The organism is Bacillus salacetis, assembly GCF_049177075.1.
Lineage (GTDB): Bacteria > Bacillota > Bacilli > Bacillales > Bacillaceae_B > Rossellomorea > Rossellomorea salacetis_A.
Genome location: NZ_CP185377.1, coordinates 3,643,080 through 3,698,810, shown reverse-complemented (window position 1 = coordinate 3,698,810; position 55,731 = coordinate 3,643,080). Strand labels below are relative to the sequence as shown.

Below are 55,731 nucleotides of genomic sequence, written 5' to 3'. Positions count from 1 at the left end.
CATGGTCAGTGTTATCATATCTTTTTTGTCTGTCACGGTTGATGCGGTGAACGTCATCCTCGTTCATTTCATCCATTTCGTCATACATTTCGCCATTGGCATTTTCTCCTGCATCAATCTCGCGGCCTTGCGGGGAGTCCTGAAGCATCAGGTTGATCGTATCGTCAATGGCTGTATTGACATTAGCCATATCTGAATCCATGGCAGCGAGGTTTTCGACGTTTTGCATTAAATTGGGATCATCTGTTACATACACATGGTACCAGCGAGGTACGACCGATAGGGCCGATTTTTTCACCTGGTCAGCCACTTCAAAGCGAAGGTCTTTATCTTTTGCGTCTGTTTTGTAAGCGATCAGTACTTCTTCATCCGTTACAAGAGTGGATGCATCCTGTACTCGTGGAAGTGTGACGCTCATTCTGCTGATGGAATCGGCCACTTTCTCACGGTCAATCGTGTACATATCATCAGTAGAGATGGTTCTTCCTGCAATCGGGCTCTTTTGATGCCTTACATATCCAAATTGCTCACCGCGGGCATGTTCAGTGTTCTCAACTTCTTGATAGATATCTTCCTCTTCATTGACATTGATTGTGTTGCCATTGTCATGAAAGATTTCATCACCATCTGAGGCAAGGTCATCTGCACAACCGGCTCCTAAAAGCGAAAAGGAGATGACACCTGCTGCAAGTATTTTTTTCTTCAATTTAAACACCTCCTCATTTGTTAGAATGACCAGGAGGAATGTATTTTTCTCTTAGTAATTAATGGACAATCAGTTATAATTTAAGTAAGAGGTTTTGAAATCCGGACAAGGGTTCAATATAGAAAGTAGGTGAAGTAAAGATGGTTTGCATCAATAACGTGTGCTATGAACTGATTGAGGAATTCCGCGATGGATTCAACGAGGAAGCTTTTAAGACACGGTACAGTGATATTCTGAACAAATATGATTACATTCTTGGTGACTGGGGTTATGGTCAGCTTCGCCTGAAAGGATTCTTTGATGATCAGAATCAGAAAGCGACATTTGATACCAAAATCACGACAATCAAAGATTATTTATATGAGTACTGTAATTTCGGATGTCCTTACTTCGTGGTAAAGAAAACAAAGCAGTAGCATTTTAAAGCGCTAAGAGGGACTGTCCCTTTCAGCGCTTTAAAGGGATAAAGCCGGCATATCCTGTAAAGGGCTGCCGGCTTTTTGCATTATTTATTCTCTGAATACGGTGGTTCTTCGTTACGCTCGTGATCGGCATGGACCGGGTGGGAACCGGGATCCTGCCTCGGGATATCCTGGTGAAGTGATTTAAACTCATAGTTAAATGCGCTGTAGTAGCGCTGTCCTTCCTCCCATGGAGTGGACTTATTTTCAACTGGAGTATATTTTCCCCTAGGAGCACCATATGGGCCTTCAGGGGTCTGCTCGGGCACAAGGAAATTTCTCATGGTTTCAACATTGGAAAAATCCGTGTACACTTCTTCCTCTTTATCAAGGGTGCGTTTTTCTTTATTATTGAAAAAAAACATATAGCCACCTCCGATATTTTTTAGTATATGGAGGAGGAGGAATCTCATGCTGGTAGTATTATGGAGATGAATTTTGAAGGAATATGTTACACTATTAGTTGAAAACTAATACAGGCTGCTTTCCCGAAAGTGAACGAAGGCTGAAGGACAAAGAGCCTGGACAAAAGGCGAGGTGCTGGTAATGTATTTTGTTGACCGTGAAAAAATTGAAGAAATTTTAGTATATATGGAAAAACAACTGGACTTATTCCATTCTCAGTCAAGTTGGGGTTCGCCCGTTGAACAACTCGCATTAGAAAGAATCACACACACAATTATTGAATCCATACTTGATACTGGCAATGCAATGATTGATGGTTTTATTATGAGAGATCCCGGCAGTTATGAGGATATAATCGATATTCTTTTGGATGAAAAAGTAATCACAAAAGAAATGGAACTCAGCTTGAAGAATGTCATTGGATTCCGAAAAATGGTCGTTCAGGAATATACACAAATTAACCATGAAGAAGCAGCGAAAAGCCTGCAAGAAAACATGGAATCACTTCGCTCATTCCCTGCGCATGTAAGGGACTATCTGACAAATGAGCTTGGGCCGGTTTCCGCTTTTAGAAACTAGGCTGCTTTGAGCTCCAGGGCACGACAAACTAACATAACAAGACATAATACGGAATGCTCAATACTTGATTGGGCAGCTGGAGGTTACTATGAAAGACTATCAAGGATACTTAATCGATCTCGATGGAACGATGTACAGAGGTACAGAGAAAATCGAAGAAGCGGGGGACTTTGTGAACCGCTTGATACAAAAAGGGCTGCCATACCTTTTTGTAACCAATAATTCATCAGCGACACCTGAGAAGGTGGCAGCAAAACTAAGGGACTTTGATATCCCGGCTCAACCTCATCAGGTTTTCACCACATCGATGGCAACAGCCAACTTCATTGCAGAGAAAAAACAAGATGCCACGGCATATGTCATTGGAGAAGAAGGCATCCGTTCAGCATTGGAGGAGAAAGGCCTTTCAATTGTTGATGAAAAACCGGATTTTGTCGTGGTCGGAATCGATCGTACCATCAATTATGAAAAACTTGCATTGGCATGTCTTGGTGTCAGAAACGGCGCTACATTCATTTCAACCAATGGAGATATCGCAATCCCGACAGAACGCGGATTGCTGCCTGGGAACGGATCACTGACATCTGTCATTACAGTATCCACGCAGACACAGCCAATCTTCATCGGCAAGCCTGAATCCATCATTATGGAACAAGCCCAGGAAGTGCTTGGAGTGCCGAAAGAGAAAACACTGATGGTCGGCGACAATTATGACACAGACATTCTGGCGGGTATCAATGCAGGGCTCGACACTCTGCTGGTCCATACAGGTGTCACAACGAAAGAAATCCTCGGTGAGAAAGAAGTTCAGCCGACTTATACTGTCAATTCCCTTGATGAGTGGGAAGTTTAATCTAATGGATTCAAACGAAAAGGAAGGCTCTCGCAGCCTTCCTTTTTTCAGTCTTATTCTTCCTCGTCATAACGGTGGGCAAGCCTTGATGAGGCAGCTGCCGCTATTGCTCCGACAATGTCATCCAGGAAAGTATGGCATTTTCCAGAAGACTTGTCATTTAATTTTTCAAGGATTCCCGGCTTTTGCTTATCGATATATCCGTAATTCGTAAAGCCGATCGATCCATACACATTTACAATGGAGAAGGCAAGAATTTCATCCACGCCATACAGGCCTTCATCCACTTCGATAATGGATTGCAAAGGTTCCTCCAGTAATCCTTTTTCAGCCAGCCTGTCTAGTTGGATACCGGTAAGAATCGCGTTTTGGACTTCCCTCTTGGATAGAACCCTCTCAATATTATTGCGGCATTCTTCGATGTCCAGATTTGGGTGATACTTCTTCTGCAGGAACAGGACGAGTTCGGCGATATCATCTATTTCCACGCCGCGCTCATGCAGCCATCTGCGTGCTGTTTCTTCTGATAATTTTTTTGATTCTTTATCCTTCATCTCCGTCACCTTTTCCTGTTTTTTTTCGGTAAGCCTTAAATTAATTACCATCCCGTTCTGCCAGGCAGTTCTTCTCATTTATCTATTATTGCCCCCAGCAGGTAAGTATACTAATGATCGGTAAAAAAATAGTGTGTACTTATATTCATATGAAACAAGCCCGCTTTTTAGAAGCATATTCCGCTAAATAATCCCAACCAATTTTCCATCATGAAAAATCCTTTTTCTTTCATATACATAAGGTAAAAGGGTATTTGGGGGAGAATCTGATGGAGGATATTTTATCAAAGCATTATGGACTGCAGCCGGAACGATCTTTCAAGGATGGAAGGGCGCAGAGATACATGGCGGATGGGTCAATATATACTATTGTTAATGTGACCAATATGGAACAGGAAAACCTTGTCGAGCTTTATAAAATTACAGAACATATGAAAAAGTATGGAGACCGGTATGTGTCCTCGTTTGTACCGACTTCGGAGGGCCGGTTTCTCGTGACGGAAAAAGAACAGGATTATACTGTATTGAAGAATGATTACTACAGCAGGGGCGCAGATGCGAAACTGGGGAGGAAGCTCGCAAAATTCCATCAGCGCGGACGCGCAATCGAAGAGAAAATCACTCACATCAGCCGCATAGGGCAGTGGAAATCCTTATGGGAAAAGAGAATTGAACAAATGGAGAAAGCCTTCCAGTTAGTCATCGAGAACCATCCGGCTGATGAGTTTGAACGAATGTTTATTGACAGCTGTCCCTATTATTTGGGAATGGCGGAAAATGCCGTCCAATATCTGGTGGATACAGAAATGGATGATAATCCGGTTTACACAGACTCAGGGACGGTATGCCATGAGCGGTTTTTAGAAGGAGTATGGGGAAGGGAAGTCACTATCCGCAATCCATTTGACTGGGTCTTTGATCATGGAGGCAGAGATATCGCTGAAAATACCCGTGAAAGTTATTTTAAAAGGCAGAATACGTACCAGCCTGATATTCACCAATTTTTCCGGGATTATCAGTCAGTCTCACCGCTGTCTTCCTTCTCCTGGAGGCTTGTATATGCCAGGCTGCTGTTTCCTCTTCATTATTTTGAAACGGTTGAGAACTACTATCTCTCAGAATCCGAAGGTCAGCATTTTCAATTGGCAGAAAGAATGCAGGGTTACCTGAATACCACCCGCCATTATGAACGGTTCCTTGGCAGTTTTTATCAAGTCGCCGAAGTACCGGTGAAGTCATACGGCATCCCGGGAGTAGCCTGGCTGGGCTGATTCGAGTTGCTTTCCATCAACCCCTGATATTGCTAAAATATAGGAAAACAGCATGAAAGCAGGGGTTGTAGAAATGAAGCCATTTGTATATGTTACACGCAAGCTGCCTGAAGAAGTTTTGTCTTCTTTGCAGGAGAGGTATGAAGTGGAGATGTGGGAAGATGAAAATATCTCTGTTCCTCGTGATATCTTATTGGATAAAGCGAAGAAAGCAGCAGGAATTCTGTCTATGCTTTCAGATCCTATAGACAGGGAGCTTTTTGAACAGTCACCTAACCTTAAAGTAGTCGCTAACCTGGCAGTCGGGTTTGACAATATTGATTTGGAAGCAGCCAATGAAAAAGGTGCAGCTGTATGCAATACACCTGATGTCCTGACAGATACAACGGCTGATCTTACGTTCGGTCTTATGATGGCAGCAGCCCGCCGCCTGATCGAGGCAGACAAGTATGTCAGGGAAGGAAAGTGGAAAAGCTGGTCACCGCTCCTGATGGCTGGGACTGACATCCATCATAAAACAGTCGGAATCATCGGCATGGGAAGCATTGGTGAGGCGTTTGCAAGAAGAGCGAAAGGCTTTGACATGGACATTTTGTATCATAACCGTTCCAGAAAGCCTGAAGCCGAGGAAGCGTTGGGGGCAAAGTATGCAACTTTAGAGGAACTGCTGACCCAATCCGATTATGTAGTTTGTCTCGCTCCGTTAACACCGGAAACCAAGGGACTCCTCCAGAAGGAACAATTTGAAATGATGAAATCATCTGCGATTTTCATTAATGCTGCCAGAGGCCCGATCGTCAATGAAGAGGATTTATATGGGGCTCTAGTGAATGGGGAAATTGCTGGAGCTGGTCTCGATGTATTTGAAAAAGAACCAATTGATGAATCTCATCCATTGCTAACATTAGACAATGTTGTGGCCCTTCCGCATATCGGAAGTTCCTCGGTTGAAACAAGAATGGAAATGATGGAGCTTTGCGCCAGCAATATTAAAGCTGTGCTTGAAGGAGATACGCCTAAAACATTAGTGAACAAAGAATGGCAAAAATAAAAAGGATGACCTGCTGCGGCGGGTCATCCTTTAAGTTTGCTGTAAAAGCAAAAGGAAGGCCTGGTTTGCAGGCCTTCCTTTATTAAATTAAAATACTTGTTCTACTTCAACGATCCCTGGAACCTCTTCCAATAGTGCGCGCTCAATACCAGCTTTTAGTGTAATAGTTGAGCTCGGGCAGCTACCGCAAGCACCAAGAAGACGAAGTTTTACAATGCCATCCTCGACATCGACCAATTCACAATCCCCGCCATCGCGAAGCAAAAACGGACGTAATTTATCTAACACCTCTTGTACTTGAGGTACTAATTCTTGTTGTGTCATGTACAATCGACTCCTTTCCTTACTTTCTATTATAATAATATATGCGGAAAAAATCTATCCGTTAGACCGATTTCGTGTGTTAAATTTTCCCTTGTTGTTTTAAATATGAAAGTGTACTGCTTGGTAAACTTTTTAGTTACGATAATCCAGGAAGTTTTGTAAAATAAGAGATAAGATGATAAAGGGGTGGAATGATGGAGAGAAAAGAAGTGGAAATCATCGTATATGGAGCGGAGAAAGTATGCGCAAGCTGTGTCAATCTGCCGACCTCCAAGGAAACCTATGAGTGGCTGGATGCCGCTATAGCGAGAAAGTATCCTGAACAGCCATTTACAATCAGGTACGTCGATATATTCAATCCGCCGGACGAAGAGGAGCTGCAGGAATTCGCAGCCCGTGTCATTGAAGAGGACATGTTCTACCCTGTCGTTTCCATTTACGGAAAAGTGGTGGGGGAAGGAAACCCGAAATTAAAGACCGTTTATTCTGAACTTGAAAAATACGGCTATCAGGCTGGATGATTCTGGACCCGTGCACCTTTGGTGTGCGGGTTTTGTTTTTATACTATAACTCTAGATTAGATTGGTGGGATTAAGGGCTTTATGAAGACGTTAAAGGAATTTAGATTTGGAAAGATGAAATTAAAGTCCTTTAAGAAGATGTTAAAGGACTATAGATTTCAAGCTGCAAAAATAAAGTCCTTTAAAGAGGTGTTAAAGGACTTTAGATTTGAAAACGCAAAACTAACATCCTTTAAGACGGCTTTAAAAGACTATAAATTACAGAATAAGAAATTAAAGTCCTATAGAAAGGTTTTATAGGACTTTAGATTTCAAGCGGCAAAAATAAAGTCCTTTAAAAAGGTGTTAAAGGACTATAGATTTGAAAAGGTAAATATAAAGTCTTATAAAAAGTCTTTAAAGGACTATAGAATCGAAATTACAAAATTAGAGTCCTTTAAAAACGCTATTGAGGTCCAACACGTTTGACCTGCCCCCAAAACAACAAAAAACCCAACGGCCTCGAGCCGTTGGGTTTTCTTCTTCTATTAAAATCAACCATTATGATACTTATACATCCATAGTACGCCGGATTTCAATAGTCTAGCGACACGCCCAGTGATGGAACGTTCGTTGACCAGTCCGAAACCGTGTTTTTTGCCAAGGGATCCAAGGATTCCTTTCAGCTTGATGCGCGGAAGTTCTTCAGGGAGTTCTTCGCCTTTCCAGCGCTTTAGGAGGATGGTAACGATTTGTTCAGCTTGTCCTTCTGCAAGCTGCGCGCTTGGTGCCTGAGGAAGGCTTGCGCAGTCTCCGACAACGTAAACATGTTCATCTTCAGGAATGTTATGATACTTTGTCAGCACGACCCGGCCCTGTTTATCTTTTTCCACTTCCATCTCACGGACAACTTTGGTTGGCTGGATGCCGGCTGTCCACACTATCGCATCACAGTGGATGCTTTCTTCATGATTGTGAAGGGTATTCGGTTCAACTTTCGTGATATTGGAGTTATTGACGATGTCGACATTATTTTCCTCGAACCACTTATGAACGTACGAGCTAAGTCTTTCAGGGAATGTGCCGAGAATCCTTGAACCGCGGTCAAAAAGCTTGATGTTTAAATCAGAGCGGCTTTCACGAAGCTCACTGGCAAGCTCGATTCCGCTTAACCCGGCACCCACAATACCGACTACCGAACCGGCAGGGAGATTGGAAAGGGATTCATACGTTTTCCGGGACTTTTCGATGGACTGGATGCTGTAAGTGAATTCATCGGCACCCGGTACACCGTGATACTTATCTTCGCAGCCAAGCCCGATGACTAGATCGTCATAGCTGACCGTTTCCTCGCCGTTTAAATAAACAAGTTTACTAGCTGTATCGATTTTGGTGACATCTCCGTATTTCACTGTAAGTCTTGAATGTTCTGGAAAATCGACGCGTACATGCTGATCGGAAATGGTCCCGGCCGCAAGTGCGTAGTATTCAGTTTTTAAACAATGATAAGGCACCCGGTCTATCAGGGTAATCGAAACATCTTCGGGAAGCTGGTTAGGCAGCAGGCGAAGAAGCACCCGCATATTTCCATACCCGCCACCGAGCAGGACTAAATTTTTCATAACTAATTTCCCCTTTTGCACTTGAATGATGAACTCATTTCTGTTTCACTATGCGGAAAAGCCCGGCTGATTAAGATGCGGGGAGATGCAAAGCTGGCGAAATGAGGAACAGGTTTAAGTAAGCACTTTCAATAATAGACATTTATTGTTCTATTTTCTGTATAAAATAAAACGTAATCACTAAAAAGTATATCGAAATAATAGATTTTTCACAACAGAATTATGACAAATACTTCACATATTAAGTCTTATTAGAAAAGACTCACCTTGCTGGCTTTTCACTTTCTTTGTTATTTATTTTTTCTGCCAGAAATGTACATTTTATTGACGTTGTCCGGGAAAAAAGGTAGCATAATCTTGTAGCAATAGCGAGGTGAAGAAAGTGAAACCTATTATTGAGTTTTGCATTAGCAATCTTGCAAGCGGAGCACAAAAAGCGCTTGAAGCTCTCGAAAGGGACCCGAACCTCGATGTGGTCGAATATGGCTGTTTGGGTTACTGCGGAAAGTGCGCTTCATCATTCTTTGCTCTTGTGAACGGTGATGTCGTCCAGGGAGACAGTCCCGGCGAGCTTGTGGAAAATATATATCAATTTCTTGAAGAAAACCCGATGTTCTAACTCATAAATTCAACTAACCAGAACAGGCAGAAGAAGGAAACTCTTTTTGCCTGTTTTTTTTATATCTATAAACAAAGGAGAAGAAACCATGACTTATTTTAGCGGGCTTTTACAAACCAACTTATATGTGAGTGATATCAACCAGGCGGCCAAGTGGTACCAGGATACACTGGGACTTGCGATTGCTGCTGATTATGGCACAACTGTTGTGCTGGCTTTCGGGGATTCACCCTCTTATGACGAAGGAAAAAGCGGGAATCCTGTTTTGTGCTTGATTGAAAAGAAAGAGCTGGGAGAGAGGCAGAATACAACTCATCCGGTCCTGGGCATTTCACAAGAACACTGCGAGGATCTTTATGAAGAGTTGAAGGGAAACGATGTAGTGGTGGAAGAGAAACCTTCGCACAGAGGTCATTTCAAGTTTTACGATCCGGATGGGAATATGCTGGAGGCTTTTTGTCCGGGTATATATGATTGATGATCAGAGCTGGGATTTCCCAGCTCCTTTCATTTTAGGTAGCTTTTTTATAATCATCTCTCATTTCATGCCATCGCTCACGGGCCAATTCAATGATCCTTGGTTCCACTGAGTTCTTTTGTGAAGCAAGAACCTTGGAGAAGTAGGAGGCAGCTTCACGAAAATGCCGGAGCCTTAATTGCAATTCAGCTATAAGATACAGGATTTTGGTTTCCGACATTCCTGTGCCGGTAAAATCATCTTTCATATAAGTGTTGATATATTCCTTCAGAGCAAGTGTAGTGAAACGGTTTTCCTGTTCTTCATTCTCAATGGAACGGTAAAGCCAGGCTGTTCTGAGGTACAGGCCAGCAAGCGTGATACTCTTTTCTTTTTTCAGAGTGCCTGTAAGGATGGGCAGCTTGTATGTGTTGATTGCTTCTTCGAATGACCGCTCTCGGCCGAAGTCCTGTTTTGACCACTGGCTTGCCAGTTTTTCCTGTATTTGCAGCTTTTGTGCAGGCACTATATATTTTGTGAAATCATCTGTGAATGAAAAGCCGCACTCGGGACAGACATTCACGTTATATAAAAGAGGATTGATCTGCTCCTCTTTGTATACGGGCCGGAAATCAGTCTCATGGTGGCTGAATTTAATAAACCTGGAGCGTATTTTTGTGCTATGGAAAGGGCTTTTACAATAGAGGCATTCAATTTTCTTTTGATAAAATGGTGTTATTTCCGTCATTTTTCAACCTCCACCCGAATAGGTCTTTATGCTTATATTATACCGCGGAAAACATGATAAAAGAACTAAAAGGTATCGAACAGCCCAATTTGCAGATTGGTTGAGGATATAGGCAAAAAAGTATATACTGTACACTAAACAGTCATAAACTATTGTGAGAAGATAGATGCTTTTATGGAAAAAATGGAGGTGAATCACAACATGTCAGATGTTGTAGTAATTACAGAAGCAGCAGCATTGCAAATCAAGGATATGATGAAGCAGAATGAGGAAGAAGGAGCATTCATTCGTGTATCCATCAAAGGCGGAGGCTGCAGCGGTCTTTCTTATGGAATGGGATTTGAACATAAACCCGGCGAAGATGATGTTCAGCTTGAACAGCATGGCATCAATGTAGTAGTGAACAAGCAGGATGCCCCGATTCTTAATGGCACGAAGATTGATTATAAGCAATCAATGATGGGCGGAGGTTTCACAATCGATAACCCAAACGCCATCGCCAACTGCGGGTGCGGGTCTTCCTTCAGGACAGCGAAGAATGCTGGTACTCCTGAGAACTGCTGATCATTTTAAATGAAAGCCCCTTCCGAATGTAAGTTCGGAAGGGGCTTCTTTTATAGATTCTTTAAAGCTTCATCAATAGGAGTATCGCCGTTTAGGATTTCAAATGTTTTATGATAGGTCTCCGATACAGTTAGACAAGCTGTCAATACTTCGGCTACATCTTCACGGGTGATGCTACCGCTTTTATCCTCGATGGAAGGTGATGCGATAATGCTGCCGGTCTTTTCTCCATCTACAAGGGCACCCGGACGGACGATGGTGTAGTTAAGGCCGCTTTCAACAAGATGCTGGTCAGCCTTACCTTTTGCCTCCAGGTAGTGCTGCATTCCTTCAGGTCCGATTGCAGGGGTATCCGCTCCCATGGAACTCAGCATGATGAAACGGTCAAGGCCTTTCTCTTTTGCATAGTCGATGGCTTTGATGGCCCCCTGTTCATCAACGGCAGTGGTTTTGTCAGGGCCGGTCGAACTGCCTGAGCCTGCGGCGAATATTACGGCATTCACTTCATCAAAAAGGTAAGAAAAGTCCTCTTCCAAGTCCCCGACGAGCGGTTTGGCCCCGAGCTTTTCCATCGCGTCAATTTGCTCAGCCTTGCGAATCATTGCCTTTGGGATATGCTGACTGCTATTGACGAGTGAGGAAATAACATGCTTTCCTGTTTTTCCGTTTGCTCCGATAACGAGTACATTCATGACAATCATCCTCTTTATATAAAGATTTCTTACTAAATGCTCTACCCGTATAAGCCCTGGTTAAACGCTGTGGATTGCACTCTACATAGAATGGCACCATGCGGGGCTTTTAATTCTCAAAGCAGGATTAAAAAAAGCTGATACCGTCAGACCAAGCAGTCTTAGGGTATCAGCCTTTCTAAAAATCAGCTGAACAAGGATGTACTGTGCAGAGGCTGTACTCTTGCTTTTGGATCCATGTATGCTTTTGCGTTATTGACGGCAGTTGGCGCTTCACCGAAACCGCTGGCAATCAGCTTCACTTTTCCTTCATATGTGGATACATCTCCTGCTGCGTAAATACCAGGGATATTCGTTTCCATTTTTGAATTCACGACAATGGAGTTCTTTTGGATTTCCAAGCCCCAGTCTTTAATCGGGCCGAGGGAAGAAACGAAACCGAAGTTAACGATCAGTTCATCAAGATCGAGTGCTTCTTTGGCATCTCCACGTACTTCTTCCAATACTAACTGACTTACTTTTTCTTCGTCCCCGATTACTTCGGTTGGGACAAAAGGTGTCTTGATTTCAACAGAAGATTTGTGCAGTTCATCAACGCTGTGTTCATGTGCGCGGAACTTGTCACGGCGGTGAACAAGGGTTACTTTTTCTGCAATCGGCTCAAGCATCAATGCCCAATCGACAGCGGAATCGCCGCCGCCGCAGATGACCACTTTTTTACCGGCAAAATATTGCATATCATCTATGAAATAGTGAAGATTTTTCCCTTCATATGTAGCAGCGCCTTCGAGTTCCAGTCTTCTTGGCTGGAATGCACCGTTTCCTGCAGTGATGATGATTGTTTTCGAGTAGTGAACTTCCTTATCAGTCGTTAACTTAAAGACACCATCGGCTTGTTTTTCTACATTTTCCACCGCTTGCTCAAGGCAGACAGTAGGCTCGAACTGTGCCATTTGTTCTTTTAAGTTGTTAACAAGGTCCTGTGCTTTCACTTTCGGGAATCCCGCAACATCATAAATATATTTTTCCGGGTATAATGTAGACAACTGTCCGCCAAGCTGCGGCAAGCTTTCAATGATCTTGACGCTTGCTTTTCTCATCCCGCCATAGAAAGCAGTGAACAGCCCTGTTGGACCTCCACCGATAATTGTAATATCATATACTTTTTGATCCTCTTTCAAATGATATCCCTCCTGTTTGTTTTCCACTATAGTATCTATTCTACCACATGAGCTCACTACTTCACAAAATATGTATCAAAATTGCGAATAGTCTGATATGTTGGATGCGTTTTCATTCGGATATTGACGGGTGGTATAAATTCGAAATTTTCTTAAGTTTTATTCTTTAAGGATATATCTTGAAAATCAAAAGTAAAAAGAATAATATGTAAGGTAGGGCATATTGTTAAGATTTTATGACATTTTTCATCCTTTTTTTATCCTTAATCGTGAAACTTGTCACATACTTATTTATATTTCTTTATTTATTTCATATTTCTTCAAATAAAAATCTTGCCTGCGGTGGATGCTAAGTCATATATATTCATCGTAAATTCTAAGAAAAAGGTGGATGTGATTTCTTTGAGAAAGCCAAGAATAGTTGTATTAGGTGCTGGTTATGGCGGCCTGATGACAGTGACTCGCCTGCAAAAACAATTCAGTAAAGATCAAGCGGAAATCGTTCTGATCAATAAGAATGATTACCATTATGAAACAACATGGCTGCACGAGGCTTCCGCAGGAACGCTGCATCACGACAGAGTCCGTTACGACATCAAAGATGTCATCGACGGCCACAAAGTGAACTTCATGCAAGCTACAGTGGAAGATATCCAAACAGACGCAAAAAAAGTTATCACAGATAACGGTGAAGTGGAATATGACTATCTGGTCGTTGCACTGGGTGCCGTTTCTGAAACGTTCGGAATCAAAGGCTTGCATGAGCATGCTTTCATGATTGCCAACATCAATACTGCACGCCAGCTTCGTGAACATATTGAATACCAATTTGCTACTTATAAAAACGAAGAAGAAAAGAAAGACGAGCGTTTGACAATCGTTGTCGGCGGCGCAGGCTTCACGGGAATCGAGTTCCTTGGAGAGCTTGGCAACCGAATCCCTGAGCTTTGTAAAGAATATGATGTCGACTACAAGAAAGTAAGAATCGTGTGTGTAGAAGCTGCACCAATGATCCTTCCTGGATTCGACCCTGAACTTGTAAAATATGCTCGCGCCAAACTGGAGAAAAAAGGTGTGGAATTCCGCATCGGCACTCCTCTTAAGGAAGCGACAGAAAACTCCGTCATCATTTCTAAAGGTGAAGACGAAGTGGAAGAAATCCAAGCTGGAACGATTGTATGGGCTGCGGGAGTACGCGGAAATCCAATCATCGAAAAAGCTGGCATTGAAAACATGAGAGCCCGTGTAAAAGTTGGAAAAGACTTAAGAGCTCCAGGACATGACAACATCTTTGTCATCGGTGACTGTTCACTGATGATCAACGAAGAAATCGACCGTCCTTATCCACCGACTGCTCAGATCGCAATGCAGCAAGGTGAAACTTGTGCGCGCAACATCACTGCTTTGATCAAAGGCAACGATGCGCTTGAGCAATTCAAGCCGGACCTCAAAGGAACAGTATGCTCACTTGGTGAAGACGATGCAATCGGACTTGTATTCGGCAAGAAACTAATGGGTACAAAAGCTTCATTCATGAAAAAAGTGGTTGATAACCGTGCACTATACATGGTGGGCGGAGCCGGCCTGGTCATGAAAAAAGGTAAATTCAAATTCTTTTAAGATAAAGACAAGCAGAGCGAATGACTTCGTTCTGCTTTTTTTGTTAGGCTCAATACCCTATTATAAAGAGAAGCGTACGGGATAATAGGGTGATTAAACCGTAAACACCTGGTTATAGAATAAAAAGTGTCATGTAGTATAGTGATAACCAAGATGGGGGGAGATCGCTTGAAAAGAGGAAACGTCTGGCTTGCTGCAGCTGGCCTGATCATCGATAAAGAAGGACGCTGGCTGGTGGTGAAAAAGAAGTATGGCGGCCTGAAGGGGATGTGGTCCCTGCCTGCAGGTTTTGTTGATGAGGGAGAGACTCTTGAACAGGCAGCTCAAAGGGAAGTGAAAGAGGAGACCGGCCTTGATACAAATGTGGAGGGAGTCATCGGCATAAGGTCTGGTGTGATCAAAGATAAGATTAGTGACAATATGGTCCTGTTCTTGCTGAATCAGGAAGATTTTGCTCAAGAGCCTGTACCATGTGAAGATGAAATCTCGGAAGTCCGCTGGATGACAAAGGAACAACTTCTTCGCTGTAAGGAAACGTCCATCATGATTCATGAAATGATTAAGTATGATTTCAACCTTTTGAAGTCAGGATTAGACCCCATTGACCCGGGTGAACAGTTTGGGTATACCAGCTATAAATTATTTTTTTAATTTTCTGAAATTTAATGAAATTTCAAGATATTGAATGAAAGAAGAAGATGTATTCGCTTTCATTGCGGTACACGCGTTTTTTTGTCCCTTTTCTAAAAAATCAAACGGTGTTATAGTATCAGAAATCAACAAAAACTTTTTTAGTGAAGGGGAGATAAGGACGATGAGATCAACGATTGAAACAGCAGCAAAGAAATGTGAATATTGCTCAGGAAAAGGGTATTTCCAACTCGTTCTTGGCGGCTCTGAAACATGTCCTTGCTGCAGCGGCAGCGGCAAAAACAAATAATAAATAATAGCAATCATTTTTATATTCAGGACCGGCATATGGCTGGTCCTTTTTGTTGTGAGTTAAACGGATACCCAGGCTCTCAGCATCCTATTCAAAATATGTTCATTTTGTGAAGAACCTTCAATTCATGCCATAGTTTATTGACGGTGGGTGAAACATTGAGTACACTAAACTTTAGTGTCAATGGAGGTGCTTCAGGTATGCAAATGGGAATTCCGGTAGTAATTATATCGATGTTATTATTTTTTGTTTTGTTTTTTGGTATTGGCTTTTTGCTGAACATGCTTCTGAGAATGACATGGATCATGGCAGTTATTTATCCTATCATTACGATTTTCATTGTGGATGAAGTAAGGTTTATAGAATATTTCAGGAACTCGGGAGAATCATTCTCTGCATTGGGGACGAAGTTCGGAGCTCTGACAGCAGTTGATATACTTATCCTTTCATGTGGACTGGCTGGGGCCATTGTTTCCGGCATTACGATGAAAATCCTTAGAAAAAAAGGCTATCAAATGTTTTAATATCATATTTATATTGGAAAGCTCTTTGCTCAGCAGCAAAGGGTTTTTTTATTTTTCTTTCTAGAATAGAGCAGTTGATTTCCACTTCAGGCACACGCTTTCCTGGGGGGCGGGCGGTGAGCCTCCTCGGCTGCGCCTGCGGGGTCTCACCTGTCCCGCTAATCCCCCAGGAGTCGGTGCCTTCCGTTTCAATCAACTTGTGTAAAAACAAACAGAATGAGTGAAAAGAGTTTTTACTTAAAATTTGTTTGTAGGCGGAGGGCTTATTCAATTTGTAACTCGATTCTCCTTCATCCACATAGTACTCATAAAAATTATGTTTCTTCCCACTCAACTACATCTAATAAATCACTATAGAACGTACTCCCAGAAACATCATCTCATACCTCTCTCCTGTTCAGAAAGTTGAAACTATTAGACTTTTTAACTAATTCCTGAATATATTTTTGTCTTTTGGGAAAGTAATAGTGATGGGAGGAGTGATTCTTACATGAATTATATTAAAAAATGGTCGAAGAGGCTTGTTATGGCCCTCTTGTTTACAGCAGCATTGTTGGTCACATTCCAATCAATCTCCGGGGTTAAGGCAGAGTCCTTTTCGAATTGGCTTGCAGGGCAGGCAGAAACACAAGAAAGTGTATATATAGAGCATTCATATAAAAAGTTATCTTTGAAAGACAAATTGTTGAAAAGGGCAAAAAGCCTGCGTACGCTGATATCAGCGGCTGAGCCGGTTGTGGCGAAGCCAAAATCCCTTGAAGATGCCATTGATTGGTCACAGTATCCAAAAGAGACAGTAACAGCCACAGGATATACAGCAGGGATAGAATCCACCGGCAAACTTCCAGATCATCCGGCTTATGGTATTACATATTCAGGAGTAAAAGTAAAAAGGGACTTATATTCAACAGTGGCTGCTGACCCGGATGTATTCCCCATAGGGACGATTTTGTTCATTCCAGGGTATGGATATGGAGTGGTAGCGGACACAGGAAGTGCGATCAAAGGACATAGACTGGATTTGTACTATGATACTGTCGATGAAGTGTACGAGCATTGGGGCAAGAAGGAGCTTGAGGTCTACGTTGTCACAAAGGGGACGGGAAAGCTTACGGAAGAAGAACTGAAGGCCCTGAATGAAAATGAGAGCATGCAAGTATTCAGACAGCAGTATATCCAGAAAAAAGAAGAATAAGAAAAGAGGAAGGGCTGTGTGCTCTTCCTCTTTGTATTTTTCAAAATTCAATTGAGCCGTACTGATCGGGATGAAGGATCTTTCCGAGCTTCAATGCACCGGCCAGCAGCCGTGGGGAAGGCCGGCAGTATAATTCCTCTTCAAGAATGAGGATCCGGTCATCTATGACAGCCTGAAGTGTGTCCCAACCGGGTCTTTTAGTGACAACCTTTGGGTTGACTTTTTCCCGTCTTACCCCAACCCATGCAAGGCATATGTAATCAGGATTTCTTTTGTAAACATCTTCCCAGTCCGTTTGAATGCTCGCAAGTTCTACATCTCTGTATACATTTTTTGCGCCGGACATCCGGCTTAATTCGGTCAGCCAGTTGATTTTTCCAGGAGTGAAGACTGGTTTGGGCCACCACTCCCAATAAAGCTCGGGAGACGAGGTTGTTAGGTCGGCTGCTTTTTTTAAAGTCTCGATTTTCTTATTGAAATCTTTTTGCATTTCAATTGCTATATCTTCAACACCGCACGCCTTGCCAATGGTCAGCAGGTCTCCTGCTATATCTTCAAAGCTTTGTGGATTGGTGACGATATAGGGAAGCCCCCTCTTTTTCAGCTCTTCTATGTTTTTCTCCATCCCCGGCACGCTTAAAGAGGCCAGTATGATGTCCGGCCGGAGCTCCTCGACCTTATCCATGTCGATGCTGAGGTCAGGACCCAGTTTAGGAAGGGAGCTGACTTCTTCGGGATAGTCGGAAAAGTCATCAACCCCCACCAGGGAAGAGGTCAATCCTAAATAATCGACAACCTCGGTATTGCTGGGACAAATGGATACGATTTTCATATATGATCCCCCCTGTCCATCTTAAAGAGTATAGTAAATAACCAATGTCAGCAGTATGCCGGATAGACCGCCGAAGAAGACTTCGATCGGTTTGTGTCCGAGCAGTTCTTTGAGTTCTTTTCGCTTTTCTTCTTCGGGTTTCTTTTGCCAGCCCTTCGCCTCTCCTACAAACCTCTGGAAATCACCGACCAGTTTGTTCAGGACGATGGCCTGCTCACCAGCCTGGCGTCTGACCCCAGTGGCATCAAACATGGTGATGATGGCAAAGATAGCGGATACAGCAAATATGGGCGAGCCAAGCCCTGTTTCGAGTGCAACACCGGTTGAAAGTGCTGTAACAGCAGCTGAGTGAGAACTCGGCATGCCGCCTGTTGAGGTAAGCAGTGACCAGTCGAGTTTCTTGGTGGCCATGAATTGAATGGGCACTTTGATGAACTGGGCAAAAAAGATTCCGAATAAAGCCGCCCATAGGGGGAAGTTTGTAAGTAGTTCCATCGCTGTCGTAAAACATCCTTTCCAGTGGTATTTGGTTCAATCCAGCTCCAAGGCCCCAGCGGCTAGCAGATTTCGGTCTCTCTCCTTGCGATAAGTCTTCATCGAATCGCTCTCGCTCTTCGTGATTCCTTTATCTCATGCGAGAGCCCTCCAATCTGTACGCCGCTGAACGGGGCCTTTCCGCTTTTTATTTTCCCGTTCTGTCTCATAAAATGTTTTCCCAATTATACCATAGTAAATCATGGAAACAGAAATACTTCACTTAAATGCCGCCAATGGGTCCCTCTCGTTCGAAATATATCGAAAACTTTTATATAATTAGGGTGGAGGTGCTTTTAAATGAAATTTACAGTTGATAATAATGGATTCTTTAACACAGATCAGGAATGTATCCTGGTAGGACTGTTCAATGCCCCTGAATTCACAGGAGAGCTTGCCGAGCTGGATTCAAAGTTCGACGGACAGTTAACGGAATTAGTGAAAGCAGGGGACCTCTCCTCAAAGCTTAAAGCTGTTTCCAAAGTACATACTTTCGGTAAAATTCCTGCAAAACGCCTTGTGTTTGTAGGACTAGGAAAAGCAAAAGACCTTTCATTTGATGAATTGAGAGAAGCAGTCGGAGCCGCTTCTAAAGCGATCCAGGAAATGAAAATCTCTTCATTTGCCGTTGCTTTGGACACACTGACGACAGAACAGTTTGATGCATCGGATATCGCTCATGCTGTCAGCGAAGCATTCACAATGGCGACGTACAGATTCCCTGGCTACAAGCACAAAGGAAATGTCCCTGAAACCTTCATCAACAGCTTGACTGCCTTTTCTTCGCATGATAGTGCTGAGGTTGAAGCAGCCCTTAAGGTTGGCTATGCTCATGGACGAGGTGTGAACTCCGCGCGCGCGTTGGTAAATGCACCGGGTAACATTCTGACTTCTACAAAACTTGCGGATTATGCTGCGGAGATCGGTAAAAAATATGAGTTCGAAGTGGAGATCCTTGATAAAGAAGAGATGGAGAAACTGGGAATGGGCGCACTTCTTGCGGTCAACCAAGGTTCTGTAGAGCCTCCTAAAATGATTGTACTGAAGTACCAAGGACGAGACGAATGGAACGATGTGATCGGGCTTGTCGGAAAAGGAATCACGTTTGATACAGGCGGATACTCCCTTAAACCGAAAGACGGCATTGTCGGCATGAAAACCGATATGGGAGGCGCGGCAGCTGTTCTTGGCGCGATGGAAATCATCGGTGAACTAAAGCCTGAACAAAACGTGGTGGCTGTCATCCCTTCAACTGACAATATGGTCAGCGGGAATGCTTTCAAACCGGATGATGTCATCACGGCCATGAGCGGAAAGACGATCGAAGTCCTGAATACCGATGCAGAAGGAAGACTTGCCCTTGCAGACGGTATGACATACGCTAAACATCATGGCGCTAACTACCTGATTGATGTCGCTACATTGACAGGCGGCGTAATTGTCGCTTTGGGTAATGACAAAACAGGTGCTTTAACGAATGATGAAGGTCTGTTCGAACAAGTACTGGAAGCTTCATCGGAAGCGGGAGAATTCATTTGGAGACTTCCATACACGGAGAATGACAAGAAAAGAGTCAGAAGCAGTAAAATTGCTGACTTGAACAATTCGCCGGGAAGAGAAGGACATGCCATCATGGGTGGTGCCTTCGTAGGAGAGTTTGCTGAAGGAACGCCGTGGGTTCACCTTGATATCGCTGGAACGGCTACTTCAAAGTCTGACCACAATCTGGGACCTGCGGGAGCAACCGGTGTCATGGCGCGTACACTAGCATTGCTTGTTGAACGCTTTGAAACTTCAGAAAAATAATACGATGAGAAGCTTGCCTCTTTTAGGGCAAGCTTTTTTTGTTTAGTATAAACTTGTTATATCTTACAAGAGAAAAAATTGGAATAAAACATTTTAGTAATTTAGCAGACTAAAGCATTGACAGTATCCAAACCATCTGATAGATTAGGAAAGGTATTTTAATGCTCTAACGATTTAGCGAACTAAAGTAAAATAAAATGATATAGTTTTGGAAGGAGATTTTCATCATGAATGCAGTCATCGTTGCTGTCCTGATCATGCTTGTTCTCAGCCTGCTCCGTGTGAATGTCGTGTTCGCATTGGTTGCCGGCGCACTGGCTGGCGGTCTGACAGGCGGTTTAGGAATAAATGAAACGGTCAATGTTTTTACAGAAGGATTAGGCGGAGGAGCGAATATCGCCATCAGTTACGCCTTGCTTGGAGGATTTGCTGTCGCAATCTCCTATACAGGGATTCCGAACCTCCTGGTGGACTTCGTCATCAAGGTGGTGGGGAAGGAGAGAGATTCCAGAAGAAAAGCTTTGTCTAAAGCCCTTATTGTTTTTTCCATCTTACTTATGGCTTGTTTTTCACAGAATCTGATTCCGATCCATATTGCTTTTATCCCGATTCTAATTCCGCCTCTTTTGAAAGTGATGGTGGAGCTTGAAATCGACCGCAGGCTGATTGCTTCTGTTTTAACCTTTGGTCTCACAGCGCCATACATCTTACTGCCTTACGGTTTCGGTTTCATGTTCCATGAAATCATCGCGCAGAATATGGAATCCAGCGGACTCGCAGTGGCTATGGCTGATATTCCAAAAGCCATGCTTCTGCCGACAGCTGGCCTGGTGGTTGGTCTATTGACAGCTGTTTTCTTCAGTTATAGAAAACCTCGTCAATATAAGAAAATTGCCGAACAAAAGACAGAGACTCAGACGGTTTATACGAGAAAGGGAATTATCTTTGCGGTGCTATCGATCATTGCAGCACTATATGTCCAGCTTGCACTAGACTCCATGATTTTCGGTGCATTAGCTGGTTTGGCCATCCTGTACATTTCAGGTTCTGTTAAATGGACTGATGCCGATGGTGTGTTGACAGAAGGTATGAAAATGATGGCTTTCATTGGATTTGTCATGATTGCAGCCAACGGTTTTGCAGCTGTTGTCCAGGCGACAGGCCATGTGGATACATTGGTTGAAGCAACTTCAGATATCATTGGCGGAAATAAATCTCTTGCCGCATTGCTCATGTTGATTGTCGGGCTTCTTGTCACGATGGGAATCGGTTCTTCTTTTGCAACCATTCCGATCATTGCAGCTATTTTCGTACCGCTTGCTTTGGAACTTGGGTTTAGTCCCCTTGCGACAGTTGCGATTGTTGGTACGGCAGGAGCGCTTGGAGACGCAGGCTCACCTGCTTCCGACTCGACTCTTGGGCCGACGGCCGGGCTGAATGCGGACGGACAGCATAACCATATCTGGGATACATGTGTACCGACATTCCTGCACTTCAATATCCCAATGATTTTGTTTGGCTGGATTGCAGCGATAATTTTATAAAACAAATGGGCGCTTCTTTGACGGAGTGCCCATTTTTATGATGTTTACCTAGAAAAAGGCGTGAAGTAGGAGAGTGCCCATGCACCTGGGAGATTGTTTGCATACATAGGTAATGAAGCCTTAAATATATAAGGAGGTATGCAGATATGAATGATCCTCGATTTCACTATAGAAACCCGCATCACGGTAATAGATTCGGCTGGGGATTCGGCCTTCCTTTTCTTGGAGGGGTATTAGGCGGTGTGCTCGGGGGAGCGCTTGTTAGACCACCTTACTATAGACCGCCGTTTTACGGATACGGACCTTATCCAGGGTATGGATATGGGTATGGAGGCTATCCTTATGCGGGGTATGGGTCTTACCCGTATTATTAATCAAATAAAGCTTTTTCACCAAATAAAGGACCAAACCCATGGGGTTTGGTCCTTAAATATGTTTTTAGTTACTTCCACCTTAGGATGATGGTTAAATGACAGCAATCAATATTAGCTGTTTTATTGCTGAAAATCAGGGTGAAACCGTCCGGGTTAAACTTAATTCCGGGAGTGCTTTTGACACCAGTCCCTTTAATCAGGCGGTTTATCTCATCCATTTTGGATCTCTGGGCCGCATCCATCAGTTTGGACGCATAATCTTTTGACTTAGAAACCCTATCCATGATGAGTTGGGCATCATTCAATAACGGTTTGGTTTTATCAGCAGAGTCCATAAATTGTTCCGGTTCCACTGGAGGATAGGCTTGCGGATAGCGGTGCACTTGATAATAGGGATTGACAGGCGGCCATCTCGGCGTTTGCGGCCGCTGTATCGGTGTATAGAAGGGATGGTATCTGTGCATATATTGACCCCTTTCAAACATAGTCCTGAGCCGAAAAAATACAATCGTTTCCTGTTCATAAAGAACTATATGCATGATGTTTTCGCTATATTCGTATACTCCATCAGAACAGCTTCAACACCATTGAAAGAAAAACTTACCCTATAAAAAAGGATTTCTGAACATATATCGAGAAAGTTAGCTTAAGCAATCAATAGAAGAGGTGACCAATTTGAATAGTGAGAATACATTGATCAGCGCATTAGGAATGGAATTCATTGAACTGGGGAAAGGCAGAGTGGTAGCGACAATGCCGGTTGATGAGAGGACAAGGCAGCCTTTCGGATTCTTGCATGGCGGCGCTTCCGTCGCATTGGCGGAAACGGTGGCAAGTGTCGGGGCCGTTGAACTGATTGATCTGGAAAAAGAAATTTGCTTCGGGCTTGAAATCAATGCCAATCATATCAAGGCCAAAAAAGATGGTGTCGTCACGGCAACGGCTACAGTCATCCATCAGGGAAAAAGCACGATGGTCTGGGATATCCGGATTACGGATGAAGAAGACAGCCTGATCTGCGTATCGCGCTGTACCATGGCCGTCGTACCAAAAAGATAATCCTTTAACACACTAAAGCACTGGGGGACAGTCCCTCAGTGCTTTAATGTGTTAAAGGGAATGTTTACCTTCTCCTGAACCGGGAATTTTAAATAGAAATACTGTTAAAGGAGAGGATCGTATGCCTTGGTCGAAAAATGATTATCCTGCTTCATGGAAAAACCTTTCGTCAGATGTGCGCAATAAAGCAATAGAGATCGGTAATGCTTTACTTCGTGAAGACTATGATGAAGGAAGGGCGATTGCCATTGCAACGGACCGCGCGGAAAAATATGTAGATGGTGATTCTGAGGATAAACCAGAGTTTCATATCAGGTCCAATGATGATGGTTGGGAACTTAAGAAAGAAGGCAGCGAGAAGGCGATCTATACAGAAGATACAAAGGAAGATTTGCTTGATAAAGCGAAGTCATACGTGAATGACCATGATGGCATCCTTGTCATCCATAAAGGAGACGGGGATGTGGAGGATAGATTATACGACAACTGATATAAAAAAGGACTGCAGAATCCGGAAACCCCGGGCTGCAGTCCTTTTTTGATGATTGTTGGAAAGGGCGTCTAGAAGGGTTCTAGAGTCCCGAAGGAAGAGGTTGTTGGAGGAAAGGGCGTCTAGAAAGGTTCTAGAGTCCCGAAGGAAGAGGTTGTTGGAGGAAAAAGGCGTCTAGAAGGGTTCTAGAGTCCCAAAGGAAGAGGTTGTTGGAGGAAAAGGGCGTCTAGAAGGGTTCTAGATTCCCAAAGGAAGAGGTTGTTGGAGGAAAAGGGCGTCTAGAAGGGTTCTAGATTCCCAAAGGAAGAGGTTGTTGGAGGAAAAGGGCGTCTAGAAGGGTTCTAGAGTCCCGAAGGAAGAGGAGGTCTATGGAAAAAGGCGTCTAGAAGGGTTTTAGATACCCGAAGGAAGAGGTTGTCAGGGGAAAAAGGCGTCTAGAAGGGTTCTAGAGTCCCAAGGAAGAGGTTGTTGAAGAAAAGAGCATCTAGCGGAGTTCTTAGAACCTTATAGAAAAGGACTGCAGAATTCCGGAAACCCCGGGATGCAGTCCTTTTTTATTACATGTTTTTCTCTTCGTACTTCTGCTTTCCTTTCAGGTCATCCCGTACGCTTTTTTCCCAAAGGGCCACGCCGCTGTTGTAGGCTGCTCTTGAAATCAAGTGACCTGCAACCGGGGCAGTGATGAAGATGAAGATGATTCCGAGTATAAGCCTGGAGTTAAAGTGTCCTTCTTCCAAAAAGAAGAAAAGGAAAGTGCCGAGCAAAATGCACATTACCCCCAGTGTTGCACTCTTGGAAGCTGCGTGATTGCGGGTATAGACATCAGGCAGGCGGATAAGGCCGAATGCTGTGACAAGAGTAAGGAACGAGCCGGCAATAAGGAAGAATCCAATGAAGAATCTAATGATCTCGGTCATGCTCGATAATCGCCCCTTTTTCTAAGAATTTTGAGAAGGCCACTGTTCCGATGAAGGCCAGGATCCCAATCAGCAAAATGACTTCCAGGAAGGATTTCGAATGAAGCAGCATGGATGCCAAAGCGATGATGGCAATCAAATTGACCCCCAAGGCATCCAATGCTACCACTCTGTCCGGCGTTGTCGGGCCGACAATGACCCGGTAAATTAGTCCAATCATCGAAATGGAAACGGCGAGCAATGAAATTTGTATGATGGTATGAAGCATCAGCGGCTCACCTCCATGATGGCTTTTTCGAATGAATTCTTGATATCATCGACTGCTTCATCAACGTCATCGATATCGATGGTGTGGATATACAAAATTTTATTATCATAAGAAATATCCACAACCAGTGTTCCCGGTGTCAGGGTGATCAAGTTGGCAAGCAGCGTGATTTCCCAATCTGTCTTCAATTCAGTGGGAAGTGCGAATATCCCAGGCTTTATATCCAGTTTGGGCTTTAGGATTGTTTTTAACACCGCTATATTCGATAGTACCAGCTCTTTTAAGAACAGAAGCAGAAGGCTGATGACCGCGAAGACACGATACATATAGAACCGGGAGTTAAAGAACCTTCTGAATGCAAATGTAATGATCAGTCCGAGAATGTATCCTATGATAAAGGATGTTGAAGTAAAAGATACTTGCAAAAACATCCACAGAAAAGCTAGAAAGAAATTCAATAAAATTTGAAAGGCCATTCTACATTACTCCTTTAGTACTGCTTGTATATAGATTCCCGGATCTGCCAGTGCCTCTGACGCCTGTGAGATGAGCGGACGGACAGCTTCAGCACCTACTCCATAAGCTACTGCAAGGATGACCAGGAAGACTGCGCAGCCCCATAAATAGGAGGCATTGTGCTTGTTCCTTCCGTCATATTCCTTGGGAACTCCCCATACTCCGTTCAAGAAAATCTTGATGACCGAATAAAGGACAAACAGACTGGAGAGAAGAATCATGCCGCCTCCAATATAGGCTTCAGCTGCAAAGCTTCCTCTTACTAACAGCACCTTTCCAATGAAACCGCTGAAAGGTGGAATTCCCGCAAGTGTCAGCGAGGCGATCAGGAAAGTCCATCCAAGCCATGGATAATCTTTTATAAGGCCGCCCATCTTGCGCAGGTTGCTGGTGCCTGTAATGGCAATCATGACCCCGACCAGCAAGAACAGCGCGGCTTTGATAATCATGTCATGAATCAAGTAGTAGATGGACCCTTCAAGAGATTCAGGAGACATGACCGAAACCCCGAAAAGGATGACGCCGACGGCGATGATGATGTTGTAAATGATGATTTTCTTAACATCCCAGTAAGCGATGGCGCCGATACACCCAACGATGATGGTGATGACCGCAAGCCATGCCAAAATGGTATGTGTATATCCTGTATCATGATAGAAGAACAGGGTGTAGGTCCTCATGATTGAGTAAACCCCGACCTTCGTCAATAACGCCCCGAATAATGCCAATACCGGTGTAGGCGGAGCATAGTAGGAACCAGGCAGCCAGAAATACAATGGAAAGATGGCGCCCTTCAGTCCATAGACTACGAGGAACATAACGGCAATGACCGTCAGGATTCCAGGCTGGTCGGCTTCTGCTATTTTCACAGAGATGTCGGCCATATTCAAAGTGCCTACAACAGAGTATAGATAGGCTACCATAACAACGAATAGTGCCGATGAAATAATGTTCACAAGTATGTACTTGATTGATTCCCTCAGCTGGACCTTTGTGCCTCCAAGAACAAGAAGAACATAAGATGACATCAGCATGACTTCAAAGAACACGAACAGGTTGAAAATATCACCTGTTGTAAAAGCTCCGTTTACCCCGACCAGCAAAAACTGGACGACAGGATAGAAGTAAAACCGTTCTCTGTCTTTGCCGATTGAACGGAAAGAGTAGAGAAGGACAAAGAACGTGATGATGCTCGTTGTCGTGACAAGAAGAGCTGACAGCATATCAGAGACCATCGTGATACCAAATGGAGCCTCCCAGCTGCCGAGGTTGACTGTCTGGATCCCTTCGGTCCTGACAACATTGACTAAAATGATCGAAGCAATGACAGTCCCTGCTGTTGCAATGGCTCCGATCCATTTCTGCATGGTGACGTTCTTTCCAAAAAACATGAGGATAATCGCTGTAAACAACGGGATTATAATGGGCAATAACGGTAAATTAATCATTTCCTTCGTTTCCTCTCATTTGATCCACGTTATCAGTCCCAAGTTCCTGGTACGCCCGGTAAGCCAACACCAGGAAAAAGGAAGTGACACCAAAACTGATAACAATCGCCGTCAAAATTAATGCTTGAGGCAGTGGATCTACATATGATTCGGCATGTTCGCCCAAAAGAGGCGGTGCGCCTTCTTTCAGGCCGCTAATTGTAAGGAGCAGCAAATGTGCCCCATGGCTGAGCAGGCCTGTACCAATAATGATACGAAGCAGGCTCTTAGAAAGCATCAGATAGACTGCACTGGTAAAAAGGATGCCAATGACTATGGCCATTAAAATTTCCATTATTCGCTCACTCCAATCGTCTGAATAATGGTCATCGTTACTCCGATAACGACAAGATAAACACCTGTATCAAAAATTACTGCTGTATGCAGTGATGTTTTCCCTAAAAGAGGCAGGTGGAAATATTCATAAGCATGGGTAAGGAATGGAACATTGAACAACAACGCTCCGGCCCCTGTACCGACAGCAAGTAACAATCCGATTGCAATCAGCAGTTTATAATCGATCGGAAGGATTTTGCTGACGGTCTTGATGTCATATGCAAGCAAAAGAAGCACCAGCGCTCCTGATGTCATCAGTCCGCCAATGAATCCTCCCCCTGGATAGTAATGTCCCGCGAAGAAAAGCTGGACTGAAAACAGAATAATGATGAAACTGACAACGGTTGTCGTGGTTTGAAGGATTACGTCATTCGTTTTCTTCATCCTTCTTTCCTCCTTGTCAATCTCAGTTTGATCATCGAGAAAATTCCCAATGCAGCAATACCGAGAACACAGATTTCAAATAAAGTATCAAAGCCGCGGAAGTCAACGAGGATAACGTTAACCATATTCTTTCCGCCTGCTTCTTCATAGACATTTTCAATATAGTATTCCGAAATGGAACTGAACAGCTTCGTACTGTATGAAGCGATCGCAATAAGGGTGACCACTGCTCCGACTCCGATGGCAATCAACGCATTCCCAAGTTTAAAGCTCATTCTTTCTTCATGTCTGCTTAATGGCGGCAGGTGATAGAAGCAAAGCAGGAACAGCGCAACCGAAACGGTTTCAATGACCAGTTGTGTAAGTGCCAGGTCAGGTGCGCGGAACAGGACAAAGAACAGCGATACGGAATATCCGACTGCTCCCAATGCAATGATGGAAGTCAGGCGTGATTTCGCAAAAAGAATCGTGATGGAACTGACCACCATGATAAGTGCAATGATGACTTCATACACCCCGATCGGTGCCAGGTCCGTCATATCAATGTCGAATGCATCTTTTACAACCATCGTAACAATCAGGATCCCTATCAGGAACGTGAATATATACACAAGATAGCTTCTGATGAAGCCGGTCATATACGACCTGGTCAGCTTAAAGGCTCCGCGTTCACCTTTTGCCAAGCCATTGTCATAAAACGAATTTAATGTAAGTCTTTCTGGTATCGTATTGTAAATCCCTTTCCACTTTGGCAGAAGTGTATAAAGCAAGACACCGAAAAGGATAACGCCTAAGGTCATGAATAATTCCGGAGTGAACCCGTGCCAGAAATAAATATGTGAATCTTCTACCTCAAGCTGTGTGATGGCTGAAACAGCGGGCTCAATCATCGTACTTGTAAGGATATTCGGGAAGAAGCCGAATACGATCACAAGCGACGCAAGGATGACCGGTGAAATCAGCATGCCAAGCGGTGCTTCGTGAGGCGTTTTATCCAGCTTTTCAGGCTGATGCTTTCCGGTAAACGGCTTGAAGACAACGAGCATGCTGTAAATGAACGTGAATACGCTTCCCACCCAAGCCAAAACAGGGAATAAGAAGCCCCATGTTTCAAGGTTGAAAATATCCATCTCAAGAACCTGTACCATTCCGGTAAAGAACATTTCCTTACTCAGGAACCCATTAAATGGCGGCAGGCCAGCCATGGAAAAGGCTCCAATCACTGAGACCGTAAACGTAATCGGCATGAAGTTCATCAATCCGCCAAGTTTGCGGATATCCCTTGTACCTGTTTCATGATCGATGATTCCGACCACCATGAACAGGCTTCCTTTAAAGGTAGCATGGTTAATGAGATGAAAAACAGCGGCCATTGTAGCTACACCATAAATATTCTCATCAAGATAATCATAATGAAGAGCAGCGGCTCCGATTCCAAGCAGTGACATAATCAATCCGAGCTGACTGACTGTTGAAAAAGCAAGGATCCCTTTCAAATCTGTTTGCTTTACTGCATTGAATGATCCCCAGAAGAGTGTGACGATTCCAAAACTGGCGACAAGCCACAGCCAAACCCCTGATTCGGCAAAAACAGGGCTCATACGGGCAACGAGATAAATCCCCGCTTTAACCATCGTAGCGGAATGCAGGTAAGCACTGACAGGTGTCGGTGCTTCCATAGCATCAGGAAGCCAGATGTGGAACGGAAACTGTGCAGACTTTGTAAAAGCACCAAGCAAAACCAAGATCAAGGCACCTAGAAACAATGGTTCAGTAATAAGTGTATCTGCCATTGCGGCCAGTTCACGGATACTGAACGTACCGGACATCAGATAGAGCAGCAAAAATCCTCCAAGCATGGACAACCCGCCAAAAACAGTTATCAGCATTGATTTTTGTGCCCCATAACGTGAACGGTCACGATGGTACCAATAGCCGATCAGCAGGAAAGAAGATATAGAAGTGAATTCCCAGAACATATAAAGGACAATCAAGTTATCAGAGAGCACAACACCAAGCATGGCCCCCATAAACAGAAGCAAATAAACGTAAAAGTTGTGCAGTTGTTCTTTTTCTTTTGATAAATAATATATCGAATAGAGAACAACAAGAGAGCCGATCCCGGTGATCAGCAAAGCAAACAGCAAACTCAGGCCGTCGACATAAGCGGTAAAGTTGATACCGAAAGACGGCATCCATTCAACCGTTTCCTGAATTGCCTTTCCATCTGCAGTTATTTTAAGAAATTGAAAAAAGTATAGAAAAAGCACTGCGGGAAGAATGAGGACAAACCATCCGGTATGTATAGAACGCAGCTTTTTATAGAGAAACGGTACAAGAATAGCCGCTAAAAAAGGTGAAATAATTGCCCAATGTAATAATGTCACCGAAAAACCCCCTTATAAAATTTTTTATTTATCATTCACACTTATCATCTTCCTTATATGTAATCCATTTTTGCTCCAGGTCTCTGATATCCCTAAAGAAAACCTCAAAAGAAATTATAACGTAAAAAAATGACGCTTGCATTTATGAAAGTCTGCAGCGGCGGGCAAGGTTCAACTATGATATTAAATATGAAAGAACACGGCAAAAACAGCGGTGAAAATTTTTTCAGGAAAATGTTTTTCGGTCATGATTCCTGCTGCCCACTGTTTGTTTTCCAGGTTGATTCCTATATGGAAATCTCCATTCTAGCGAATAGTATGAACCAAAAAAGCGCATGCTATCCATAGGTGGTGATGTAGTATGCGAATGAAAAAAACGGTTTCAGCCATGATTTTTTCCAGCTTGTTTATTGGCGCCTGGTATGTCCAGGAACAGGAGGACAAAAAGAATCAATGGGCAAATAAAAACTTGCTGCAGCCTTCTGCTTTAAAAGATGAAGTGGTGGATGCCGAAGCTGTTATTGAGGTTGAGCCTGTCGCAGACCTGCAGGAAGAAGCCGGTCCTGAACCTTTTAAACCGAGAGAATATATCAGGCTTGCAAGATAACATAAAGAGAGAAGCAATCCTAAATAAAAAGAAGAGCTGCTGCTCTTTTTTTATGGATTAATTCTAAGGCGGCAGCCTCCCCCTTTTCAATCCGCCCATAAAAGATTATGATGGACATGCGGTAAATTAATTCTAGGGGAGAACTGCGTGCGAAATACATATTTGACAGGCTATTTGCCTTTGTTTTCTATATTATTGTTCAGTTTGACGTTTTCCGTTTATGGTGTGGAAGTGTTTGTAGACCTCTTTAAAAAAATTGGTGTCTATCCAGGAATGCGTGAGTTCCTGTCAGACCTTGAGTTGAAATTCATTCTGTTGATCTTCCTCATGATTGTTTGTTTCATGGTATTTGCTGCGTTAAAGCTGATTGCCCAAACCATAAATGAAGTTTCCCTTCTGTTTTTCTCACAGGATAATGAAGGAGAAATCCTCCGTCAGGTTCGGTCCGGATCGATGGTTTACTTTATCGGTGCAGTGGTATCGGTTGCCAGCCTGAAGTCCTTCTTGGGGCTTTTAGCCATTTTTCTTGTGACATCGATTGCTTATTTTGTTTATTTCATCTATAAAATCAGTCCGTCCCTGACAAAACCGGGATTATTCGGTGTCATCTTTTTTCAGGTGATCACATGGTCTTCATTATTCTTAATTGTCTTTCTGGTCATCCTGAAGTTATATAATGGATTGCTGGCAAGCTTGCCAATCATTTCGGAAGTTAAGTTAAATGAATAGGACTGAAAGCCAAGGTATCGAAACTTGTTGTTTCGATACCTTTTCCTTTTTTGGAAAAAAAGACCAGAGCCTGAAAACTCCGGTCTACTTCATGATATCTCTCCAAATCAGGTGGCTTGGCCGGTCTCTTTCAATGGATTCCATGTTCCGGGGGATATCGTATCCAACCCAGACCCCTGTGGTGTAGGAGTCGGTAAGGCCAATAACCCAGTAATCGTTATAGTTATTGGTTGTACCGGTTTTGACACCTGCATATGGTTTGTTTAGTTGTGCCCATTTCCCCGTCCCGTTTTGAAGGGAATTTCCCAGCATTGCCCTGATCTTCTCGGTTGTCGGCTGGGACCAGATAGATTCTCTCGGTTCTTTCCATTCATACAATACTTTTCCGTTGTAGTCCGTTACCTTCGTGATGGCATGGGAGGGCTGATAACTGCCATCAATAAAGGACGTATAGGCATCCGTCATCTCAAGGGGCGACATGCCATAAGTAAAGCCCCCTATGGAAGCGGCATACGTATGATCCTGTTCCTGGACTTTTTCAAAATTGAACTTTTCCAATTTCGAAAACGCATTTTCAATTCCGACTTTCTCAAATAAGCGGAGGGCCGGGGTATTATAGGATTGTGAAAATGCGGTATTCATTGTGACGGTGCCGTATTGCCTTCCTCCATAATTGACCGGGCAGTAATTGCCAATGCAGTAGTTATCAGCACTTACCCTTTCGGCAATGGATGCCTTGGTCTCTTCAATGTAAGGTCCGTACACCAAAAGCGGTTTTATCACAGAACCCGGCTGGCGGAATGCTTGATAGGCATGATGGAAGTTATACTTTTGATAATGCTTTCCGCCTGTCATCGCAATGATCTGCCGCGATTCATTATCAATTGTAATACTGGCTCCTTCGATCCCCTTATAGGTTAACCTGTTCTGAACAGCGTCCGTGCTTTTTTCCTGCGTGACACGGTCGAGAGAGGTATGAATGATGATGCCGGAATTGATGAGATCACTCATCCGCTTATCAAAGGCATCGTAGATTTTCCGCTTTGCTTCTTCATTTTTTGCTTCCCCAAGCTTTTTCAGAAAACCTTCTTGCTTGGCAACAAGCTCGCGAAATTCCGATTCGGCATACACGGCGTAATCAGGGTACTTGTCTGTCTTTTTGCGGACATTCAACTGAATGGGTACTTTTTTCAGTTCATCAGCTTCTTTTGCCGCCAGCTTCCCTGTTTGCTGCATAATGTCCAAAAGCCGTTCCTGCCTGACTTTCGTTTGGTCAAAATGGTCGACAGGGTCATATTTATTTGGATTGTTCGGGATTGCTGTAATAAAGGCAAGTTCTGCTTTATTCAGTTCACCGAGCGGTTTCTGGAAATAGTATTGTGATGCTGTTTCAATCCCATAAACTCCGTTGCTGAAGTAGATGATATTGAGGTACAGCTCCATGATTTCTTCTTTACTTAATGATTTCTCAATTTCATGTGCATAAAATAACTCGGTCAACTTTCGGTTATACGTTTTCTCCTGGCCAAGATAAAGGTTTCTTGCCAGCTGCTGCGTAATGGTACTCCCGCCTTGCTGAATATGGGTGAAGACAAGGTTTTTGACAAGTGCCCTCATAATCGCGCCTGCATCAAAACCGACGTGCTCATAGAAATGCTGATCTTCTGATGCAACCAGGACTTCCTTTACAAAGTCAGGAATTTCATCATGATCCGCATACAGGCGGAAGGGTCTGTTCATCTCGGAAAATATGTTTCCATCTTTATCGGTTATCAAACTGGTCTTAGTGATATTGAACTGATCCTCACTGACGGCATCTTCGAGGGCATTATGAAACCCTTCTACCTTATGAACCTCTTTTGCGGAAGAAAAAAGGATGAACAGAAAAAAAGGAAACAATGAAAATACTAAAATATAACCGGCGACGGTTCTCATGCTTTCAACTCATCTCTAGCGTTATTCGATTCTGAAAAAAGGCTTCAGAAATTAATACGGCTCATTTACGTAATTTTCGGAATGCCGCATACTCCACCATAATAATCCAAAAGCCGCCAAGAATAAAGCACCCGTTATATAGAAAATGGAGGAAATTCCTGTGAACCCGGATAATATACCACCCAATGCCGGCCCGGCTACATTCCCCAGGAAACGGAAGCTCTGGTTATAGCCAAGAACCTCACCCTGCATGGAAAGAGGGGCTTCCTGCCTGATATAGGCAGTGACACTTGGAATCATGCCGCCAATGGCAATCCCGAACAGGAAACGGAAAAGGACCAGCTGCCAAAGCTCTTCAGAAAGGGCTTGTGGAATGATGAAAATACAGGCCAATACAAGCAAGATGGAGAGCACCTTCTCATAGCCGATTTCATCCCCGAGCTTGCCCCATTTTCTTGTAGCCAGCAGATTGCCGACCCCTGTTGCGGAAAAAGCAAGCCCTGCCAGAAAAGCGATATTGGTTGTGGCAGTCAGTTCATCAACATAGAGGGCCAACAGCGGCTGGACACTGAAGTTTGCTACCTGGATGATGAAGGAAATGATCATCACAGTCAGAAGCAGCTTATGCTTTACTATGTGCTGCAGGACCTCTCTGCTGGAATAGCGGGTTTTATTCGTTTTCGTTTTAGATGTTTTCCGGACTTCCTGAATGCCGAATAACACGCCGGTAGCCGCCAGGGCAATGGCGATGGAGGTAATGATGAAGGTATAGGAAAATCCAAATGAATCTGCCATCAGGCCTCCAAGTACAGGTCCGAATAACCCACCGGACACAGTTCCCATCTGAAGAGTTCCGAGGGTTCTTCCGGCAATTTCTTTCGGTGTCTGGGCAGAAATGAGGGCAATTGAGGTGGGGATGAACCCTGTGACAGCCCCCATGGCCATTCGAAGCAGGAACAAGCCAAGCACCGAATCAACGAATCCCATCATGAAAATCGATAGGGAAATTCCATAACCGGTAATCAGCAGAATCGGTTTGAATCCGTATTTATCGCCGACCCTTCCCCAAATAGGAGAAATAAAGAATGCTACAAGGAAGGTAATGCCAAATACATAGCCTGACCACCGCTGGATAAATGCACTGTCGTAGTTTCCAAAGGTTTCTAAGTAAAGGGAAAGAAACGGAAGAACCATCGTGGCGCTGGCTGCAACCAGAAAATTGGCAAACCACATGATCGTCAAGTTTCTTTTTTCTATAGAGATAAATAACACCTTCTTTAAGTTTATTAAAATATATTTCGATTCTCTAAATATTAATATTACAAAATATCAGCTCGTATCTGCAAGAGTTACTATTTGGTTCGACAAAAACCGGGTGGTGACTGTCACTTACCCAGTCCATATGGTGCTGAATCGCAATATTCGCTTTTTATTCTAAATTGTCATAATTTTTGGTGTAATCATGATATAATAAATAGAATAAAGACGCAGAGGATTTTTTGACAGGGCAGTCCAGTATGGTGGAGTTGGAATAACCGAATGATTGGAGGGAGTTCAGTTGAAAGGCAATCAATTGATTATCATTGATTTTGAATTTTCCATGCCGGAGAGGCACCAAAACCCGCGCGGCTTTTACCCTGAAATCATTGAGACAGGGCTGGTGGCTGTGCAGAACGGAAAAGTCACTGACAAGTTTTCATCATATGTGAAACCTTCTGCCTTTCCGGTATTAACGAAGCGCTGTAAACAATTTTTATCGATTTCCCAGACGGATGTGGATAACGGGATACCTTTTCATTCTTTGGTGCAGTACTTGAAAGAATTGAATCAGAGAGGGAAGAATAAGATCATTACCTGGGGCAATATGGATATGAAGGTACTGCGGAACAACTGCAGTAAGGCTGGAGTCGATTTTCCGTTTACAGGAGAGTTCATCGACCTGTCAATGGAATATAAGCGGTTTTTTGGGGATCAGAATCAAACAGGCTTATGGAAAGCAGTCCAGGAATATGGCCGGGAGGGTGTCGGGAAGCATCACAAGGCGCTGGATGATGCATTGACGACATATCATATTTATAAATTAGTGGAAAAAGATAAGAAGTATCTGGACAAAGCGGAACCGACAACCATCGGCGATCGTATCGACCTATCCAAACTTTTTAATCAGATGGCTTGAAAAACCCAAATCACAAATTGATTTGGGTTTTAGTTTTGCAGAAGATAATGGAAGGGGGCAGGCTGCTGTCCTTCACATTAAAGAGTAATTGAATACATCAATTCGTATTCCCTCTTTACACTCTCCAGCGTTTCCAGGCTTTTTTGGGCAAAGTCAGAATCCTGTGACTCCAACTGAGCTTTTGACTCATTAAATGCAGTGATCAGCGAGTCATTGTAGTCAGGAACCTCTCCCTCATAAGGCTTTACCATCTTTTCTGGGATATTGGCCCTTTCTCTGAAAGCCAGCGCTTTTCTTTCATGGAACAGGGGAACGTCCACATCTTTCGGATTGTGCAGGTCCCCTTGGCGCGGGTGTTTTAAGACGGACAGGATTTTGACAACATAAACACCCGGTCGGGAGTCGGTGACTTCTCCTATGTACTTCCCTGTTTTATATAGTGCCGTTACAATGTCTCCATTTTTGAATCCAGACATGGGTCATCCTCCAATATAAATCTTTTTTTGAAAACAGTCTTTCGGTATATAGCAATTACATCCATTCTAATTCATAATAAAGAGTGTTGCCAGTTACTGGACTATCAACTATTATACATACAAAGAATCTTTTAAAAGACGGAGGAATTTTCGTGAAAAAATATTTAGCAATTGCTGCAGCAGCGCTTCTCTTGCTGATGTTGGCAGCATGCGGTACAGCAAACCAGGAAGAGCAGAGCCAGGATAACAGCCAAAATGAAACCGCAGGAAGTGAGCCGGAACAAGAAACAGCTGAGCCGGTGGATGACAGCGATGTCAACTATCCGCAGCTGACGGATGAAATCCAGGAAAACGAAAAAGCTGTCAAAATGGTGACGAATATGGGGGACATTACAATCAAGTTATTCCCTGAGCAGGCCCCGAAGGCAGTGGAAAACTTCATGACCCACAGCAAGGAAGGTTACTATGATGGTGTTACTTTTCATCGGGTCATCAGTGACTTCATGATTCAAGGGGGAGACCCTCAAGGTAACGGAACAGGCGGAGAAAGCATCTGGGGTGAACCTTTTGAAGACGAGTTTTCAAAAGAACTGCTGAATATCCGTGGAGCCCTTTCAATGGCAAATGCGGGACCTAATACGAACGGAAGCCAGTTCTTCATCGTTCAAAACTCAAACCTCGATCCTGCATTGGAGCAGCAAATGATTCAAGCAGGGTTCGGCAAGAAGGCGATTGAAACATATATGGAGCGGGGCGGCACTCCTCACCTCGATAATCGTCATACGGTATTTGGGCAAGTCATCGAGGGAATGGATGTTGTGGATAAGATTGCCGCTGTTGAAACAGGGGCAAATGACAAACCTGCCGAAGATGTTGTGATTGAAAAAATGGAAATCATTAAAGAATAAGAGTGTGGAAGGCAGCTGTACCCGTTTCGGGGCAGCTGCTTTTGTTTTGATTTTGGACATGGTTTTAAAATGGGGGAATTGATATAATGGCTACAGCTCAAGAAGTTTGAAAGGAGATTATTATGCTTAACGCATTTATTTTAAATTTGTTCCTCTATTTCCCGGAGGACAAAACAGAGTACATTCCGGCCGCATTCTGGATGATCCTTTTTGGTACGGCTGCGGTCCTGACCTTCCGCTGGTTTATTAAGATATCGAAAAAAGAGGAAGAAAAGACCAAGCAGGCGGAAGAAGAAGCAAGAAGGGCGTCTGACGAGAATCGGGGCTGAAATAAAGAATATTTTCCTCCAACAAAGGCAACAATGGTATAGATGATTTTGTTGTTGGAGGAGATATCATGCATGCAAAGATAGTGACAGGATTGCTGGCGTCAGCCATCCTGCTTCAGGGCTGTGCAATTGAAAAGGTTCAAAACCCGAAGAAGACCGAGGTTGATATAATGAATCCAGTAGGCGACTCTTTAGGAAAGGCTACGTTGCAGGAGATGACTTCCGGGGTGGAAATGGATCTGGATCTTGTGGGGCTGCCGCCAGGGGTCCATGCCATACATATCCATGAAACAGGGAAATGTGAGCGGCCTGATTTTGTGTCTGCCGGAAACCATTTCAATCCGGAAGATAAAGAACATGGGCTTCTTCACCCAAAAGGGGCACACGCAGGCGACCTTCCTAACTTGATAGTAGAGGACGACGGCTCTTTTAAGGGAAAAATCATGGCCCCGCTGGTCACACTTACAAAAGGACCGACATCCCTATTCACTAAAGAAGGAACTTCAATCGTCATTCATGAAGGACAGGATGACGGAATGTCCCAGCCTGCAGGGGAATCAGGAGTGCGGATTGCCTGCGGCGAAATCACTAGTGAAAAAGAAAAAGTCAAAGAATAAAAGCTGACAACCGCTGGTTGCCAGCTTTTTTATTGCTTTGACGCATCACCGTGGTGAAAGGGACTGTCCCTCTTAGTGCAGTGATGCGTTAAAGTGTCTACTCTGTAAAAAAAACAAGCAAGGGATATCCCCTGCTTGTCAGGTTAGCGCCTTTTTCAATCTCTCCAGCCCGTCTTTTAGTGTTTCCCTCGTGCAGGCAATGTTCATCCTGAAGAATCCTTCACCGTCCTGACCGAATTTGCTGCCGGGTTCAAGAGCGAGTTTTCCTTTGTTCAAGAGCAGGTCTTGCAGTTCTTGTTCAGGCTTTCCTAGTTTGCGGAAGTCGATCCATAATAGATAGGTCGCTTCCGGATCCATGACGGACAACTCAGGTAGTTCTTTTTCCACAAACGACTTAACCTCTTTAATGTTATCTGCCAGATAATCCAGCAGGCTGTCCAGCCACTCACCTCCATGAAGGTAGGCCGCTTCCATTCCGATGACACCGAATGTATTCAGGGTGAAGATTCCTTGCTTCTGCTGTTCTTCTGACACTTTTTCCCGTAACTTTTGGTTGGGGATAATCATGGCCGATGCTTGCAGGCCGGCAATGTTGAAAGTTTTGCTTGGTGCCGCAAGCGTGATTATGAAATCTTCATATTCTTTTTTTATTGAAGAAATCGGAAGATGCTTGTTTGGCTTATGTACAAGGTCCGCATGGATCTCATCCGAGACAATCAGGACATTGTATTTTTGGCAGAGTTCCGCCATTTTTATCAGTTCATCCTCTTTCCAAACGCGTCCGCCTGGATTATGGGGACTGCAGAGGAGGAAGATCTTCACGCCTGATTTTAGAGTTTCTTCAAATGCTTCAAAATCAATTGTATACTGTCCATCTTTTAATTGAAGCGGGCTTTTCTTTACTTCCCGGTCATTCTTTTCAGCAAGGCTGAAGAATGGAGTGTAAACCGGAGAGTGCATCAGAATGCTGTCCCCTTTTTCCGTAAACGCTCTGATAATGGTGGCAATGGCAGGGACGATGCCGGAACTGTACAATAGCCAGCTTTTCTTGATTTCCCAGTCATGACGTTCTTTCATCCAGCTGCTGACCGCGTTGCCTAATGGATCACCAGTGAATGTATAGCCGAATATACCATGTGAGACACGGTCATTCAGCGTATCAATGACTTCCGGCGGTGGGGGGAAATCCATATCTGCAACCCACATCGGAAGCACGTCTTCCCGGCCGAAGACTGTTTTGGTCAGGTCCCATTTGACCGATGATGTGCCTTTTCGGTTTGGGGAAATATCAAAATTGTACATCTGGATCACACCCTTCTTGAAATAAGTAGAAAAAACGTGTTCTCTATAATATGTTAAAATATGCGGACATAAGATGAAAAACATTTGCTTGCAGCAATTAGATTGGCGGAGTTGATCTTCGCTCCAGCTGTACGACTCCGCGGGGCGGGCGGTGAGCCTCCTCGGCTTCTCCTGCGGGGTCTCACCTGTCCCGCTAGTCCCGCAGGAGATCGGACAGCTTCGCTACAATCAACAATTCTATTTCAAAAGTACACTGTGTTTCAAAATAACAATTTCTTAAAATACAGCCATTTTAAAAGATGTTAATCATCATCCTGGCAAAAGAATTATTTTGATTATGAAGAAGAAGTTCGATTTAGGAAAAGGATGTTCATCCGGAATGAAATGATTCCAGGTGAACATCCTTTTTTAGGTTACCGGCAGTGAATTCGAAATTGGGTTTTGACTTTTGGATTCCACTTTCTGTTCTGAAAATTCCTGCTCTGTGAAGGCGCGGATATAGTCGTAAACATCCTTTGGCCGTTCTTCAGGTACAAGGTGTCCTGTCTTTTCGAGAACAAGTAATTTGGAATTTGGCAGATCCTTATTGAGCCTCTTGCCGACATTGAGGGGAACCACGCGGTCATGTTTGCCCCAGATTAATAGGCAGGGTGTTTCGATATTGTTCAGGTCATGCTGGCTCAGATCCCCTTCGCGATGGCGGATCATCCTTGTTAGTGCCCGGAAGATATCATCGTCCAGGAAAGGCTTTAAGTAGCCGAACATCATTTCATCATTAATCATTTTTGAGTCATGAACGACATTTTCAAGGTTCTGGCGTACACCTGATTTCGCCAGGTGCATTTTTACATACAGGTGGAAAAAGGGAATGTAGCTGAGCATGGTGATGGGCCACTTCATTTTCTTCAGGTAGCCCGAGCTGCATAGCAGGATCCCTTTCTCAACCAACTCCGGCTTCTGTTTCATGACGTTAAGGGCAATCTGTCCGCCCATGGAGTGGCCGATCAAATGAATACGATCGATTTCGAGCTTTTCCATTAGAAGGATGACTGTCCTGGCAAGGTTTTCGTATGAATAGACGAATTCCTTGTTCTTTCCGCTTTGACCAAACGGGGGAAGGTCAACGGATATAACATTGTACTGTTCCTTCAACAGAGGGGTCAGGTGCCGGAAGCTGAACGTAGAGGAAAGAAATCCATGGAGCAGGACAAAGGTTTCAGTGGCAGACGGGTGGCGGTGATATTCATAAAAGACTTCTCCGTCATTAATATTTACCTTGTACGTTATATCGTTCATTTTACTCTCACTCCTGATAAGAATAGGTACTTGTATTCTACCCTGCATGAGTAAAAAAACACCATGAATTGTAATTATGAAGGTTAGGTTAGGGGGCAAAAAAAATAGGACGGTATAAAAAAATACCGTCCACAATGAAAACAAAAGGGGGAATACTTAGAAAGCTTAATAAAAGCATTGCCCCTTTCAGCAAAATTTATACATTATTTTGAGGAAAGTTATTCTACCGCAGAGCCGTACTTGATTTCGTAAAGCATCTGCATCACTCGTAAGAAGTCCTCTTCGGAAAATTCTTTGGCTTTTCGGAGGATCAGTTTGGCCTTTTTTGTACCAATTTCGTTGATCAGCTGTTCAATCTCCTGGTCAATTCCTTGGGGATGGCTTTCCAGTAATTCTCGTTCAAGCATTTCGGAAGCGGGGACATCCAGGACAGTGGAAAGCTTCAGGATGGTTTGCGTGTCTGGAATTTGACTGCCGCTTTCATATTTTTCAATCGTTTTTCTTCCGAGCCTTGCGCGCATGGCTAATTCTTCTTGGCTGATATTCCGTTCTTCACGTAATAATTTTAAATTTTGACCAAAATGAGACATATAAATCCCTCCATCAAATTAACCTTTATACCATTATCTTACCATTTACAAGGCAGAATAAGTCATAAAATCATTGAACAAAATGTGAGGATTGCGGCTATGCTTCTTCACCGCTTCACCGCTTTCCCGCATGAAAAGGGACAGTCCCTCTCAGCGCATTAACGCGTTAATGCGCTGGGGGACTGTCCCCTTCAGGGGTGTTGATTAGCTATATTTTTCCAAGTGATTGGCACAGACTCCCCCTTCGTTCAAAAAGCGATTTAACGGCACACCTTACCTCAACAGGTAAGGTGTATGCCACGTAACGACGGGTGAATTCTATGAAGGTAAAAGAGTGTAAAGTAGCCCATTCTTCCTTGGTTTCATTGTAAATCCAGCGTAAAAGCAAGTAACTGATAAGAGTGCCATAAACCTGGCTATATACAGAATTCGGAGAATTTCCAAAGAGATTGGACAGATCCAGGTTGCCTTTTACCCAACGGAAAAATAGCTCTATTTGCCAGCGAAGTTTATAGATATAAGCAATGTCCTCAGGGGACATCATCATTAAGTTCGAAGCTACTCTTATTTTGTTTCCTTCGTTGTCGGTAAAGGTAACCAATCTGAATCGAACCTTTGTTTTGCGGGTGCCTTTTCCAATAAAGGCTGTCAGGTCTTCCTTCACATTGCCCTCTTCATTAAGAGGTACACTGTGTTCCCTCTCTCCCGAGAGGGAGAATGAGCTAGCGACTCTAATCACAAAAAATTGATTGTTTTCCTGTAAATCCTCAAAGTCTCTCGTTCGCGCATATCCTCTATCTGCGGTGATGATAGAAAGAGGTTCCGTGTCTTCATACAACTTGGGCGCCATCATGACATCGTGATGCCGTCCAGTTGTAGGAATGACTTGGGTAGGTTGTCCTTCCTCTACATCGAATTTTGTATGGAGACGAATAGCATAGCGGGTGCGGGTGTAACCCGCCCAGCTCATATCTGGATGTTGAAAAGTAATGGTTGTGGAGTCAATTGCGAATAGTTTATAAGGCTTGAACAGTGCTCTGCGCACTCCACGCCCTAAGCGATTGACTAAACGAGAGAACAATTCTTGAAGGATCTGATAAGGAACGTTTTGAGCTTTTTTAGCGAGGGTTGAGTGGTCAACTGAAGGCAAACTTTCTTCCTGGGGCATTTTGGTTTCAGCATCTCGAAAGCTTTTCCAATCTTTCGCAGACGAAATGACAAAGAAACGTACCAAATCTCGGGTGGAAAATTTTCTTGCGGTGTCGCGATAACCCCATTTCTTACAGAGGTTTTCTACCTCTTCTTCAGTAATGAACGTTTGAAGCATCTCTGATAATTTGTTAAAGTTAGTCAATGAAGCCACTCTCCTTTTTAGTGTTGTTAGCGGTAACAATCATTCTAAAAGAGAGTGGCTTTTTTTGTCTAATAATACCGTTTATTTTACATATTATGGTTAATCAACACTCGTGCTGTCCCCTTCTTCTTTAAAGGGTTAAAGGATGTCCATTGAGTTCAGGAATACGGCAATGATGGCGATTGGAACGACGAATCGGATAAGGAAATATAAGGTCTCGAACAAGCCATCGGACATTCCTGAGCCTCTTTGCAGTTCCTCTTTAACAGCAGATTTTTTTAATACATAGGCAGTAAAGATACTGATCAGCAGGGCACCAACCGGCAGCCCGATATTGCTCGCAATAAAATCAGCGAAGTCGAAAAACGATTTTCCTATGATCTGAAAGTCGGTCAGCACACCAAAAGATAAGGCACTTGGAATCCCGACGACAAATACCAGTATCCCGGCAAACCAGGCATAGCGGCCCCGTTTTTGCGGATTTCCTTTTTCCATGACAGCCACGATGATTTCAAGAATCGAAAACGCTGATGTCAATGTAGCGAAAAGCAGCAGGACCAAGAAGATTGCCAGAAACACCCCACCGAAGGCCAGTTCATTGAATACAGCCGGAATGACAACGAATACGAGTCCGGGACCGACATCCGGCTGGAACCCAAGAGCAAACACGGAAGGGAAAATGACCAGTCCGGCCAGCAAGGATATAAGGATATTCAATCCCGCGACACTGAATGCTGAATTTGGCATGTTTTCGGTTTTGGGCAGGTAAGAAGAATATGTGACCATAACCGAGATACCCACACTCAAAGCGAAGAATGCTTGTCCAAGTGCAAGCAGGGCCGTCTCAGCCTTCAGATAGCTCCAGTCCGGCTGCAATAAGAAACGAACGCCTTCCATGGCACCATCCAGTGTCAGTGAGCGGACGACCAGTACAAGGAAAAGAACAAATAAGGCAGGCATCATCAATTTGCTTGCGCGCTCTATTCCAGCTTTGATTCCGCCTTTGACCACAACAATTGTCATGACCATGAAAGCGAATTGGGCCAGCAGTACTTCCCAAGGGCTGCTGATAATCCCTTCAAATAAAGCTCCATATTCTGCCTGGGACATGCCGGTCAGCCCGCCAGTCAGACTGCGGACCAGATAGGATAAAATCCAGCCTCCCACTACACTGTAAAATGATAAAATAACCAATGAGATGAAGGTCCCGAAATATCCGACAAGCGGCCAGACCGATGAAGGTGCGAGATTGCGGTAAGAAGTGACGGCATCGCCTCCGCCTCTCCGGCCAATGACAAACTCAGCGAGCAGTATCGGGGTCCCGATTAAAATAGTAAAAAGGATAAAGAGCAAAAAGAAAACCCCGCCCCCATTGGTTCCGGCCATATAAGGAAACTTCCAAATCGCCCCCAGCCCTATGGCGGATCCGGCAGCAGCGAGGATGAAACCGATTTTGGATGACCACTGATCATTTTTTCTCATTATTTGTTCTCTCCTTTCTCAAGATGATTTCACCATCTTACTATGATTTTCACTGGGTGTATAGATGATTTGAAATAATCAGATATATTTTCATATTCAATGAAACAATTACTGGAAAACTTGCGTTACATAATTACAAATAAAAGGAAAGGGGGCCTGAATGTGGAGAACGAGTACTTCATTGCAGAAGCCCAAAAAGGAAATTTAACAGCCTACAGTGAGCTGGTAAAGAAATATTCTCCGGTTGTAGAGCGTTTTGCTTTTCAAATGGGTGCTTCAAGCTCTGATATCCAAGACATTTCACAGGAAGTATTCATAAGGGTTTACCGGTTTTTACACCAATTTTCCCATTCAAAGTTTACAACCTGGCTTTATAAAATCACCTTAAATGTGACAAGGGACTTCATGAGGAAGGAGAACCGCTACTTTCTGAAATCTGAAAAGCTGGCAAAAGAGTCCTTTCAGGGAGATCCCTATCTGCCCGAAGAAGCGGTATTCCGGGAAGAGGAAGACAGGCTGCTTCATGAATGTATACAAGAACTTGATGAGAAATACCGGATCCCAATCATCCTTTACTATTTTCATGAAAAAAAGTATGAAGAGATCCAGGAAATCCTGTCCTTGAATCTGTCAACTGTCAAAACGAGGCTGTTGAGGGGGAAGGATATGCTGAAAAAGGCAATGATCAAGGCTGAAAAGAAGGAGGGAAAAGCTCATGGATGATAAAATCTTTGAGAAACGAATGAACCTGCTTAATAAAAACTACGAACGGATGCCTGGCCAAACTGATGTTTCCGAAGTCATAAAGGCGATTGAGAAAGAACGAAAACCGGAGAAACAAAAGCGGAAAATGATTCACTGGCCTTATGCTGCAAGCTTCATCGGCGTCCTTCTGATTTCTTCTGTACTGGCCCTTCAGTTTACAGGCGATCAGGGAGGAAATCCGCAAAATGGGGAGCAGTCCGAACTGACAGTGGAAGAAGTGACAAAGACTGTTGAAGAAATTGAGAGTCATTATAAAGTTCGGCGTACCCAGGCAATCGGAAGCCTTGGGTTGTCAGAAGAGGGATTTGCACAGACGGAAATGGGAAGAGATGCCGAGGAATTTGCTGCCTATGTAACGCGGAATATGAAAGAAGACGATGGAAGAGTCGCCAATAATTCAGGATACATGGAAAGCATTACGGAAAACCTTGATGATATTTTAAAAACACCTCAGCAAATGATCAATGGCCTGACCGGAAAAAGCATTAAAGATGGTGAGGCGGAACAGTGGGTCAAGAAGTATGTCGAGACGCAGAAAGATCTGCTTCCTGTTTATGAGGCAGAGATGAAGCAGTACAGGAACGAATGGCAAGACGACATCAAACTTGGCCAGCTTGAAGGAAGGGACATCTTGCTTGAAAGGGAAAAACAGTACTCAGAGGAATTAGTGAAGTTGGTAGAAGGGGCAACAGCCAATGGGATTTCCCTCATGTATTCAGAAAAGGCTGACCGGTTCGTGGCGGGAACGGATGTAACGTATGTATCTTTTATGCTCTCATCTTCTGAGCTGCCTGAAGTGTATATGGATGCCCTGAAGCTCAAGAGTATTCCGAGCAGCCTTAACGGTGGCGTGATCACCACCACTTGGGCACGAGCTGGAGGGGACCTTCTCCTTTACGAGAGAGCAATAGAAAGCCTGCCTGAGGACTCTGGATTTCTTGAGGAGTTTCAATTGGAGTATATAACTCTTCTTAGAGCGTATGTAAAAGGCTCTTCTGCACAATCCATCTTTAATGAAGAAGGAACACTGAAAGCGGATATTAAAGAATCTTATGAGACACTGATCCAGAAGTATCCGGATTCTAAAACAGCCGGCAGGATCGAACCTTACTACAACAAATTGAAGGAAAACCAGTTCAACAAACCAGAAGACTGGGAGAGCTTCAATATGGATTATGAACTCTGAGATCTTAATGAAAAAACGCATCATGATGCATGTTTTATCGTTTCAAAAACGGGAAAACTATCTAATAAGTATAGAGAATTTTTGCGTAAGCTTGTCAACTGTGATATAATCTATAATTGCGTAAAAAGGAGAAAATTTATATATAATTAGGAGTTGTTCCCATGAGTACAAAATACGAAACAGGAAGCGTTGTAACAGGTAAGGTAACAGGCATCCAGCCATACGGTGCGTTTGTTGCGCTTGATGAAAATACACAAGGACTTGTTCATATTTCCGAAATCACACACGGATTCGTTAAAGATGTTAACGAACATCTAAGCGTTGGCGATGAAGTAACAGTAAAAGTTCTATCTGTTGATGAAGCTGCAGGTAAAATCAGCCTTTCCATCCGCGCGACTCAAGAGCCGCCGGCAGAAGAGCCTAAAGCAGCTGCGGCTAAAAAGCCTAAGCGCCGCCAAGGAAGCGTGAAACCTGCTGCTGCAGATGAAACGGCTCCAACTGGCTTCAACACTCTTAAAGACAAGCTTGAAGAGTGGATCGAGCAATCTGAGCGTGAAGATCTAATCAAGAAGTAATACCTCAAGGACCGGTAGTGATACCGGTTCTTTTTTATGCTTTCAAATCACGGGCAAAGAACACACAAAAGGAGCCTTCCATCATACAGAGGAAGAGGCTCCTTTTTTAGGTTCAATCCGGACGCTCGATTTCAAACTTTTTGATTCGGTACTGCAGGTTCTGTCTGCTCATGCCAAGAGCTTTTGCGGTTTTGGTGACATTAAAGTCATGATGTATAAGTGCTTTTTGGATGTAATAAATCTCAGCCTCAGCGATATAGTCGTCCAGTGGTTTAATTTCTTTATCAGCGTCAAATAGAAAGTCTTCGGCGTTATTTTCAAGGTTCTTCTCGTTTGAAAACTGTGTGCGCTGCCTGAAGTGGACCGGCAGCTGATTGTAGCCGATTCTTCCTCCTGCACCCATCAGGTTGAACGCTCCTTCAATAACATGTTCCAGTTCACGTACATTACCCGGCCAATCATAGTTTTTAAATCTTTCAATCACTGAATCTTCAAGTCCTTGAACTTCCATGCCGAAAAGTCCGTTATACCTTTCAATAAAGAAGTTCAATAAAGGTTCCAGGTCCTCCATCCGCTCTCTTAATGGAGGAATGAAGATGGACACCACACTTAATTGGTAGTAGAGTTCTTTCCGCAGTCTTCCCTCTGAAATGGCATCAATCGGGTCTTCATTGATGGTGCACACCATCCTGCATTCAATCGGCCTGTCGATATCCGAGCCCATCCTGCGGGTTTTCTTTTCCCTCAATGCTCTTAATAGTCTTGTTTGAAGGGGAAGGCTTAAACTGTTGATTTCATCCAGAATCAAAGTTCCTCCGCCTGCTTGTTCAAATAATCCGGGACTCTCAATTGTTTCTCCGGATTCTTCTTTATTTACTCCAAATAATAGTTCTTCCATCACAGAATCGGGAAGCGCTGAACAATTTTGGTTGATGAGCGGCTCCTTTGCCCGGGGACTGCCGTTGTGTATGCTGTGGGCAAACAGTTCTTTCCCCGTTCCGGTTTCTCCAACAATCAAAACAGGAGAAGAGGTTCTTGCAGCCCGTCTGCTGTTTTCAATGACTTCGTTGAAGCGGAGGTCATCTCCAATAATATGGTCAAACGTATATAGCGGCTCCTCTTTTTTAGAACGGTTTTCACGTATCAATTTTTCGAGCTTGGTAATGTCCCGTGCGATTTCCATTGCTCCAATGATCTCATCATTTTGAAAAACCGGATACGTATTATTAATGGTCGTGATCTCGCTGCCTTTTACATTAAAATACGTTTGTTTGACATTCAGGGCCGGGTTCCCGGTCCTGAGGACATTAAGCAGTGTGCTTTCTTCTCCATAACTGAATTGAAAGACTTCAAGAAGATTTTTATCGAGGACATCCTCGACATCCATTCCCTCGATCGCCATCATTTTTCTATTATATATAATAGTTCTTCCTTCTGAGTTAATAACATGAACGCCTGCATCTATAGAGTCCAATACTTTCTCATAGAGATAAACTAACTCTTGCATTCCGTTCACAAACATCTGGTTTCTCTCCTTTTTGTGTACTGCTCCGAAAAAAATTTCAGGAAAATTTCAAAGAATCAGGTTTATAAGTTTGAAAGGGCGTTTCACAGTGTAATAGTGTAGTGTGCAAGATAGTTTTTCAGCAAGCATTTGAGCCCTGGATGAATGAAAGGAATTTCCCTTTCATACACATGGTGACGAGCAATTTATTAAGAGTTGAAAAAAAATTAAGCAAAAGGCTTGAAAAATGCAACTATCTTTTGCATTATTATATATGTAAGGGTTTTCTGAATGCAAATATTTTTTGCGTAAAAACCCTGCAATATATGAATATACTAATTCTTTATTCTAGATAAAGGGGGAAATGAAATTGATTCCGTACAAACATGAACCATTCACAGACTTTTCAAAAGAAGAAAACCAGCAAGCATTTAAAGAGGGCCTTAAGTTGGTCGACAGTTATTTAGGTCAAGATTATCCGTTGACAATCGGCGGAGAAAAAATCATGACTGAAGATAAGATTGTTTCTGTGAACCCTGCGAACAAGGAGCAAGTTGTTGGGCGTGTTTCCAAGGCTAGCCGTGACTTAGCTGAAAAAGCAATGAACGAAGCTTATGAAACATTCCAGACTTGGAGAAAAGTAAAGCCGGAAACACGCGCAGATATCCTTTTCAAGGCTGCTGCCATTGTACGCCGCCGCAAGCATGAATTCTCTGCAATCCTAGTAAGAGAAGCAGGTAAGCCATGGAACGAAGCTGATGCGGATACTGCTGAAGCTATTGACTTCATGGAGTATTACGGCCGCCAAATGCTTCGCATCGCTGAAGGTTTCAAAGTAGAAAGCCGTCCTGGCGAATACAATCAATTTAACTACATTCCACTGGGAGTAGGTGTAGTCATTTCCCCTTGGAACTTCGCATTCGCTATCATGGCTGGTACAGCTGTTGCTGCTATCGTTTCCGGTAACACAGTACTTCTGAAGCCGGCTTCAACAACACCGGTTGTAGCTGCAAAATTCATTGAAGTCCTTGAAGAAGCGGGCCTTCCGAAAGGTGTCATCAACTACATCCCTGGAAGCGGATCTGAAATTGGGGACTACATTGTTGATCATCCAAAAACACGCTTCGTATCTTTCACTGGTTCACGCGATGTAGGTACCCGTATTTACGAACGCGCTGCAAAAGTGAATCCTGGCCAAATCTGGCTTAAGCGCGTAATCGCTGAAATGGGCGGTAAGGATACTATCGTTGTTGATAAAGAAGCAGACCTTGAGTTGGCTGCTAAATCAATCGTTGCATCTGCATTCGGATTCTCAGGGCAGAAATGTTCAGCATGTTCCCGTGCAATAATCCATGAGGAAGTTTACGATAAAGTGCTTGAGCGTTCCGTTGAATTAACAAAAGAATTGTCAGTCGGTGACACAACAGACCGTGAAACATTCATGGGACCTGTTAACGACCAGGCTGCATTCGATAAAATCATGAGCTACATCGAAATCGGTAAAGAAGAAGGAGAATTAATGATCGGTGGAGAAGGAGACGACTCCAAAGGTTACTTCATCAAGCCGACGATCTTTGCTCATCTCGATCCGGAAGCACGAATCATGAAAGAAGAAATTTTCGGACCTGTAGTGGCATTCTCAAAAGCGAAAGACTTCGATCATGCAATCGAGATTGCAAACAACACTGATTATGGCTTGACTGGTGCGGTAATCACGAACAACCGTGCACACATCGAGCAGGCTCGTGAAGATTTCCATGTAGGAAACCTTTACTTCAACCGCGGATGTACAGGAGCAATCGTTGGATACCAGCCATTCGGCGGATTCAACATGTCAGGTACTGACTCTAAAGCAGGCGGACCAGACTACTTGCTTCTTCATATGCAAGCTAAGACAACATCTGAAATGCTATAAAATTGACAACATAATGGAGCCTTCACAAGGAGGCTCCATTGATTATAATCAGACATATTTTCAAAGGATTTCATACTTAATAAAATGTTGTTTTCCGCTAAGCTCGTAATCTTTCATTTCATTCGATTGGAGCGGAAGGTGTTCGATCTCCTGCGGGACTAGCGGGACAGGTGAGACCCCGCAGGCGAAGCCGAGGAGGCTCAACGCCCGCCCCGCGGAGTCGGACACCTGAAGCGGAAATCAGTAAAAATGATTAGGAGGAAGAAAAAATGTCAAGAAACTCTCAATCTATCATTGAACAAACACAGGAATTCGGTGCGAATAACTATCATCCGCTTCCGATTGTCATTTCAGAAGCAGAAGGTGTATGGGTAAAAGATCCTGAAGGCAGCAAGTATATGGATATGCTGAGCGCTTATTCTGCAGTCAATCAGGGGCACCGCCATCCAAAAATCATCCAGGCGCTGAAAGACCAAGCAGACCGCGTGACATTGACTTCCCGTGCTTTCCACAATGACCAGCTGGGGCCTTGGTACGAAAAAATCTGTAAACTGACAAATAAAGATATGGCTCTTCCAATGAATACTGGCGCTGAAGCTGTGGAGACAGCAATCAAAACAGCACGCCGCTGGGCATACGACAAGAAGGGTGTTGCAGAAAATCAGGCGGAAATCATCGCTTGTGAAGGGAACTTCCATGGTCGTACCATGTCAGCTGTTTCCCTGTCTTCTGAAGAAGAATACAAGCGCGGGTTCGGTCCGATGCTTCCGGGTATCAACCTTGTTCCTTATGGCGACCTTGATGCATTGAAAGAAGCCATCACACCTAACACGGCAGCGTTTTTAATCGAGCCGATCCAAGGTGAAGCCGGCATTGTCATCCCTCCGGAAGGTTTCTTAAAAGCTGCATACGAGCTGTGTCAAGAAAACAACGTCCTATTCATTGCAGATGAAATCCAGGCTGGACTTGCACGTACCGGCAAAATGTTTGCTTCCGATTGGGAAGATGTTGAACCGGATATGTACATTCTTGGTAAAGCACTTGGCGGAGGGGTATTCCCGATCTCTTGTGTCGTAGCCAACAAGGATATCCTGGGCGTATTCAATCCTGGCTCCCATGGTTCCACATTCGGAGGAAATCCAATGGCTTGTGCAGTTTCTGTCGCTTCCTTGGAAGTCCTTGAAGACGAAAAACTGGCACAGCGTTCTCTGGAACTTGGAGAATATTTCATGAACAAATTGAAAGAAATCGATAATCCAAAAATCAAAGAAGTACGCGGCAGAGGCTTATTCATCGGTGTGGAACTGACTGAACCTGCACGCGGCTATTGCGAACAGCTTAAAGAAGAAGGGCTTCTGTGCAAAGAAACACACGAAACAGTCATCAGATTTGCTCCACCGCTGATCATCAGCCAGGAAGACCTTGATTGGGCAATCGAGCGCATCCAGAAAGTCCTGTCTAAGTAAACTGATTGGTTCACATAAAAAGTGCATTTTAGCAAACTTTTCTCACCAATTTTTCATAGAGAATTGATGAGAAGTACTGGATCGCTCATCCCTTTTGATTGGAGTGGAAGGTGCGAGATCTCCTGCGGGACTAGCGGGACAGGTGAGACCCCGCAGGCGCAGCCGAGGAGGCTCACCGCCCGCCCCGCAGAGTCGCGCACCTGAAACGGAAATCCAACCACTCATTTCATTTCAAAATAATTTATGATTATGCCGTAATTTACTAAGCATTTTTCAGGTTGTATGTTACAATAACAACGGTTTTAGACTACACAATAAAGAGGCGAATTTTTCAATGGGAGAAAATCTGAATCTGTTTACATCTACTCAGCACGTAATCAACGATGCTCTGGGCAAGCTTGGTTATAATGAGGAAATGTTTGAGCTTTTGAAAGAACCGATTCGTATGCTGACTGTACGTATCCCTGTGCGTATGGATGATGGCAGCATCAAAGTATTTACAGGATACAGAGCACAACACAATGATGCTGTAGGGCCTACCAAAGGCGGAGTCCGCTTCCATCCGGAAGTGGATGAAGAAGAAGTAAAAGCATTATCAATGTGGATGAGCCTGAAATGCGGCATTGTCGACCTGCCGTATGGCGGCGGGAAAGGCGGAATCATCTGCGATCCACGGACGATGTCTTTCACTGAACTCGAGAAACTGAGCCGTGGGTATGTTCGAGCAATCAGCCAGATTGTCGGTCCAACCAAAGATATCCCTGCCCCTGATGTATATACCAATTCACAAATCATGGCTTGGATGATGGATGAATACAGCCGTTTACGTGAAAATGACTCACCTGGTTTCATTACAGGAAAGCCATTGGTATTGGGCGGTTCACAAGGCCGTGAAAAAGCAACAGCACAAGGTGTCACTATTTGTATCGAGGAAGCTGCCAAGAAGAAAGGCATTGATATAAAAGGTGCCCGCGTAGTCATTCAAGGTTTCGGTAATGCTGGAAGTTTCCTTGCAAAATTCATGCATGACGCAGGAGCGAAAGTCATCGCGATTTCTGATGCTCATGGAGCTCTTCATGATCCTAAAGGTTTGGATATCGATTACCTGCTGGATCGCCGTGACAGCTTTGGAACCGTAACAACGTTATTTGAAAATACAATTTCCAATAAGGAATTACTAGAACTGGACTGCGATATCCTTGTTCCTGCAGCCATTTCCAATCAGATCACAGAAAGCAATGCACATAACATCAAAGCTTCTATCGTCGTTGAGGCGGCAAATGGTCCGACTACATTTGAAGCTACAAAAATCCTTTCAGATAGAGACATTCTCCTTGTACCGGACGTACTGGCAAGTGCAGGAGGAGTAACGGTTTCTTATTTTGAATGGGTTCAGAATAACCAGGGCTATTACTGGACTGAAGAAGAAGTGAATGAAAAACTTCACACTAAACTTGTAGAAGCGTTTGATAACGTGTATACAACGGCGATGAACCGTCGTGTCAATATGCGTTTGGCAGCCTACATGGTTGGTGCCCGGAAAATGGCGGAAGCTTCCAGGTTCAGAGGCTGGGTTTAAAAAGAGTCGATCAGGTATGCGCCTGGTCGGCTTTTTTCTTGGAAAAAGGTATATAATGAAAGTACAATATTCGAATCCAAGGAGAGTTTTTTAAATGAGCGGAATGCCAATACGTGAAAAGTCACGGGAAGAAGTGATAGACGCAGTTGTTCTTCAAAAGAATCATTACGCATCTGGAAAAACGAGGCCCCTGGAAGCAAGGAAAGAAAATCTTAAAAAGTTGGCCTCCGTTCTTCGGGAAAACGAGTCCAACATCCTGAAAGCCCTGCATAATGACTTAAATAAATCAGAAAGAGAAGCCTATACAACCGAGATCGGGATTTTGCTTGAAGAAATCAGCTTTACTTTAAAAAATCTGGACTCATGGGTCAAACCCAAAAAAGTGAAAACAGCTGTTACCCATATAGGGTCAAAAGGTTATCGGATCCCTGAACCATACGGAGTTTCTTTAATTATCGCTCCATGGAACTATCCGGTTCAGCTGGCGATTTCTCCTTTGATCGGGGCCCTTGCTGCGGGGAATACAGCGATTGTCAAACCATCTGAATTGACACCTCACACCTCAAGGGTGCTTTCCGAACTGTTTGAAGGCATTTTCGATAAAGAACTGATCTATATCATGGAGGGTGGAATTGAAACCAACCAGCTCCTATTGGACCAGCCGTTCGATTACATCTTTTTCACAGGAAGTGTCCCTGTCGGAAAAATTGTGATGGAAGCCGCATCTAAACGGTTGATTCCAGTCACGCTTGAATTGGGTGGAAAGAGTCCGTGCATCGTACATGAAGACGCTGACCTGAGTCTCGCTGCAAAACGAATTGCCTTTGGGAAACTCGCTAATTCGGGGCAGACCTGTATCGCACCTGATTACCTGTTTGTACACAGGAGCGCAGAAACTAAATTCATTGAAGAGTTTAAAAAAGCGGTTCATGAGTTTTACGGGGAAGAGCCCTTAAAGAGCGACCAGTATGGCAAAATTGTTAACGAACGGCATTATAATCGCCTCAAAAGCTATTTAAATGATGGGGAAGTGATCTTTGGAGGCGGATTTAATGACCAATCTCTGCAGATACAGCCGACTATGATCAGACCCAATAATAACGAAGTACCGGTTATGACGGAGGAAATCTTCGGCCCGATTTTTCCGATGCTTACGTATGACAGGCTGGAAGAGGTTAAAGCCTTTGTAGCCAGCCGGCCAAAGCCTCTAGCCCTCTATCTATTCACAGAAAATGATGACGTGGAAAAAGATATTACCCAGAATCTTTCTTATGGAGGCGGCTGTATCAACGACACGCTGATGCACATTGCAACGCCCCATCTTCCGTTTGGAGGAGTGGGTGAAAGCGGAATCGGCAGCTATCATGGGGAAAGCAGCTTTTCAACCTTTTCCCATTATAAAAGCGTCTTAAAACAAACCAATCTCTTTGATTTTTCCTTTAAGTATCCTAATTCAAAGAATGGGCTGAAAATCTTGCGCAGACTGCTTCGGTAGGACTGCGCCTTTTTTGTGGAATCGCACTAAGCTATCCGGGTAGCAATGGAAAAATGCGAAAGAAGGGTATCATCGGCGAAACCAGAGTGAATTGGCAGGGCACATAAGGAGAGAACTCGGCGTGGGATTTTGCATTGGATCCTGTCCCAATTGACACGGAATTGCGGCTCGGTTAGGGATTTCACATAGGTTCCTGTCCCAATTGGCATGGAATCGCGACAAGGTTGACGATTTGACGTGGATTCCTGTCGCAATTGACGCGGAATCGCGACTTGGTTGGGGATTTCACATAGGTTCCTATCCCGATTGGCATAGAATCGCGACAAGGTTGACGATTTGACGTGGATTCCTGTCGCAATTGACACGGAATCGCGACTTGGTTAGGGATTTCACATAGGTTCCTGTCCCGATTGGCATGGAATCGCGACAAGGTTGACGATTTGACATGGATTCCTGTCCCAATTGACACGGAATCGCGACAAGGTTGACGATTTGACATGGATTCCTGTCCCAATTGGCATAGAATCGCGACACGGTTGGAGATTTGACATGGATTCCTGTCGCATTAGCAAGGAATCCAGACTCGGCTATGTATTTTGCGTGGATTTTCCGAATTGGAATTAAAAAGTAAGTTAAAATTAAAAAAGAATCAACTACAAAACAAGCACCACAATAACCGCAATACCAAAAAAGACAAACTCCCGATTCCGGAGTTTGTCTTTTATAATTTATTAACGAGTCGGGCGGGCTTCAGGAGACTGCTCTGCTTCTTCAGAAGGAGCAAACAGAAGACCGATATTGATTAGGCCGGCGATACCGACTAAACCATATACAAGGCGGGCTAGTGCTGAATCTTGTCCGCCGAAAATAGCGGCAACAAGGTCAAATTGGAAGAACCCTACAAGCCCCCAGTTGATTGCTCCAATGATTGTAAGGACCAGTGCGATGCGTTGAATAGTACTCATGTTGTTACCTCCTTATGGAATAGGTGCCGGCTTACACTTTTTGTACACTCGGCACTTTTAAATTCATGTTTCCCTCATAGCTTGCAGTTTTTTGAGGATTATTATGCATCTCCCCAAAAAATATCCGCGTGCATTTTCTTTGCATTAGGGGAACATTATATTCGATAATGAAAAGGCAGAGTCGAAGAGAATCAGGCTTTTACATAAAGGGAAGCCGTTAAAAAATAAGGAGGTTACAGGAATGAACAGTTTTGCTTATTATAATCCGACCAAATTGATTTTCGGTAAAGATGAAGTTGAAAAACTAAAGGAAGAGATTCCACAATACGGAAAAAAGGTGCTGCTGGTTTATGGTGGAGGAAGCATTAAACGAAACGGCCTCTATGATCAAGTAACGGGCTTATTAAAAGAAATAGATGCAGAAGTACATGAGCTTTCAGGTGTTGAACCGAATCCTCGTATTTCCACTGTGCGAAAAGGTGTGGAAATCTGTAAAAATGAAGGAATCGAATTCATCCTTGCAGTGGGCGGCGGAAGTGTCATCGACTGTACCAAAGCAGTTGCTGCAGGTGCAAAATATGACGGAGACGCATGGGATCTTGTGATCAAAAAAGCGTTCGCCGAAGAAGCTCTTCCATTTGGAACGGTTCTGACACTGGCTGCTACCGGTTCTGAAA

At 43.8% G+C, this 55,731-nt stretch carries 61 protein-coding genes and 1 pseudogene (2 of these 62 running past the window's edge); 33 read left to right on the top strand and 29 right to left on the bottom strand.

Annotation, left to right across the window (positions count from 1 at the left end):
* Positions 1-715, bottom strand: partial view of a YhcN/YlaJ family sporulation lipoprotein gene (locus ACOJQI_RS19325; RefSeq protein WP_421381141.1) — the 5' portion only. The gene continues 17 nt to the left of window position 1, outside the view; the window shows 715 of its 732 coding nt (coding positions 1-715); it begins with the start codon at positions 713-715; its stop codon lies off the left edge, out of view.
* Between the two features lie 131 nt (positions 716-846).
* Between ACOJQI_RS19325 and ACOJQI_RS19320 the strand changes: the two genes are divergently transcribed.
* Positions 847-1,122 carry a YutD family protein gene (locus ACOJQI_RS19320; protein WP_421381139.1) on the top strand — a complete coding sequence of 92 codons (276 nt, stop codon included), beginning with the start codon at positions 847-849 and terminating at the stop codon, positions 1,120-1,122.
* 89 nt (positions 1,123-1,211) lie between these two features.
* On the opposite strand, the gene ACOJQI_RS19315 is transcribed toward ACOJQI_RS19320, so the two are convergent.
* Positions 1,212-1,532, bottom strand: a complete 321-nt coding sequence (locus ACOJQI_RS19315; protein ID WP_421381137.1) for a cytosolic protein — start codon at positions 1,530-1,532, stop codon at positions 1,212-1,214.
* Positions 1,533-1,713: 181 nt separating this feature from the next.
* On the opposite strand from ACOJQI_RS19315, the gene ACOJQI_RS19310 reads away from it, so the two are divergent.
* Together ACOJQI_RS19310 and ACOJQI_RS19305 are read left to right on the top strand one after the other, a co-directional pair.
* Positions 1,714-2,151, top strand: coding sequence for a DUF86 domain-containing protein (locus ACOJQI_RS19310; protein ID WP_421381135.1), 438 nt, complete (start codon positions 1,714-1,716; stop codon positions 2,149-2,151).
* A gap of 88 nt (positions 2,152-2,239) precedes the next feature.
* The gene (locus tag ACOJQI_RS19305) at positions 2,240-3,004 is read left to right on the top strand and encodes a TIGR01457 family HAD-type hydrolase (RefSeq protein WP_421381133.1); all 765 of its coding nucleotides are present in this window, start codon (positions 2,240-2,242) and stop codon (positions 3,002-3,004) included.
* A gap of 53 nt (positions 3,005-3,057) precedes the next feature.
* Here ACOJQI_RS19305 and ACOJQI_RS19300 read toward each other — a convergent pair whose 3' ends face one another.
* A complete protein-coding gene (locus tag ACOJQI_RS19300) occupies positions 3,058-3,558 on the bottom strand; it encodes a phosphatidylglycerophosphatase A (protein ID WP_421385517.1) in 501 nt (166 codons plus the stop codon).
* A gap of 269 nt (positions 3,559-3,827) precedes the next feature.
* Between ACOJQI_RS19300 and yutH the strand changes: the two genes are divergently transcribed.
* On the top strand, positions 3,828-4,829 hold the full coding sequence (gene yutH / locus ACOJQI_RS19295) for a spore coat putative kinase YutH (protein ID WP_421381131.1): 1,002 nt from the start codon (positions 3,828-3,830) through the stop codon (positions 4,827-4,829).
* A 73-nt stretch (positions 4,830-4,902) separates the two neighbouring features.
* The gene (locus ACOJQI_RS19290) at positions 4,903-5,880 is read left to right on the top strand and encodes a 2-hydroxyacid dehydrogenase (protein WP_421381129.1); all 978 of its coding nucleotides are present in this window, start codon (positions 4,903-4,905) and stop codon (positions 5,878-5,880) included.
* An 87-nt stretch (positions 5,881-5,967) separates the two neighbouring features.
* Here ACOJQI_RS19290 and ACOJQI_RS19285 read toward each other — a convergent pair.
* Positions 5,968-6,186: pseudogene (locus ACOJQI_RS19285) on the bottom strand (NifU family protein); the annotation flags it as partial.
* A 212-nt stretch (positions 6,187-6,398) separates the two neighbouring features.
* Between ACOJQI_RS19285 and ACOJQI_RS19280 the strand changes: the two are divergent.
* Positions 6,399-6,725, top strand: coding sequence for a YuzD family protein (locus ACOJQI_RS19280; protein ID WP_421385516.1), 327 nt, complete (start codon positions 6,399-6,401; stop codon positions 6,723-6,725).
* A gap of 533 nt (positions 6,726-7,258) precedes the next feature.
* On the opposite strand, the gene ACOJQI_RS19275 is transcribed toward ACOJQI_RS19280, so the two are convergent.
* Positions 7,259-8,326 carry an NAD(P)/FAD-dependent oxidoreductase gene (locus ACOJQI_RS19275; RefSeq protein WP_421381127.1) on the bottom strand — a complete coding sequence of 356 codons (1,068 nt, stop codon included), beginning with the start codon at positions 8,324-8,326 and terminating at the stop codon, positions 7,259-7,261.
* 382 nt (positions 8,327-8,708) lie between these two features.
* Here ACOJQI_RS19275 and ACOJQI_RS19270 point away from each other — a divergent pair, with 382 nt between their 5' ends.
* Both ACOJQI_RS19270 and ACOJQI_RS19265 read left to right on the top strand, forming a co-directional pair.
* Positions 8,709-8,945 (top strand): YuzB family protein, encoded by a 237-nt coding sequence (locus ACOJQI_RS19270; protein WP_421381125.1) that lies wholly within the window; start codon positions 8,709-8,711, stop codon positions 8,943-8,945.
* Positions 8,946-9,033: 88 nt separating this feature from the next.
* Positions 9,034-9,423: a VOC family protein gene (locus ACOJQI_RS19265; protein WP_421381123.1), complete on the top strand. Its 390-nt coding sequence runs from the start codon at positions 9,034-9,036 to the stop codon at positions 9,421-9,423.
* 34 nt (positions 9,424-9,457) lie between these two features.
* On the opposite strand, the gene ACOJQI_RS19260 is transcribed toward ACOJQI_RS19265, so the two are convergent.
* Positions 9,458-10,150: a DUF2225 domain-containing protein gene (locus tag ACOJQI_RS19260; RefSeq protein ID WP_421381121.1), complete on the bottom strand. Its 693-nt coding sequence runs from the start codon at positions 10,148-10,150 to the stop codon at positions 9,458-9,460.
* Positions 10,151-10,351: 201 nt separating this feature from the next.
* Between ACOJQI_RS19260 and ACOJQI_RS19255 the strand changes: the two genes are divergently transcribed.
* Positions 10,352-10,714 (top strand): HesB/IscA family protein, encoded by a 363-nt coding sequence (locus ACOJQI_RS19255; protein ID WP_421381119.1) that lies wholly within the window; start codon positions 10,352-10,354, stop codon positions 10,712-10,714.
* Positions 10,715-10,764: 50 nt separating this feature from the next.
* Here the strand turns inward: ACOJQI_RS19255 and ACOJQI_RS19250 are convergent, their stop codons facing one another.
* Entirely contained in the window at positions 10,765-11,406 is a 642-nt protein-coding gene (locus ACOJQI_RS19250; protein ID WP_421381117.1) for an SDR family oxidoreductase, read from the bottom strand.
* Positions 11,407-11,591: 185 nt separating this feature from the next.
* Entirely contained in the window at positions 11,592-12,587 is a 996-nt protein-coding gene (locus tag ACOJQI_RS19245) for an NAD(P)/FAD-dependent oxidoreductase (RefSeq protein WP_421381115.1), read from the bottom strand.
* 402 nt (positions 12,588-12,989) lie between these two features.
* Between ACOJQI_RS19245 and ACOJQI_RS19240 the strand changes: the two genes are divergently transcribed.
* The 4 genes from ACOJQI_RS19240 (at position 12,990) to ACOJQI_RS19225 (ending at position 15,674) form a co-directional block, all read left to right on the top strand.
* Entirely contained in the window at positions 12,990-14,207 is a 1,218-nt protein-coding gene (locus ACOJQI_RS19240; RefSeq protein WP_421381113.1) for an NAD(P)/FAD-dependent oxidoreductase, read from the top strand.
* A gap of 168 nt (positions 14,208-14,375) precedes the next feature.
* Positions 14,376-14,858, top strand: a complete 483-nt coding sequence (locus ACOJQI_RS19235; RefSeq protein ID WP_421381111.1) for an NUDIX hydrolase — start codon at positions 14,376-14,378, stop codon at positions 14,856-14,858.
* Between the two features lie 163 nt (positions 14,859-15,021).
* Positions 15,022-15,147 carry a YuiA family protein gene (locus ACOJQI_RS19230; protein WP_421381109.1) on the top strand — a complete coding sequence of 42 codons (126 nt, stop codon included), beginning with the start codon at positions 15,022-15,024 and terminating at the stop codon, positions 15,145-15,147.
* 203 nt (positions 15,148-15,350) lie between these two features.
* Positions 15,351-15,674 (top strand): YuiB family protein, encoded by a 324-nt coding sequence (locus tag ACOJQI_RS19225; RefSeq protein WP_421381107.1) that lies wholly within the window; start codon positions 15,351-15,353, stop codon positions 15,672-15,674.
* Here ACOJQI_RS19225 and ACOJQI_RS19220 read toward each other — a convergent pair.
* Positions 15,646-15,972: a hypothetical protein gene (locus tag ACOJQI_RS19220; RefSeq protein ID WP_421381104.1), complete on the bottom strand. Its 327-nt coding sequence runs from the start codon at positions 15,970-15,972 to the stop codon at positions 15,646-15,648. The two genes, ACOJQI_RS19225 and ACOJQI_RS19220, sit on opposite strands and share 29 nt — an antisense overlap.
* 192 nt (positions 15,973-16,164) lie before the next feature.
* On the opposite strand from ACOJQI_RS19220, the gene ACOJQI_RS19215 reads away from it, so the two are divergent.
* On the top strand, positions 16,165-16,869 hold the full coding sequence (locus ACOJQI_RS19215) for a 3D domain-containing protein (protein ID WP_421381101.1): 705 nt from the start codon (positions 16,165-16,167) through the stop codon (positions 16,867-16,869).
* 40 nt (positions 16,870-16,909) lie between these two features.
* On the opposite strand, the gene ACOJQI_RS19210 is transcribed toward ACOJQI_RS19215, so the two are convergent.
* The gene (locus ACOJQI_RS19210; protein ID WP_421381098.1) at positions 16,910-17,701 is read right to left on the bottom strand and encodes a cobalamin-binding protein; all 792 of its coding nucleotides are present in this window, start codon (positions 17,699-17,701) and stop codon (positions 16,910-16,912) included.
* A 21-nt stretch (positions 17,702-17,722) separates the two neighbouring features.
* Entirely contained in the window at positions 17,723-18,196 is a 474-nt protein-coding gene (locus ACOJQI_RS19205) for a divergent PAP2 family protein (RefSeq protein ID WP_421381095.1), read from the bottom strand.
* A gap of 339 nt (positions 18,197-18,535) precedes the next feature.
* Here ACOJQI_RS19205 and ACOJQI_RS19200 point away from each other — a divergent pair, with 339 nt between their 5' ends.
* From ACOJQI_RS19200 to ACOJQI_RS19190, 3 genes are all read left to right on the top strand, one after another.
* Positions 18,536-20,041 (top strand): leucyl aminopeptidase, encoded by a 1,506-nt coding sequence (locus tag ACOJQI_RS19200; RefSeq protein ID WP_421381092.1) that lies wholly within the window; start codon positions 18,536-18,538, stop codon positions 20,039-20,041.
* A 227-nt stretch (positions 20,042-20,268) separates the two neighbouring features.
* The gene (locus ACOJQI_RS19195; protein ID WP_421381089.1) at positions 20,269-21,585 is read left to right on the top strand and encodes a Na+/H+ antiporter family protein; all 1,317 of its coding nucleotides are present in this window, start codon (positions 20,269-20,271) and stop codon (positions 21,583-21,585) included.
* A gap of 146 nt (positions 21,586-21,731) precedes the next feature.
* Positions 21,732-21,959 (top strand): hypothetical protein, encoded by a 228-nt coding sequence (locus ACOJQI_RS19190; protein WP_421381086.1) that lies wholly within the window; start codon positions 21,732-21,734, stop codon positions 21,957-21,959.
* Positions 21,960-22,027: 68 nt separating this feature from the next.
* On the opposite strand, the gene ACOJQI_RS19185 is transcribed toward ACOJQI_RS19190, so the two are convergent.
* Positions 22,028-22,423, bottom strand: a complete 396-nt coding sequence (locus ACOJQI_RS19185; protein WP_421381083.1) for a hypothetical protein — start codon at positions 22,421-22,423, stop codon at positions 22,028-22,030.
* 193 nt (positions 22,424-22,616) lie between these two features.
* Here ACOJQI_RS19185 and ACOJQI_RS19180 point away from each other — a divergent pair, with 193 nt between their 5' ends.
* Both ACOJQI_RS19180 and ACOJQI_RS19175 read left to right on the top strand, forming a co-directional pair.
* Positions 22,617-23,018 carry a PaaI family thioesterase gene (locus ACOJQI_RS19180; RefSeq protein WP_421385515.1) on the top strand — a complete coding sequence of 134 codons (402 nt, stop codon included), beginning with the start codon at positions 22,617-22,619 and terminating at the stop codon, positions 23,016-23,018.
* Positions 23,019-23,139: 121 nt separating this feature from the next.
* The gene (locus ACOJQI_RS19175; protein WP_421381080.1) at positions 23,140-23,508 is read left to right on the top strand and encodes a DUF2188 domain-containing protein; all 369 of its coding nucleotides are present in this window, start codon (positions 23,140-23,142) and stop codon (positions 23,506-23,508) included.
* 557 nt (positions 23,509-24,065) lie between these two features.
* On the opposite strand, the gene mnhG is transcribed toward ACOJQI_RS19175, so the two are convergent.
* From mnhG to ACOJQI_RS19140, 7 genes are read right to left on the bottom strand one after another with little or no spacing between them, the layout of a single operon-like run.
* Positions 24,066-24,425 (bottom strand): monovalent cation/H(+) antiporter subunit G, encoded by a 360-nt coding sequence (gene mnhG, locus ACOJQI_RS19170; RefSeq protein WP_421381077.1) that lies wholly within the window; start codon positions 24,423-24,425, stop codon positions 24,066-24,068.
* Positions 24,409-24,693: a Na(+)/H(+) antiporter subunit F1 gene (locus tag ACOJQI_RS19165; RefSeq protein WP_421381074.1), complete on the bottom strand. Its 285-nt coding sequence runs from the start codon at positions 24,691-24,693 to the stop codon at positions 24,409-24,411. The genes mnhG and ACOJQI_RS19165 overlap by 17 nt, the downstream gene beginning before the upstream one ends.
* Positions 24,693-25,169, bottom strand: coding sequence for a Na+/H+ antiporter subunit E (locus ACOJQI_RS19160; protein WP_421381072.1), 477 nt, complete (start codon positions 25,167-25,169; stop codon positions 24,693-24,695). Before ACOJQI_RS19160 ends, ACOJQI_RS19165 begins: the two co-directional genes overlap by 1 nt.
* Before the next feature lie 6 nt (positions 25,170-25,175).
* Positions 25,176-26,657 carry a Na+/H+ antiporter subunit D gene (locus ACOJQI_RS19155; protein ID WP_421381070.1) on the bottom strand — a complete coding sequence of 494 codons (1,482 nt, stop codon included), beginning with the start codon at positions 26,655-26,657 and terminating at the stop codon, positions 25,176-25,178.
* Positions 26,650-26,991 carry a Na(+)/H(+) antiporter subunit C gene (locus ACOJQI_RS19150; RefSeq protein WP_421381068.1) on the bottom strand — a complete coding sequence of 114 codons (342 nt, stop codon included), beginning with the start codon at positions 26,989-26,991 and terminating at the stop codon, positions 26,650-26,652. The genes ACOJQI_RS19155 and ACOJQI_RS19150 overlap by 8 nt, the downstream gene beginning before the upstream one ends.
* Positions 26,991-27,416, bottom strand: coding sequence for a Na(+)/H(+) antiporter subunit B (locus ACOJQI_RS19145; RefSeq protein ID WP_421381065.1), 426 nt, complete (start codon positions 27,414-27,416; stop codon positions 26,991-26,993). The genes ACOJQI_RS19150 and ACOJQI_RS19145 overlap by 1 nt, the downstream gene beginning before the upstream one ends.
* Positions 27,413-29,803 carry a Na+/H+ antiporter subunit A gene (locus ACOJQI_RS19140; protein ID WP_421381062.1) on the bottom strand — a complete coding sequence of 797 codons (2,391 nt, stop codon included), beginning with the start codon at positions 29,801-29,803 and terminating at the stop codon, positions 27,413-27,415. Before ACOJQI_RS19140 ends, ACOJQI_RS19145 begins: the two co-directional genes overlap by 4 nt.
* A gap of 361 nt (positions 29,804-30,164) precedes the next feature.
* On the opposite strand from ACOJQI_RS19140, the gene ACOJQI_RS19135 reads away from it, so the two are divergent.
* Positions 30,165-30,410: a hypothetical protein gene (locus tag ACOJQI_RS19135; RefSeq protein WP_421381059.1), complete on the top strand. Its 246-nt coding sequence runs from the start codon at positions 30,165-30,167 to the stop codon at positions 30,408-30,410.
* 147 nt (positions 30,411-30,557) lie between these two features.
* Positions 30,558-31,139: a DUF5366 family protein gene (locus tag ACOJQI_RS19130; protein WP_421381056.1), complete on the top strand. Its 582-nt coding sequence runs from the start codon at positions 30,558-30,560 to the stop codon at positions 31,137-31,139.
* A gap of 84 nt (positions 31,140-31,223) precedes the next feature.
* Here the strand turns inward: ACOJQI_RS19130 and ACOJQI_RS19125 are convergent, their stop codons facing one another.
* Both ACOJQI_RS19125 and ACOJQI_RS19120 read right to left on the bottom strand, forming a co-directional pair.
* Positions 31,224-33,074 carry a transglycosylase domain-containing protein gene (locus tag ACOJQI_RS19125; RefSeq protein ID WP_421381053.1) on the bottom strand — a complete coding sequence of 617 codons (1,851 nt, stop codon included), beginning with the start codon at positions 33,072-33,074 and terminating at the stop codon, positions 31,224-31,226.
* A 51-nt stretch (positions 33,075-33,125) separates the two neighbouring features.
* Positions 33,126-34,337 carry an MFS transporter gene (locus ACOJQI_RS19120; protein ID WP_421385514.1) on the bottom strand — a complete coding sequence of 404 codons (1,212 nt, stop codon included), beginning with the start codon at positions 34,335-34,337 and terminating at the stop codon, positions 33,126-33,128.
* A gap of 295 nt (positions 34,338-34,632) precedes the next feature.
* Between ACOJQI_RS19120 and kapD the strand changes: the two genes are divergently transcribed.
* Complete coding sequence (gene kapD / locus ACOJQI_RS19115; RefSeq protein WP_421381050.1) at positions 34,633-35,250, top strand: 3'-5' exonuclease KapD; 618 nt, start codon at positions 34,633-34,635, stop codon at positions 35,248-35,250.
* A 77-nt stretch (positions 35,251-35,327) separates the two neighbouring features.
* Here the strand turns inward: kapD and ACOJQI_RS19110 are convergent, their stop codons facing one another.
* The gene (locus tag ACOJQI_RS19110) at positions 35,328-35,726 is read right to left on the bottom strand and encodes a kinase-associated lipoprotein B (RefSeq protein ID WP_421381047.1); all 399 of its coding nucleotides are present in this window, start codon (positions 35,724-35,726) and stop codon (positions 35,328-35,330) included.
* A 152-nt stretch (positions 35,727-35,878) separates the two neighbouring features.
* Between ACOJQI_RS19110 and ACOJQI_RS19105 the strand changes: the two genes are divergently transcribed.
* The 3 genes from ACOJQI_RS19105 (at position 35,879) to ACOJQI_RS19095 (ending at position 37,580) form a co-directional block, all read left to right on the top strand.
* A complete protein-coding gene (locus ACOJQI_RS19105; protein ID WP_421381044.1) occupies positions 35,879-36,634 on the top strand; it encodes a peptidylprolyl isomerase in 756 nt (251 codons plus the stop codon).
* 122 nt (positions 36,635-36,756) lie between these two features.
* The gene (locus ACOJQI_RS19100; protein ID WP_421381041.1) at positions 36,757-36,963 is read left to right on the top strand and encodes a hypothetical protein; all 207 of its coding nucleotides are present in this window, start codon (positions 36,757-36,759) and stop codon (positions 36,961-36,963) included.
* Positions 36,964-37,031: 68 nt separating this feature from the next.
* Positions 37,032-37,580 (top strand): superoxide dismutase family protein, encoded by a 549-nt coding sequence (locus ACOJQI_RS19095; protein ID WP_421381038.1) that lies wholly within the window; start codon positions 37,032-37,034, stop codon positions 37,578-37,580.
* Between the two features lie 138 nt (positions 37,581-37,718).
* Here the strand turns inward: ACOJQI_RS19095 and ACOJQI_RS19090 are convergent, their stop codons facing one another.
* The 5 genes from ACOJQI_RS19090 to ACOJQI_RS19070 form a co-directional block, all read right to left on the bottom strand.
* Positions 37,719-38,882 (bottom strand): MalY/PatB family protein, encoded by a 1,164-nt coding sequence (locus ACOJQI_RS19090; protein WP_421381035.1) that lies wholly within the window; start codon positions 38,880-38,882, stop codon positions 37,719-37,721.
* Positions 38,883-39,290: 408 nt separating this feature from the next.
* Positions 39,291-40,178: an alpha/beta fold hydrolase gene (locus tag ACOJQI_RS19085; RefSeq protein WP_421381032.1), complete on the bottom strand. Its 888-nt coding sequence runs from the start codon at positions 40,176-40,178 to the stop codon at positions 39,291-39,293.
* Between the two features lie 218 nt (positions 40,179-40,396).
* Positions 40,397-40,768 carry a helix-turn-helix domain-containing protein gene (locus ACOJQI_RS19080; RefSeq protein WP_421381029.1) on the bottom strand — a complete coding sequence of 124 codons (372 nt, stop codon included), beginning with the start codon at positions 40,766-40,768 and terminating at the stop codon, positions 40,397-40,399.
* A 208-nt stretch (positions 40,769-40,976) separates the two neighbouring features.
* The gene (locus ACOJQI_RS19075) at positions 40,977-42,131 is read right to left on the bottom strand and encodes an IS4 family transposase (protein WP_421381026.1); all 1,155 of its coding nucleotides are present in this window, start codon (positions 42,129-42,131) and stop codon (positions 40,977-40,979) included.
* Positions 42,132-42,260: 129 nt separating this feature from the next.
* Positions 42,261-43,604, bottom strand: coding sequence for a sodium-dependent transporter (locus tag ACOJQI_RS19070; protein ID WP_421381023.1), 1,344 nt, complete (start codon positions 43,602-43,604; stop codon positions 42,261-42,263).
* A 162-nt stretch (positions 43,605-43,766) separates the two neighbouring features.
* Here ACOJQI_RS19070 and ACOJQI_RS19065 point away from each other — a divergent pair, with 162 nt between their 5' ends.
* The 3 genes from ACOJQI_RS19065 to yugI all read left to right on the top strand — a co-directional run bounded on the left by ACOJQI_RS19065 (position 43,767) and on the right by yugI (position 46,130).
* Positions 43,767-44,327, top strand: coding sequence for an RNA polymerase sigma factor (locus tag ACOJQI_RS19065; RefSeq protein WP_421381020.1), 561 nt, complete (start codon positions 43,767-43,769; stop codon positions 44,325-44,327).
* Entirely contained in the window at positions 44,320-45,555 is a 1,236-nt protein-coding gene (locus ACOJQI_RS19060; RefSeq protein WP_421381017.1) for a hypothetical protein, read from the top strand. Before ACOJQI_RS19065 ends, ACOJQI_RS19060 begins: the two co-directional genes overlap by 8 nt.
* Before the next feature lie 161 nt (positions 45,556-45,716).
* A complete protein-coding gene (yugI, locus tag ACOJQI_RS19055) occupies positions 45,717-46,130 on the top strand; it encodes a S1 domain-containing post-transcriptional regulator GSP13 (protein ID WP_421381014.1) in 414 nt (137 codons plus the stop codon).
* 112 nt (positions 46,131-46,242) lie between these two features.
* On the opposite strand, the gene ACOJQI_RS19050 is transcribed toward yugI, so the two are convergent.
* A complete protein-coding gene (locus tag ACOJQI_RS19050) occupies positions 46,243-47,652 on the bottom strand; it encodes a sigma-54 interaction domain-containing protein (RefSeq protein ID WP_421381011.1) in 1,410 nt (469 codons plus the stop codon).
* Positions 47,653-47,998: 346 nt separating this feature from the next.
* Here ACOJQI_RS19050 and pruA point away from each other — a divergent pair, with 346 nt between their 5' ends.
* From pruA to ACOJQI_RS19030, 4 genes are all read left to right on the top strand, one after another.
* Positions 47,999-49,549, top strand: coding sequence for an L-glutamate gamma-semialdehyde dehydrogenase (gene pruA, locus ACOJQI_RS19045; RefSeq protein ID WP_421381008.1), 1,551 nt, complete (start codon positions 47,999-48,001; stop codon positions 49,547-49,549).
* Positions 49,550-49,818: 269 nt separating this feature from the next.
* Complete coding sequence (locus ACOJQI_RS19040; protein ID WP_421381005.1) at positions 49,819-51,015, top strand: ornithine--oxo-acid transaminase; 1,197 nt, start codon at positions 49,819-49,821, stop codon at positions 51,013-51,015.
* 334 nt (positions 51,016-51,349) lie between these two features.
* Positions 51,350-52,594: a Glu/Leu/Phe/Val family dehydrogenase gene (locus tag ACOJQI_RS19035; protein ID WP_421381002.1), complete on the top strand. Its 1,245-nt coding sequence runs from the start codon at positions 51,350-51,352 to the stop codon at positions 52,592-52,594.
* Positions 52,595-52,697: 103 nt separating this feature from the next.
* Positions 52,698-54,089 carry an aldehyde dehydrogenase gene (locus ACOJQI_RS19030; protein WP_421385513.1) on the top strand — a complete coding sequence of 464 codons (1,392 nt, stop codon included), beginning with the start codon at positions 52,698-52,700 and terminating at the stop codon, positions 54,087-54,089.
* A gap of 731 nt (positions 54,090-54,820) precedes the next feature.
* Here the strand turns inward: ACOJQI_RS19030 and ACOJQI_RS19025 are convergent.
* Complete coding sequence (locus ACOJQI_RS19025) at positions 54,821-55,054, bottom strand: DUF378 domain-containing protein (RefSeq protein WP_148942213.1); 234 nt, start codon at positions 55,052-55,054, stop codon at positions 54,821-54,823.
* A gap of 241 nt (positions 55,055-55,295) precedes the next feature.
* On the opposite strand from ACOJQI_RS19025, the gene ACOJQI_RS19020 reads away from it, so the two are divergent.
* Positions 55,296-55,731 carry the 5' end (the start) of an iron-containing alcohol dehydrogenase gene (locus tag ACOJQI_RS19020; RefSeq protein ID WP_421380998.1) on the top strand. It continues 728 nt past the right edge of the window, so only the first 436 of its 1,164 coding nucleotides appear in the window; it begins with the start codon at positions 55,296-55,298; the stop codon falls past the right edge of the window.

Excerpts from the sequence above, each read along its gene's own strand:
- ACOJQI_RS19145 (WP_421381065.1), bottom strand. The coding sequence starts at position 27,416 with ATGAAGAAAACGAATGACGTAATCCTTCAAACCACGACAACCGTTGTC.
- ACOJQI_RS19280 (WP_421385516.1), top strand. The coding sequence starts at position 6,399 with ATGGAGAGAAAAGAAGTGGAAATCATCGTATATGGAGCGGAGAAAGTA.
- ACOJQI_RS19200 (WP_421381092.1), top strand. The coding sequence starts at position 18,536 with ATGAAATTTACAGTTGATAATAATGGATTCTTTAACACAGATCAGGAA.
- ACOJQI_RS19275 (WP_421381127.1), bottom strand. The coding sequence starts at position 8,326 with ATGAAAAATTTAGTCCTGCTCGGTGGCGGGTATGGAAATATGCGGGTG.
- ACOJQI_RS19255 (WP_421381119.1), top strand. The coding sequence starts at position 10,352 with ATGTCAGATGTTGTAGTAATTACAGAAGCAGCAGCATTGCAAATCAAG.
- ACOJQI_RS19160 (WP_421381072.1), bottom strand. The coding sequence starts at position 25,169 with ATGGCCTTTCAAATTTTATTGAATTTCTTTCTAGCTTTTCTGTGGATG.
- ACOJQI_RS19205 (WP_421381095.1), bottom strand. The coding sequence starts at position 18,196 with ATGGAACTACTTACAAACTTCCCCCTATGGGCGGCTTTATTCGGAATC.
- ACOJQI_RS19040 (WP_421381005.1), top strand. The coding sequence starts at position 49,819 with ATGTCAAGAAACTCTCAATCTATCATTGAACAAACACAGGAATTCGGT.
- ACOJQI_RS19185 (WP_421381083.1), bottom strand. The coding sequence starts at position 22,423 with ATGCACAGATACCATCCCTTCTATACACCGATACAGCGGCCGCAAACG.
- ACOJQI_RS19035 (WP_421381002.1), top strand. The coding sequence starts at position 51,350 with ATGGGAGAAAATCTGAATCTGTTTACATCTACTCAGCACGTAATCAAC.
- ACOJQI_RS19050 (WP_421381011.1), bottom strand. The coding sequence starts at position 47,652 with ATGTTTGTGAACGGAATGCAAGAGTTAGTTTATCTCTATGAGAAAGTA.
- ACOJQI_RS19175 (WP_421381080.1), top strand. The coding sequence starts at position 23,140 with ATGCCTTGGTCGAAAAATGATTATCCTGCTTCATGGAAAAACCTTTCG.
- ACOJQI_RS19155 (WP_421381070.1), bottom strand. The coding sequence starts at position 26,657 with ATGATTAATTTACCGTTATTGCCCATTATAATCCCGTTGTTTACAGCG.
- ACOJQI_RS19310 (WP_421381135.1), top strand. The coding sequence starts at position 1,714 with ATGTATTTTGTTGACCGTGAAAAAATTGAAGAAATTTTAGTATATATG.
- ACOJQI_RS19320 (WP_421381139.1), top strand. The coding sequence starts at position 847 with ATGGTTTGCATCAATAACGTGTGCTATGAACTGATTGAGGAATTCCGC.
- ACOJQI_RS19090 (WP_421381035.1), bottom strand. The coding sequence starts at position 38,882 with ATGTACAATTTTGATATTTCCCCAAACCGAAAAGGCACATCATCGGTC.
- ACOJQI_RS19250 (WP_421381117.1), bottom strand. The coding sequence starts at position 11,406 with ATGAATGTACTCGTTATCGGAGCAAACGGAAAAACAGGAAAGCATGTT.
- yugI (WP_421381014.1), top strand. The coding sequence starts at position 45,717 with ATGAGTACAAAATACGAAACAGGAAGCGTTGTAACAGGTAAGGTAACA.
- ACOJQI_RS19110 (WP_421381047.1), bottom strand. The coding sequence starts at position 35,726 with ATGTCTGGATTCAAAAATGGAGACATTGTAACGGCACTATATAAAACA.
- ACOJQI_RS19225 (WP_421381107.1), top strand. The coding sequence starts at position 15,351 with ATGCAAATGGGAATTCCGGTAGTAATTATATCGATGTTATTATTTTTT.
- ACOJQI_RS19195 (WP_421381089.1), top strand. The coding sequence starts at position 20,269 with ATGAATGCAGTCATCGTTGCTGTCCTGATCATGCTTGTTCTCAGCCTG.
- ACOJQI_RS19305 (WP_421381133.1), top strand. The coding sequence starts at position 2,240 with ATGAAAGACTATCAAGGATACTTAATCGATCTCGATGGAACGATGTAC.
- ACOJQI_RS19230 (WP_421381109.1), top strand. The coding sequence starts at position 15,022 with ATGAGATCAACGATTGAAACAGCAGCAAAGAAATGTGAATATTGCTCA.
- ACOJQI_RS19150 (WP_421381068.1), bottom strand. The coding sequence starts at position 26,991 with ATGGAAATTTTAATGGCCATAGTCATTGGCATCCTTTTTACCAGTGCA.
- ACOJQI_RS19070 (WP_421381023.1), bottom strand. The coding sequence starts at position 43,604 with ATGAGAAAAAATGATCAGTGGTCATCCAAAATCGGTTTCATCCTCGCT.
- ACOJQI_RS19060 (WP_421381017.1), top strand. The coding sequence starts at position 44,320 with ATGGATGATAAAATCTTTGAGAAACGAATGAACCTGCTTAATAAAAAC.
- ACOJQI_RS19030 (WP_421385513.1), top strand. The coding sequence starts at position 52,698 with ATGCCAATACGTGAAAAGTCACGGGAAGAAGTGATAGACGCAGTTGTT.
- ACOJQI_RS19125 (WP_421381053.1), bottom strand. The coding sequence starts at position 33,074 with ATGAGAACCGTCGCCGGTTATATTTTAGTATTTTCATTGTTTCCTTTT.
- ACOJQI_RS19190 (WP_421381086.1), top strand. The coding sequence starts at position 21,732 with ATGAATGATCCTCGATTTCACTATAGAAACCCGCATCACGGTAATAGA.
- ACOJQI_RS19100 (WP_421381041.1), top strand. The coding sequence starts at position 36,757 with ATGCTTAACGCATTTATTTTAAATTTGTTCCTCTATTTCCCGGAGGAC.
- mnhG (WP_421381077.1), bottom strand. The coding sequence starts at position 24,425 with ATGACCGAGATCATTAGATTCTTCATTGGATTCTTCCTTATTGCCGGC.
- ACOJQI_RS19315 (WP_421381137.1), bottom strand. The coding sequence starts at position 1,532 with ATGTTTTTTTTCAATAATAAAGAAAAACGCACCCTTGATAAAGAGGAA.
- ACOJQI_RS19265 (WP_421381123.1), top strand. The coding sequence starts at position 9,034 with ATGACTTATTTTAGCGGGCTTTTACAAACCAACTTATATGTGAGTGAT.
- pruA (WP_421381008.1), top strand. The coding sequence starts at position 47,999 with ATGAAATTGATTCCGTACAAACATGAACCATTCACAGACTTTTCAAAA.
- ACOJQI_RS19215 (WP_421381101.1), top strand. The coding sequence starts at position 16,165 with ATGAATTATATTAAAAAATGGTCGAAGAGGCTTGTTATGGCCCTCTTG.
- ACOJQI_RS19210 (WP_421381098.1), bottom strand. The coding sequence starts at position 17,701 with ATGAAAATCGTATCCATTTGTCCCAGCAATACCGAGGTTGTCGATTAT.
- ACOJQI_RS19095 (WP_421381038.1), top strand. The coding sequence starts at position 37,032 with ATGCATGCAAAGATAGTGACAGGATTGCTGGCGTCAGCCATCCTGCTT.
- ACOJQI_RS19165 (WP_421381074.1), bottom strand. The coding sequence starts at position 24,693 with ATGCTTCATACCATCATACAAATTTCATTGCTCGCCGTTTCCATTTCG.
- ACOJQI_RS19290 (WP_421381129.1), top strand. The coding sequence starts at position 4,903 with ATGAAGCCATTTGTATATGTTACACGCAAGCTGCCTGAAGAAGTTTTG.
- ACOJQI_RS19025 (WP_148942213.1), bottom strand. The coding sequence starts at position 55,054 with ATGAGTACTATTCAACGCATCGCACTGGTCCTTACAATCATTGGAGCA.
- ACOJQI_RS19085 (WP_421381032.1), bottom strand. The coding sequence starts at position 40,178 with ATGAACGATATAACGTACAAGGTAAATATTAATGACGGAGAAGTCTTT.
- ACOJQI_RS19080 (WP_421381029.1), bottom strand. The coding sequence starts at position 40,768 with ATGTCTCATTTTGGTCAAAATTTAAAATTATTACGTGAAGAACGGAAT.
- ACOJQI_RS19135 (WP_421381059.1), top strand. The coding sequence starts at position 30,165 with ATGCGAATGAAAAAAACGGTTTCAGCCATGATTTTTTCCAGCTTGTTT.
- ACOJQI_RS19260 (WP_421381121.1), bottom strand. The coding sequence starts at position 10,150 with ATGACGGAAATAACACCATTTTATCAAAAGAAAATTGAATGCCTCTAT.
- yutH (WP_421381131.1), top strand. The coding sequence starts at position 3,828 with ATGGAGGATATTTTATCAAAGCATTATGGACTGCAGCCGGAACGATCT.
- ACOJQI_RS19300 (WP_421385517.1), bottom strand. The coding sequence starts at position 3,558 with ATGAAGGATAAAGAATCAAAAAAATTATCAGAAGAAACAGCACGCAGA.